Here is a 57,671-nt window from a genome sequence, read left to right on the forward strand (position 1 = left end):
CGGTTCAGCAGTGCTATCGCGTGTCGCCGGGGCCGGATTTCGTCCTGATCGTCGCGGCGCGCGACATGCCCGGCTACCTTGCGCTGGCGCAGCGTCTCTTTTCTGCCGACGCCAACGTGCGCAACGTGAAGGCGTTCTTCAGCCTGAAGCGCGCCAAGTTCGAGCCGAAGGTGCCGCTGTCCTGACTGCGCCGAGCCTCAGGCTTTCGGCGCTTTCTTGGGACGCGTCCAGTCACCGAAGCTCACCTGCCGTCCGCGCGACACGGTCAGCACATTCGGCTCCGTCGATTTCGTCACCGTCGAGCCGCCGCCCACCGTGCCGCCCGCAGCAATGGTGATGGGTGCGACCAGCACGCAGTTGCTACCGATGTGCACGTCGTCGCCGATGATGGTCCGGTGCTTGTTAGCGCCGTCGTAGTTGGCGGTGATGCTGCCCGCGCCGAAATTGACGCGCTCGCCGACGGTCGCATCGCCGAGGTAGGCCAGGTGATTCGCCTTGGCACCCGCCGCCAGCGTCGAGTTCTTGACCTCGACGAAATTGCCGATGTGCACGTCTGCCCCAAGCCGTGCGCCGGGGCGCAGGCGCGCGAAAGGTCCGACCAGCGCGCCGGCGCCCACCGTCACGCCCATCTTCTCGCCGTCGATGTGCGTGAAGGGATGAATCACCGCGCCCGTGTCGATGCGCGCATTGGCGATCACGCAATTGGCGCCGACGCGCACCCCCGCGCCCAGCGAGACCGCACCTTCGAACACGCAGTTGACGTCGATCTCCACATCGGCCTCGCAGAACAGCGTGCCGCGCAAATCGAAGCGCGCCGGGTCGGCCAGCCGCACGCCGGCTTCCATCAGGGTCGACGCCTGCCGCAATTGCCAGGCCCGCTCTAGCGCAGCCAACTGCGTCGGACTGTTGACGCCGGCCACCTGCAAGGCATCGGTCGTCAGTTTCGCCAGCACCGGCACACCGTCGATGGCTGCCAGCTTCACGATATCGGTCAAGTAGAACTCGCCCTGCGCGTTGCGGTTGTCCAGCCGTGCGAGCCAGTCTTTCAACAGGCGGGCCGGTACGGCCATGACGCCGCTGTAAACCTCCCGAATGGCGCGTTGCTCTTCGTCGGCGTCCTTGTGTTCGACGATCGCCTGCACCGACTCGCCATCGATATCGCGCACGATGCGGCCATAGCCGGTCGGGTCATCGAACTCGATCGTCAGCAAGGCGAGCCGACGGCCGGCGCTGGTTTCGAGCAATGCGCGCAGCGTATCGGCGCCGATCAGCGGCACGTCTCCGGAGAGCACCAGCACCGTGCCGTCGTCGGGCAACACGGGCATCGCCTGCTGCACGGCGTGTCCGGTACCGAGCTGCGGCACCTGCCGCACGAACTGGAGCGGCACCGCGGCGTTGCTGCTGCCGATGGCCTGCTCCACTTCGGCCGCGCCATGGCCTGTGACCACCACCACGTTGCGAGCGCCGATTTGCGCGGCCGTCTGGATGACATGCGAGAGCAGCGCGCGCCCACCCAGACGGTGCAACACTTTGGGCAAACTGCTCTTCATGCGTGTGCCGCGGCCGGCCGCCATTACGACGACGTCGACCGGCTCGTCGATCTCTTGTTGCGGAATCTGATTCATGCGTCTTTTTTACCGAATGCGTTGCACCCGGATGAGCGGAATTATCGCGGCGCTGGCGTTCGGCGCCGTGCTCACCGGCTGCAGCGCCATCAAGCTCGCCTACAACAACCTGCCCGAGGTCGCCTACTGGTGGCTCGATGGCTATGTCGACTTCAGCGGGGCCCAGACACCCAAGTCAAAGGACGACCTCACGGCGTTGCTCGCCTGGCATCGGGAAACCGAGTTGCCCAAGATCGTCGCCGTGCTGCAAAAAGCGGAGGCACTGGCGCCCAACGACATCACGTCGGCGCAGGCGTGCGAACTGGTGGCCGATGTCCGAACGCGTCTAGTAGCAGCAGCCGAACGGGCGGAAGCGCCGGGCGCGGCGCTCGCCGTCACGCTGAGCGAGGCTCAGTTGCAAACCCTGGCGCGCAAGTACGCGAAGAACGACGCCGAGTACGTGAAAGACTGGGTCGAGCGCACACCTGCGCAGCAGCAGGAAAAGCGCTACGACAAGTTTCTGGAACAGAACGAGGATTTCTACGGCCGCCTGGACAACGACCAACGCGACCTTTTGAACCGCCTCACCGCGCAGTCGATGTTCGATGCGAAGCGGGTCGATGCCGAGCGCCGCAAACGCCAGCAGGAAGCGCTCGTGTTGCTGCGCAGGTTCAACGCCGAGCGAACCTCGGCCGCAGACGCACAACCGGTGATCCAGGCCTACGTGCACCGCATCGCCGAGCCTCGGCCCGGTGCATGGCGCGACTATCAGCAAGGCATGCTGGAAGAAGGCTGCCGGTACGTCGCCACGCTACACAACGCCACGCGGCCAGAGCAGCGCCAAAAGGCCGTGCAACGGCTGCGGGCTTATCAAACCGATCTGCGCGACCTCGCCGCCAGGTAGGCAATCTCGAATGACTCGACCATCGCCGTGGACGGCATCGACGTTGGCTCAACCCGCCAGCGTCGTTGCAGCGTCCCACGTGTAAGTTGCGCCGAAGCCGTCCCATGGCTCCATCACTATGCGCTGACCCGCTTCGACCGTCATCGACTCGCCGGGTGCCAGCACGACGTCCTCGCTGCCCCACTTGTCGGTTGCGTCGCGTGTGACCCAGACCCGGCCTTGCCGCACGCGCAACACGCTGGTGCTCGCTGCCTTGAGACTGGCCGCCTGACCGACCGGGAGCTGCCAGGCGCCGCGGCGCACCGCCGGCGGAACCGTGGCGGCCCGAACCGGCAGCGACAGAGGCGAAAGCGAAGACGTGGTGTAAGCGGCTGCCATGGTGTTCTCCTGAACGGTGTTACCGAAGCGCCTTGACATCAATAGCGCGATTCGGGAATGAATGATCTCCTTTGCTCCGTTGGCGGTCCAATGAAAACGCGGTAGCCTATTGATTCCGTTTTCGCATCAATCGATATGCAGCATTCCCAGACTCATCTGCGCTCCCGGCCGATTTCGGCAGGTAATCTGCGCGCCTTCGAAGCCGTGGCGCGGCACCTCAACTTTCGTGCCGCCGCCGAAGAGATGGCGCTGACGCAATCCGCTGTGAGCCGGCAAATTCAGGCGCTCGAAGAAGAAGTGGGGGTGAGTCTTTTCCTGCGCCATACACGCGCCGTCGAGCTGACGAGTGCCGGCGCGCAGCTGCTGCTGTCGGTGCAGCAATCGTTGCCGCGCATCGACGGCGCGGTGCGGCAGATCCGGCAAAGCGCGGGACGCAAAAGCGTGTCGCTCACCACTTTCGCCTCGTTCGCCTCGATGTGGCTTATCCCCCGGCTCGAAGCTTTTCAGCGCGACCATCCTGATATCGACATCCGCATCGACGCCAGCGACACGGCCGTCGATCTCGAAGTGGCCGACGTCGACATGGCATTGCGCTATGGCACGGGCGCCCACATGCCCGCAGGATCGATACGGCTTTTCGGCGAAACGCTGACACCGGTCGCCAGCCCCTGGCTCATCAAGAGCGGAGCGCCCATCAAGACGCCGGCTGACATCGCGCGCTTTGCGCTGATCGAAGCTGGCGATGCGCACCGCACGCACCTGGAATGGCTGACCTGGCGCCGCTGGTTCGAAGTACACGGGCTCGGCCGCGCGCAACCCAAGCGCTGGCTCTACTTCAACTACGCCTACCAGATGGTGCAAGCCGCGCTGACCGGCCAGGGGCTGGTGCTGGCGCGCAGCTCGCTCATTTCCGAAAGTCTGGCCAACGGCGATCTCGTCGAGGTGCTGCCGCAACACCGCATGGATTCACCGATGGCCTACTGGCTGATCGTCGGGCCGCGCAATGCAATGCGTCCGGAGATCAAGGCGTTTTGCGAGTGGCTGGAGCTGCAGGCCTCCACGACGCGCGGTGTCATCGGTGAAGCGCCTGACCCGGATACCGTCGACTACATCGATTAGAGCGTCGACGGGGCTTTCGATTCGGCTTCAGCCGACTGGCCAGACCACGCCGTTATCGTTCAGGATGGCATCGAGCGGCATGTCATGGGCCTCGGGCTCCAGGTCGTCCAGGAAACCTTGCGTGAAGCCGAGTCCCACCGTGAACGGCCGCGGTTGCAGCGTCGCCAGCGTGCGGTCGTAGAAGCCACCACCGTAACCCAGCCGATAGCCGCCCGCGCTGTAGCCGAGGCAGGGCACGAAGAGCAGCGTCGGCACGATCATCTCCGTGTCTTTCGGCTTAGGGATGTCGTAAGCATCGTTTTCCATCGGGCAGCCCGGGTACCACGAGTGAAAAGTCAGCGTCTTGTGCACACGGTCGACCACCGGCAGGCCGATGCGGCGGCGATGCGGTTCATCGAGCAGTTCGCCGTCTTCTTTCCAGCGATGCAGTGCCGGCAACGGATCGAACTCACCCTTGATCGGCCAGTAGGCGCCGATGACGGTGTCGGGCCTTCCGACCAGCCAGATGCGCATCACGCGCTGCAAAAGATCGGCGCGCTGTAGCCTATTGGGCAAGGCCAGACGTTGTTCGATCAAGGCTGCGCGCAATTGCGCTTTGAGAAATGCAGCCGTTTCCGACCGGTTTTCTCCGGCGTTTCCATCGTGTGCTTTGTCCATAATCTCGCTATGCAGTTTCGAAGCATTTTGGCACCCCTACGCTTGCGCCCGCGTTCCTCTTCTTCCGTCGCGATTTCTGTCGCAGGTTCGGCCGTTGTGCTCGCACTCGCTGCCGTGTTGCAACCGGCTTGCGCCCAAACCGGCAACGACGACGTCATGCTGCAAATGAAGCAGGCGTTTCAACGTGGAGACAAGGGCCGCCTCACCGCCTTGCTGCCGCAAGCCCGCGGCAGCGCGCTCGAACCGTGGGCCGCTTATTGGGAACTCAAGGCGCGCCTCCAAGAGGCCAGCCCGCTCGAGGTGCAAGACTTTCTGACTCGCTACGCAGGCACTTATCAAGAAGACCGGTTGCGCAATGACTGGCTGCTGGTGCTCGGGCAACGTCGCGACTGGGACGGCGTCGCCGGCATGCATCCCTCCTACCGAATGGGCGACGACGCGCAAGTGCGCTGCTATGCCATCCTGTCGAGCCTGGCCCGGACCGGTGCGCCGACGCAAGAGCAAGCGGACCTGGTTCGCAGGAGCTGGCTGGCCCAGCGCGACGCCGACGATGGTTGCCTCACCGCTGCCGACCGCATGATCTCGGCGCGCTTGATGTCGCCGAACGACGCCTGGAAGAAAGCTCGGCTCTCGATCGAAGCCAATCGCCCGCAGGCCGCGCGCAACGCCGTCAATCTGGTGGCGCCCGACGCGGTGCCGCTGTTCGACGAGCTGAATGCCAGCGCGCCCAAGTTCCTCATCGGACGCGCCTTCGTCGCCGCCAAGTCGCGCAAGGAACTGGTGGTGTTGGCGCTCATCAAGACTGCCATCGCCGACCCGGAAATGGCCGCGGCGCAACTCGACAGCAAATGGGGGCCGATGTTGTCGCCCGAAGAGCGCAACTGGCTGTGGGGCGCTATCGGCCGGCAAGCTGCCAGCAAGCTTTCGCCGCTGGCGAACAGCTACTTTGCAAACGTGACGAAGAACAGCGACCTCTCCGACGACATGCTCGGATGGAAGGTGCGCGCAGCGCTTCGCAACGCGCAATGGAAAGACGTGCAGGTCGCGGTCAATGCGATGAGCGAAGAAGCGCAGCTTGATCCGACCTGGGTCTATTGGAAAGCCCGTGCGCTTACTGCCCTGGGGGGCGAGCAGAACAAGGCCCAGGCCAGCATGCTCTACAACACCATTGCAGGCACGCGTGGCTTTTACGAACTGCTGGCGCTCGAAGAGCTCGGCCAACGCGCTGCAGTGCCGACCCGTCCATCGCCGCTCACGCCCGAAGAAAAAGCCGCGGCCCGCGCCAACCCCGCGTTGAACCGCGCGCTCTATGCCATCGCAATGGGCCTTCGCCCCGAAGGCACCCGCGAGTGGAATTACGCGACCAACCTGCACGACAAAGGCGGCATGGACGACCGCGCGCTGCTCGCAGCCGCAGACCTGGCCTGCCAACGCGAGGTGTGGGACCGCTGCATCAACACCAGCGAGCGCACCAAGGGCGTGATCGATGTGGACCAACGTTTTCCGATGCCGTTTCATGACACCGTGATACGCAAGAGCCAGGAGATCGGCCTCGACCCGGCTTACGTTTACGGTCTGATCCGGCAAGAGAGCCGCTTCATCATGGACGCGCGATCGGGCGTCGGCGCCTCGGGCCTGATGCAGGTGATGCCGGCCACCGCCAAGTGGACGGCGAACAAGATCGGCATGGCCGGCTTCACGCCCGGCCAGCTCAACGACCGCGACACCAACATCACCATCGGCACCAACTACCTGAAGCTCGCGCTCGATGACTTCAGCGGCTCGATGGCACTGGCCGCGGCGGCCTACAACGCAGGCCCCGGCCGGCCGCGCAGCTGGCGCAACGGACCGACCATGGACGCCGCCATCTGGGCCGAGAACGTGCCCTTCACCGAGACGCGCGACTACGTGAAGAAGGTGCTGGCCAACACCACGAATTACGCCGCGTTGTTGACCGGTCAGCCGCAGTCTTTGAAAGCGCGGCTGGGCATCATCGGACCGCGCGACGAACGTGTGCCGGAGCCCGTCAAGGACCTGCCCTGAATCGATGACCACTGAAGGCTTTATGCGCAAACTCTACGTCGGCAACAAGAACTACTCGTCCTGGTCGATGCGGCCCTGGGTCCTGATGAAGCAGGCCGGCATTCCGTTCGACGAGGTCATGGTCCGCTTCGATTCATTCGACCGCGGATCGCATTTCAAGAACGCCATTGGCGCGCTCAATCCTGCAGCCCGCGTGCCGATGCTGGTCGACGGCGAACTGGTGGTGTGGGACACGCTGGCCATCGCCGAATACCTGGCCGAAACCTTCCCCGAAAAGGCGCTGTGGCCACGGCTCGCCAACGACCGCGCGCGGGCTCGCAGCATCTGCGCCGAAATGCACTCGGGCTTTGGCGGACTGCGCGGCCATTGCGTCATGAACATCGAGGCCTCGCTGCCCGAAGTCGGCGCAAGGCTCATCCGCGACGAGCCGACCGTCAAGGGCGACCTCGACCGCATCGTGCAGATGTGGACCGGCCTGCTCGAACGCCACGGCGGCCCCATGTTGTTCGGCCACTTCACTATCGCCGACGCGTACTTCGCGCCGATCGGCTCGCGCATCAAGACTTACGGCCTGCCGGTGCCCGAATCGGTCACCGACTACATCGAGCACGTGCAAGCGCTGCCAGGCGTCAAAGCATGGATCGACGACGCGCTCGTGGAAGAAGACTTCCTCGCTTTCGAAGAGCCCTACCGTACTGCGCGCTGAGGGAGTGCTGAGGGCGCGAGCGCCTGCCTAAACTCGCAGGATGCAAACTTATCTCGTCGGCGGTGCGATCCGCGATGCTCTGCTTGGCCGGCCCGGCGGCGACCGCGACTGGCTGGTCGTGGGCAGCACGCCCGAAGAGATGTCGGGGTTGCGCTACATCCCGGTTGGCCGTGACTTCCCGGTGTTTCTGCACCCCGAAACGCACGAGGAGTACGCATTGGCCCGCACCGAGCGCAAGAGCGCGCCGGGCTACCGCGGCTTCGTCATACACGCCTCGCCCGACGTCACGCTCGAACAGGATCTCGCGCGCCGCGATTTGACGATCAACGCGATCGCACTTGCCGCCGGGCAAGCCGACGCGGCACACCTTGCCGATCTCCGCATCGAGGCGCTCGTCGACCCCTTCAACGGCCAGCGCGACCTGCACGACAAGGTGCTGCGGCACGTGACCGACGCGTTCCGCGAAGACCCGGTGCGCATCCTCCGCGTGGCCCGTTTCGCTGCCCGCTTCTCAGACTTCACCATCGCGCCCGAGACGATGGCCTTGATGTGCGAGATGGTCTCCGCTGGCGAGGTCGACGCGCTGGTGCCCGAACGGGTCTGGCAAGAGCTGGCGCGCGGCCTGATGGCGCGCACGCCTTCGCGCATGTTCGAGGTGCTTCGCGAGTGCGGCGCGCTCGCCGTGCTGCTGCCTGAAGTCGATCGCCTGTGGGGCGTGCCGCAACCCGTCGCACACCATCCTGAAGTCGATACCGGCGTTCACTTGATGATGGTGCTCGACATGAGCGCGCGGCTCGAGGCACCGCTGGCCGTGCGCTTTGCCTGCCTCACGCACGACCTCGGCAAAGGCACGACAGCGGTCGACGTGCTGCCGCGCCACATCGGCCACGAACAGCGCAGCGCCAAATTGCTGCGGGCCGTGTGCGACCGCTGGCGCGTGCCGGTCGAACTGCGCGAGCTGGCCGATGTGGTGGCGCGTGAGCACGGCAACATTCACCGCAGCGGTGAACTGAACGCGGCAGCGGTCGTGCGGCTGCTGGAGCGCTGCGATGCCTTTCGCAAGCCGGGCCGCTTCGACCAGGTCCTGCTGGCGTGCGAGTGCGATGCACGCGGCCGGCTGGGACTCGAAGAGCGGCCCTATTCGCCGCGCGACCGGCTGAATCACGCCCTCGCCGTCGCGCTGGGCGTGGCAACAGACGTCGTCGCCCGAGAGGCGCAGGCGGCAGGTGCCACCGGCCCGAAGATTGGTGAGGCCATCGCCCGCGCACGAATCGTCGCCGTCGGCGAAGCGCTCGCATCGGTCGATTGAGCACGGTCACCGTCTGCCGTGGGAGCCTGCTCGGGATTTGCGGCATTGACCGACGCGCCCGCAGCCTTGCTGCTGCTAAGGTGACGGGCGATGCAGTTACCCCCTCGCCTTACCCCCGACGCCGCCCTCTTTCTCGATTTCGACGGCACGCTCGTGGCCATCGCCGACACGCCCGAAGCGGTCGAAGTGCCGCCTGCGCTGGTGCCGTTGCTGCACGACCTGCACGGCTTGCTCGGCGGCGCGCTGGCGGTGGTGTCGGGTCGACAGATCGATGTACTCGACCGCTTTCTTGCGCCACTGCGATTGCCAGCGGCTGGCGAGCATGGCGTGCAGCGCCGCAGCGCCGAAGGCCATATCGACGAGCAGCGCGCGCCCGATCTCACGTTGATTCTCGAATCCGCCAACGAACTGGCGCGGGTTCATGAACGCCTGCTGGTCGAACGCAAACATGCCGCGGTCGCTCTGCACTACCGCATGGCGCCGCAGCTCGAAGCGGTATGCCGCGATGCGATGGCGCGCGCTATCAATGGGCAGCCCCAATTCGAACTGCTGCACGGCAAATTCGTCTTCGAGGTGAAGCCAGCCGGCGTCAACAAGGGCACTGCCATCACCGCTTTCATGCGGGAGGCGCCGTTTGTGGGTCGCGTGCCCGTCTTCGCCGGCGACGATACGACGGACGAGACCGGCTTTGCCATCGTGCAGCCGCTCGGCGGTGTCGCCATCAAGGTGGGATCGGGCCCGAGCCAGGCGCTGCATCGACTCGATTCGCCACGCGCCGTGTACGAATGGCTGGTGCAGGCGCGCGACCTGCTGGCCGAGCCAAGAAAGAACGCCAGCTGATGGGTCGCCTCGTCGTCATTTCCAATCGCGTGGCCGACCCACGGAAACCGGCTGCCGGCGGCCTCGCGGTCGCACTCGGCGAATCGTTGCAACAGACCGGCGGACTCTGGTTCGGCTGGAGCGGCCACATCGTCGAAGGCGGCACGGCCGGCGAAGGCGAAGTGCACAAGCAGCAGGCCGGCCCGGTCACGCTCGCGATGATCGATCTCAGCCGCGAGGATCACGATAGCTACTACCTCGGCTACAGCAACGATGTGCTGTGGCCGGTGTTCCATTACCGGCTCGACCTGGCGCACTTCGACGCCGGCTTCATCGGAGGGTACCGGCGCGTCAACCAGCTGTTCGCACGCAAAGTCATGCCGATGTTGAAGCCGGACGACATCATCTGGATTCACGACTACCACCTGATTCCGCTCGCGGCTGAACTGCGCGCCATGGGATGCAAGCAGCGCATGGGCTTCTTCCTGCACATTCCGCTGCCTCCGCAAGAGATCATGGCGGCCATCCCGCAGCACGAGTGGCTCGTGCGGTCGCTCTTCGCTTTCGATCTGATCGGGTTGCAAACCCACCAGGACGTCCAGCACTTCGAGCGCTATGTCATCGGCGAAGCGCACGGCGAGGCGCTGGGCGACGACATGTACCGCGCTTTCGGGCAGACGGTGCGCTGCAGCGCCTTCCCCATCGGGATCGACGTGGACGAGTTCGCAGCGCTGACGCATGCGAAAGAAGGCCGCGAGATGTACGAGACGATGAAGCGCGAGTACTCGAGCCGTCGCCTCTTGCTCGGCATCGACCGGCTCGATTACTCCAAAGGCATTCCACAGCGGGTGAGGAGCTTTCGGGAGCTGCTCGCCAACTACCCGGAGAACCGCCGCAGCGCGACGCTGATCCAGATCGCCTCACCCACACGAGAGAGCGTCGACGCTTACGCGGACATCCGGCGCGAGCTCGAATCGCTGTGCGGCGCCATCAACGGCGACTACGGCGAGCTCGACTGGATGCCGGTGCGCTACATCCACCGAATGGTGGCACGCAAGCGCGTGCCGGGGCTGTGCCGCGCAGCGGCCGTCGGGCTGGTCACGCCGTTGCGCGACGGCATGAACCTGGTCGCCAAGGAATATGTGGCAGCGCAAGACCCCGCAGATCCCGGCGTGCTGGTGCTGTCACGTTTTGCCGGGGCGGCAGAACAGCTGAAGGAAGCGCTGCTGGTCAACCCGTACGACACGCACGGCACGGCAGAGACGGTGCAGCAGGCGCTGCACATGCCGCTGGAAGAGCGTCGGCAGCGGCACCAGAAGTTGCTGGCACGCATTCGCGAGCAGGACATCCATTGGTGGCGGCGTAGTTTTCTGGCGGCGTTGAACGAGGCGACTGGCAAGGGCTGAGCTTCGACCCAGATCACGCGCGCTTGGGCCCGATCACCTGCGCCAACCGACATGGCCCGCCGCGGCTATGAGAACGCAGATCCTTCCGTTACCGTGACTTGGCGCCCGCCGGCTCCGAACCCCGCGCTGACATTCCGTCGCACGGGCGTCGACACTTACAACGCCGAAAAGCTTGCCAAGGCCCGCAGTTGCGCCGCCATGCCGCTTGCGACGTTGGTGGAAAAGGGCCCTGGCTTTGAGCGCTATACGTTGGCCTGGAACAGCGGGCAGACCCTGGCGGTGCGCTGCGACTTCGGCAACTGCCGCGCATCCTGACGCGCAAACGCACCACCTGAGGCCTGCCTCCCCTCCTTGGTGGCTCCCGATTTTCTAGATAGATCAGTCCAGCAGCGCCAGCGCGCCGTAATCCCCGACCTTGTCGCCCAGCCCCGCCGGCACGAGTTCGACTCCGCGCGTCAGCGGCACCAGCTTGCCGGCGATCTCCGACTGCAGGCGTGGCAGCAGGAAGTCGCGGTGGTTCCAGAACACGCTGCCGCCCAGGCTGATGCGCTGCAGATCGAGCGTTGCAATCAAGTTGTAGAGCATGCGGCCCATCACGCGACACTGCGCATCGACGATGTGTAGCGCATGTGTCTCGCCAGCGGCCGCAGCGGCGAACAGGTCGGCCGGCGATTGTTGAAAGCGCCGCGCCATCGAGTTGCCGCCGATCAGCGCCTCGACATCGCCGACGTTGCCGCAGCCGCACAGCGCGCCGCTGGCGTCGTCGACCACGAAGCTGTGGCCGGCGTGGCCGGCGTTGCCGTTCTTGCCGCGCAGTACCCGCCCGCCAACGCACAAGCCGACGCCGATACCGGTGCTCCAGGTGACGTAGGCGCAGTCGTCGATGCCTTTGAGCGCGCCCCACTGGCGCTCGGCTTCGAGGGCGGACACGGCATCGTTCTCCACGCGCACATAGGCAAAGCGCTGGGCCAGCGGCGCTTCGAGCAACGCCGTCATCCATTGATTGGGCAAGCCGCCTGATGGGCCAGCGATGCCGCCGCAAATGTTGGGCGAGGCGACTTCCACCTTGCCGTCGCGCAGTTCGAAAGGGCCGGTCGTCGACACGCCGACACGGCTGACCGACGCCGGGTCGACGCCCTGCTCTGCACAGACCGCATCGATCAGCCGCATGACTTGCAGCGCGAGTGCGTCGTTGTTGCCGGTCCGGGCTGTGGGTTCGCTGCGACGGCCGAGCAACGGCACATCAGCGGAAGGAGAAAGACTGACGGCCACCTTGGTGCCGCCGATGTCGACGCAGGCTCTCATCGGGTCGTGATCCTTGGTTATCGCTTGGTTATGTTCAAAGGTCGGACTCAAATCCAGCGCGCGATGAGTGCCGCGATCATGCTGAGCAACACCGTGCTGGCGATCGGCAATTGCCACTCACGTCCAAGCGCACGGAATTCGAAATCGCCCGGCAAGCGGCCGAAGCCGAACTTGCGCAGCCACTGCGTGAGCCCGCTCATCAGCACCAGCGCCGGCACGACGACGATCAGCCAACGGATCATGCGGGGCTTCGAGCGTTCAGGATGCCGAGCGCGGCGCGGTGCAATTCAGGCGTGGCGGCGGCGATGACGCGACCGTCTGACGCGAGGCCGAGGGGCTGGCCGAGCCAGTCGGTGACGACGCCACCGGCGGCTTCTATCAGCCCGGTCGGCCCGAGATAGTCGTAGGGCTGCAAGCCGGTTTCCACCACCAGGTCGATGGTGCCGCCGGCCAACTGCGCATAGCCGTAGCAGTCGCCGCCGAAGCGACGCATGGCGCACTGCCGGCTCAATCGGTCGAACGCCTGCCAGTCGGCGGCGTTGAAGATGTCCGGCGACGTCGTCACGATGCGGGCCTTGTCGATCGCCCTGCAGCTGCTGACCTCGACCGTCTCGCCATTGCGCTGCGCACCCCTGCCGGCCTGGCCGATCCAGCGCTCCCCGAGCACCGGCATATCGACCATGCCGAAGACGACGCGGCCGCCTTGCAGCAAGCCGACGAGCGTGCCCCACAGCGGTGAGCCGGTAATGAAGCTGCGTGTGCCGTCGATCGGGTCGAGCACCCAGATGCGGTCGGCGTCGAGACGCTCGGGCCCGTGCTCCTCGCCGTAGATGCCATCGGCGGGACAGCGCTCGCCGAGGATTTCGCGCATGGCGGTTTCGGCAGCGCGATCGGCCAGCGTCACGGGGCTGTCGTCGACCTTGGTGATGATGTCGAGCGAGATCCGAAACCAGCGCATCGAGTGGGCAGCTGCAGCATCGGCCAGCGCGTGGGCGATGGCCAGCGGATCGCGTGGATCGTGGGGCTCGTTGGCGGGGAAGCTCAATTCGGGACGTCCGTCGGTGGTCTGAAAAATGCTTGATTGAAAGCAGTCGCCAGATTAAACCCGACCGGCCGTCGATTGACAGCGCCGACGAGCGACGCCTACCATTCCCAAACAAACGATGAGCCATTCCGGCTCACGAAAGAAATCGATGTTGCGCATCTTTGTTCGAAGCGTCTATTGCGTACTGGCCCTGTGGACAGGCCTCGCGGCCGTCGCCAGTGCCACGCCGTCGCCAAGCGAAGACAAAGTCATCCAGACCTTGATCCAGCGCGTCGAGAAGACCACCGACATGGTTTTCGTGCGCAACGGCAGTGAGTACAACGCGACCGATGCCGCCTCGCACATGCGCAGCAAGTACGACCACTTCAAGTCAGAAATCGTCACCGCCGAAGACTTCATCGAGCGCTGCGCCACCCGCTCCGAGATGACCAAGGTCGCCTACAAGGTGAAGCTGGCCGGCGGCGCGGCGATGCGCGAATCGGGCGACTTCTTACGAGACGAACTGCGCAAGCTGCGGCAGCACTGAACCGCGCTCACAGCGTATGCGTGCGGTCGCCCTCCGCGAAACCCATCGCATCCCACGGCGCGCCGACTGCAAAGCCGATGACCTTGAAGAGCTCACCCATTTCGTGCTCGTGCACCAGATGGGCCGCCATCGCGCGCTGCGCCGGCGTGCCCTGCTCCATGTGCGTCAGCAGCCCGCAATTCAAAAGAAACCTCGCTTGGCTGCAGTAGCCGAGCACTTCGAGCCCGGCGTTCTGGCCAGCCAGCGCGATGCCGGTGAAGTTGACGTGCGCAGTGATGTCCTTCAGCCCGACATCCGACAGCGGATCGCCGTCCGCCATGTGCGCGCGGTGGCACATCACTGTGCCCATGTGGCGTTGCGGGTGGTAGTACTCGGCCTCGGGAAAACCGTAGTCGATAAAGAACGCCGCGCCCTGCGTCAGCCGGTCGGCCAACGTGGCCATGAAAGCCTCGGCTTGGGGGTGGATCTCGGTGAGGTAGTCGTGGTCGCCAGTTACCTCGACGGGAGGCCGCAGCTCGGTCGGCCGGTCTTGCCACGACCATCCGTCGGCGTCCGGCGCCTTGACGACACCGCGCTCGAACCACGCGCCGCCCACGCGTGCCAGCAGTTGCACCGGCATCGCGTCGAGCACCTCGTTGCCGACGACCACGCCTTGCATCGTCTCCGGTAACTCAGCGAGCCATTCGACCCGGTCGCCATGCGCTGCCAGCGCCAGTTGCTGCCGCGCCCGCAAGGTGCCGGAGAGGTCGACGATGCGATAGCGCGCAACCTTGGTGCCAAGCGCCGCGAGCGCATCCAGCAACTGCCCCGCTAGCGCGCCGGAGCCAGCGCCGAACTCCCACACCGTGTCGGTACCGGTCTTGTCCAGGGCTTGGGCCACCTGTGCGGCCAAAGTGCGGCCGAACATCGGCGTCAGTTCTGGCGCGGTGACGAAATCGCTGCCCGACGACGGCATCTGTCCGAACTTGGTGGAGCTGTTCGCGTAGTAGCCCAACCCCGGTGCGTACAAGGCCATGGCCATGAAGCGGTCGAAGGGCAGCCAGCCACCGCCGCGCTCCAGCGCGGCATCGATAATCCGGGTCGACGGGTCGGCGCGCACGGCGCCGCGTTCCAAATTCATTCGAGAAATTTATCAGGATGGCCGACATGGTCGCTTCGACCCCTTCAGCAAGACCACGCGGCGTGCTCGTCACGGGCGGTGGGCGACGGCTCGGCGCGACCATCTGCGAAGCCTTCGCGCGGGCCGGATGGCAGGTGTGGTGCCACTACCGCGCCTCGCGCGACGCTGCCGAAACCCTGTGTGCGAGTCTGCGCGATGAAGGCTTTGCCGCCACCGCCATCGAAGCGGACATCAACGACGAAGACGCGCGCATGGCGCTGGTCGAACGCATTTCGGCTGACACGCCGCTAGCATGCATCGTCAACAACGCTTCTGCTTTCGAGCCTGACACCGCGCTGGATTTCAAGCCGGACGCCGCGCTCAGGCAACTCGGCGTGAACCTCATCGCGCCGATGTCTTTCGCGCGGCTGCTGGCGCGGCAGCCAGCCGATGGCACCGATCGGTCGGTGGTCCACATCCTCGACCAGAAGGTGTTCAACCTGAACCCCGACTACTTCTCCTACACCGTGTCGAAGCTGGCGCTCGAGCGCGCCGTGTCGCTGCAGGCGCAGGCGCTGGCGCCCGCCGTGCGCGTGTGCGGCGTGGCGCCGGGCATTCTGTTCACCAGCGGTCCGCAAGACGAAACCAACTTCGCGCGGGCTGCGCGCGCCAACCTCATGCGTCGGCCTATCGACCCCGCCGACGTGGCGCGCACCTGCGTTTTTCTGGCCGGCACGCCGAGCGTGACCGGCACCACCCTGTGCGTCGACAACGGCCAGCATCTGGTGCCGCTGGAACGCGACATCATGTTCGTCGTCGACGATTTGCTGAAAGCTTCCCCGCCATGACCACTGCCGCTCTCGATCCCCTGCTGCTCTCCTGCCGACGCGTCTTTTTGAAGAACTACGAGGTCTGGATCAACATTGGCGTGCACGAGTTCGAAAAGAAGGCCGAGCAGCGGGTGATCATCAACGTCGACCTGTATGTGCCATTGGAAATTTCGACGCCCAAAGCCGACGAGTTGGACGAAGTTGTCGACTACGACTTCATTCGCCGCACCGTGGCAGCGCGGCTGTCTCAGGGGCATATTCATTTGCAGGAGACGCTGTGCGACGACCTATTGGCGGCCATATTGGCGCATCCGAAGGTGCACGCGGCACGCGTGTCGAGCGCCAAACCCGATGTCTATCCCGACTGTGAAGCGGTGGGCGTCGAAGTCTTCAGGAGCAAATGAGCATGGCGGAAAACGCATGAGCGCCGTCTGGACGGACGAGGTCGCGCCATCGGCCAACCTCAAGATCGAGCGCGAGACGCACAAGCTTGAAAAGCGCCTGTGTCGCGAAGTCGGCCGCGCCATAGTCGACTACAACATGATCGAAGAAGGCGACAAGGTCATGGTGTGCGTGTCGGGTGGCAAGGACAGCTACGCGATGCTCGACATCCTGCTGAAGCTGAAAGCCCGCGCGCCGATCCATTTCGACTTGATCGCCGTCAACCTCGACCAGAAGCAACCGGGTTTTCCTGAAGAAGTGCTGCCCAAGTACCTGAGCGAACTCGGCGTGGCCTTTCATATCGAGAACCAAGACACGTACAGCATCGTCAAGCGTGTCATCCCCGAAGGCAAAACGACCTGCGGCCTGTGCAGCCGGCTGCGGCGCGGCATCCTGTATCGCGTGGCCGATGCACTGGGCGCCACCAAGGTCGCGTTGGGGCATCACCGCGACGACATGCTTCAGACCTTCTTCCTCAACATGTTCTTTGCCGGCAAGCTCAAGAGCATGCCGCCTAAGCTAGTGAGCGACGACGGCCGCCACATCGTCATTCGGCCGCTGGCCTACGTGGCTGAAAAAGATCTGGTGCGCTGGGCGCAGCACCGAGAACTTCCGATCATTCCGTGCACGCTGTGCGGCAGCCAGGAAAACCTGAAGCGCAAGCAAGTCGGCGAGATGCTGCGCGATTGGGACAAGAAGCATCCCGGCCGTGTCGAAAACATGTTCACCGCGCTGCAGAACGTGGTGCCGTCGCATTTGCTTGACGGCACGCGTCACGATTTCAAGGGATTGAAGGCGACGGGCGTCGCGGACGACGAAGGCGACAAGGCGTTCGACGCGCCGAACTTCTATGCGCTGGCGCCGAGCTTGCCGGCGTTGCCCATGCGGCCGGGGTCGTTGGCGCAATCGGCTTTGCGAATCGTGCAGGTTTGAGGCGTGGAAATTCAGACATGAGCCGGGTGAGACGACTCAGGCGCGCTCTGCTGGCCCCTGCAGCCCTTTTCATGCTGGTCGCGCTGTCTGGTTGTGCCACCAATTGGGTGGTCGACAGCGATGTCCGCAGTTTTTCGAGGCTGTCAGCTGCACCGGCAACGGCCGATGCCACCTACCGTTTCGAGCGGCTTCCGTCGCAGCAGTCGAACGAGGCGGCTCAGCAATCGCTCGAGTCAATGGCGAGCGCCGCGCTGGGCAATGTCGGTTTCCGGCGCGACGATGCGAAGCCGCGCTACAGCGCGCAGATCGACGCACGCGTGGACGCGTTGCTCTCGCCGTTTGCCGACCCGTTGCTCTACGGCGCCTATGGAGGACGAGGGTTCGGCGCAGGCCTCGACTACGGTTACCGGGGATTCTACGGTACGGCGTTCCCGGAGATGGCGAACTCCTGGTATGGCAGGGAAGTCAGCATCGTGCTGCGCGAACTTGCTTCGGGCCAGGTGGTCTACGAGACACACGCAAGCAACGACGGGCCTTACAACCGGAGCGCGGCCATACTTTCAGTCATGTTCGAAGCCGCTCTGCAGGGCTTTCCGAACCCGCCCGCTGGCGAGCGGCGCGTAGACATCGCCTTGCCCGGCGCCAACGCCCCGGCCCGGCCCTAGATCGTTCCGGATGAAAGAGGCCACGCGACTCATTGCCGTGCGCCATGGCGAAACCGCATGGAACGTCGGCACACGCATTCAGGGGCAACTCGACATCGGCCTCAACGCCACAGGCGAATGGCAGGCCCGTCGCGTCGGACAGGCGCTGGCCGACGAAGCCATCGACGTGATCTACGCCAGCGACTTGGCGCGCGCCTGGAACACGGCGCTCGAGATTGCGCGACCACTCGGGCTCCAGGTAAGGCCGGAGCCTCGGCTGCGAGAGCGCGCTTTCGGATGTTTCGAAGGTATGAGTTTTGCGGAGATCGAGCAAAACTTGCCCGATCAGGCGCGGCTGTGGCGAGAGCGGGACCCCGCCTTCACCCCCGAGGGTGGTGAAAGCCTGCTGGTGTTTCGTGATCGCATCACTGCAGTGGCGGCCGAGCTCGCCGCTCGCCATCCCGGCGAATTGGTCGTGCTGGTCGCGCACGGCGGCGTGATGGACGTTCTCTATCGTGCTGCGACCCGGCAGGGCTTGCAGGCACCCCGTACCTGGCTGCTGGGCAACGCCTCCATCAACCGGCTCCTTTGGACTCCCGAAGGCTTCATCCTCGTGGGCTGGAGCGACACAACGCATGTGAACGACGTCCCCAACGACGACGCAACGGTCTAGACGATCAAAAAGCGCTGTTGCGCCTGCCGCAGCAATAGACCCTTGCTATCGAAAATTCGTCAGAATTTGACGTTTCGATGTCAGTCGTTTGTATTCAAAAAGCAAAAACGCGCGCACAATGTCATCAAGCGAGATGCCTTGTCAACACGCCAATCGAAACGAAATGCGTCAAGTGTTGCCGCGTTCGTTCTCGCGAAATAGGCCGTTGAACATGTCGTTTGGCCTGTGGTAACCGACTTGGTCTCTCGGCAGGATGGTGCCAGCGGGCAAGAGTGAGTGCTTTGTAATTAAGTGAATATCGGTTCTGATCTTGTTTGTGCACTGATCAGGCCGGGGCCAAAGGATCTTCGATGACAGCTTTCATACCGGTACACCAGCGCATCGCGTTGCGTGCGGCGGCGAACCCGAAGAAGGTGGCTGTATCTTGTAACGGCGTATCGATCACTTACGAAGAGCTCAACAGCCGCTCGAACCAGTTGGCGCGACGTCTGCAGCGCGCCGGAGCAGGTCGCAACAAACTGATAGCCATCGGCATGGAGCGTTCCATCGACATGGTGGTTGGACTGCTCGCAATCTTGAAATCCGGTAGCGCCTACCTCCCGATCGATCTCGAATATCCGATGGAGCGACTCGATTTCACGATCGGTGACGCGCAACCGGTGGCGATGCTGACCACCGCAGCCAGTGCGGCCGCCATGCCGGCGTCGTCGGCACCGGTGTTCCTGGTGGACGACGGCAGTGCGGCAAACGAGGACAGCAGCAACGTCGGCACGGCCGACCCCGATGCGCTGGCCTATGTGATCTACACCTCAGGTTCTACTGGCCGGCCCAAGGGCTGCCTGGTCACGCACCTGAACGTCACCCGGCTTTTCGATGCGACCGATGCCTGGTACGACTTCGGGCCCGACGACGTGTGGCCGCTCTTTCACTCCCACGCCTTCGACGTGTCCGTTTGGGAAATCTGGGGATCGCTCAGCTACGGCGGTCGACTGGTCGTGGTGCCTTACCTCACAACGCGCTCGCCCGACGACTTTCTCGCATTGCTGGTGCGCGAACAGGTCACGGTCCTGAATCAGACGCCATCGGCTTTCAGGCCGTTGATCGAAGCCGATCGGCGCGCCGCGCTGGCACCGGACGCGCTCCATTTGCGCTACGTGATTTTCGCGGGTGAACCCCTCTCCTTCGAAATGCTGCGCCCGTGGTACGAGCGCCACGGCGACACAGCGCCCGTCATGGTCAACATGTACGGCATTACCGAAACCACCGTCCACGTCAGCTATCGTCCGGTGAGCTGGCAAGACCTCGAACTGCGCCGCGGCAGCATGATCGGCTGCCCGATTCCCGATCTGCGCATCGACCTGCTGAACGAACAGTTGCAACCCGTGGCCGATGGCGACATCGGTGAGATCGTCGTGAGCGGTCCCGGCGTGACCAACGGCTACCTCCGACGCCCCGACCTGACGGCGCAACGGTTCATCGACTGGACCGACCCGGCCACTGGCGCAACCTTGCGCGCCTACCGTTCCGGCGACCTCGGAAAACGCCATCCCGATGGGGATATCGAATGCCTGGGTCGCATGGACCATCAGGTCAAGATCCGGGGCTTTCGCATCGAGACCGGCGAGATTGAGAACCTGTTGCTCGGGCATCCGGGCGTCAGAGAGTGCGCTGTGCTGGCTCGCACCGACCATGCCGATGGCGAACCGCGGCTTGTGGCTTATGTCGTGATGGCTGCAGGGCATGTGCCGGCGTCCGAACTCCGCAGCCACCTCGCCAAGGATCTGCCGCAGTTCATGCTGCCGGCCGCCTTCGTCGAGCTGCCCGTGTTGCCCATCACCGAAAACGGCAAGCTCGATCGCCGCGCCCTGCCTGCGCCGCCGCGCGAACGCCCCGAGCTCGCGACGCCATATCAGGCGCCATCGACTGCGCTCGAAGATCAGGTGTGCCAGGTGTTCACCGAAGTGCTGGAGATCGACCAAACCGGCCTTGCGGACAACTTTTTCGAACTTGGCGGCACCTCGCTGCTGGTGACCCGTGCACTGGTCATGCTGCAGGACGCGGGTCAGCGCACGCTGGGCGTGACAGACTTTTTTGCCGACCCGACGCCGCGCGCGCTGGTTCGACTGTTGCTCGCACCGACGGCACCTGCGGCCTTGTCACCCGGTGTCGCCGGGGCCCGTGTCGAGCGCACTGGCAGCGGTCTGGAACCCGTCGCCATCATCGGCATGGCGGGACGCTTCCCCGGCGCGGCCGACATCGAACAGTTCTGGGACAACCTCTGCGCTGGCCGCGAGACCATCACCTTTTTCGACGACGCCACGCTGGACCCGAGCGTGAGCGCCGAACTGCGCGCCGACCCGGCCTATGTCAAGGCGCGTGGCGTGATCGCCGATACCGAGATGTTCGATGCCGCCTTTTTCGGCATCAACCCGAAAGAAGCTGCGCTGATGGACCCGCAGCAACGCATCTTTCTGGAGCTGTGCTGGGAGTGCGTCGAGCGGGCCGGCTATGCGCCCGACATTGCGCCAGGCACCGTGGGCGTGTTTGCCGGCATGTACGGCAGCACCTACCTGCACCGCCATGTGATGCCGCGCCCGGACCTGATCGAGCAGGTCGGCGACTTCCAGGTGATGCTGGGCAACGACAAGGACTACATCGCCACCCGCGTGGCGCACCGGCTCAACCTGACCGGCCCCGCCATCAGCGTTCATTCAGCCTGCTCGACCTCCCTGGTCGCGATTGCGCAGGCGTTTTCTGCGATCCGCAACGGCGACTGCGATATGGCCCTGGCAGGTGCCGCTTCCATCACTTCGCCGCCCCGCAGTGGCTATCTTCATGAAGACGGCGCGATGCTGTCGCCCGACGGCCACACGCGCAGCTTTTCTGCCGGGGCCCAAGGCACCGTGTTCAGCGACGGCGTGGCCGTTGTGCTGCTCAAGCGACTGTCGGCCGCACTCGCCGATGGCGATACCGTATACGCCGTGCTGCGCGGCACGGCCGTCAACAACGATGGCGGCGTCAAAGCGAGCTTCACGGCACCGAGCGTGGACGGTCAGGCCCGCGTGATCACCGCTGCGCTGGCCTCGGCGGGCGTCGACGCGCGCAGCATTTCGTATGTCGAGGCACACGGCACCGCGACGCCGATGGGCGACCCGATCGAGATCGCAGCGCTGACCAAAGCCTATGGCGCCCAGACCACGGACACCGGTTTCTGCGCCGTTGGGTCTCTCAAAAGCAATATCGGTCACATCGTCGCGGCTTCGGGGGCGGCCGGCCTGATCAAGACCGCGCTGGCGCTGCAAGGCGAATGCATTCCGCCTTCGATTCATTTCGATGCGCCGAATCCCGCGATCGACTTCGGCGCAACACCATTCCGCGTGACCGATCGCCTGCAGGCCTGGCCCCGCGGCGAGCAGCCGCGCCGGGCGGGCGTCAGCTCATTCGGCGTCGGTGGCACCAACGCCCATGTGATCGTGGAAGAAGCGCCGGTTCGGCTGCCATCGGACGCCACGGATGCGCCGCAGTTGCTAGTGCTCTCGGCCCGCTCGCCAGCAGCGCTTGCTGCCGCCAGTGCCCGATTGGCCGACCACCTCGAAGCCCATCCGGGCCTGTCGCTCGCCGACGTGGCGCACACCCTGCGTGTCGGTCGAAAGGCGTTTGCGCAGCGCGGCTGCGTCGTGGCATCGTCTACGACACAAGCGGTGACGGCTCTGCGCGCGGTCGAGGCGCCGATGCACGCCACCGGCGCGACAGGCGCCCGCGTGCCGCAACCGGTCTTCATGTTTCCAGGCCAAGGCGCGCAGTACGCCGGCATGGGCAGCGCCCTGTATGCGGCGGAGCCGGTTTTCCGCGCCGCGTTCGACGAATGCCTTGCCGCGTTCGGTGACGTGCTGCCCTTCGATCTGCGCGAACGCATGTTTTCGGTCGACATCGCGGCACTGGCGCCGACGTCGGTTACGCAGCCGGCCACCTTCGTTCTGGAATACGCGCTCGCCCGACAACTCATGGCGCTGCAGGTCACGCCGGTCGCATTGATGGGTCACAGCGTGGGCGAGTTCGTGGCCGCGGTGCTGGCCGGCGTCATGCGACTGCAAGACGCTGCCCGCCTCGTCGCGGAGCGCGGCGCTTTGATGCAAGCCTTGCCATCGGGGTCGATGCTTTCGGTTCGCCTGTCAGCCTTCCAAATGCAGGCGCGCTTGCCCGCCGGCCTCTCGTTGGCCGCCGACAACGGACCGACCGCCAGCGTGGTGGCCGGGCCCACCGACGAAATCGAACGCCTGCGCACACAACTCGAAGCAGATGGCGTCGCCGCCAAGCTGCTGCAGACCTCGCACGCGTTCCACTCGACCATGATGGATCGGGCTGTGGCGCCGTTCGAAGCCCTCGTGCACGGCATCGTGCTGTCGGCGCCCACGATACCGATCTACTCGACCTTGACGGGCGCCTTGTTGAAGCCCGAAGAAGCCATCGATCCGCACTACTGGGCACGTCATCTTCGCGAGACCGTGCGCTTTTCGCCGGCAGTGCAAGCGGTGCTGGCACAAATACCGGAAGCCGTGTTCGTCGAGATCGGTCCTCGCAACACGTTGGCGACGCTGGTACGCCAGCACGCGAACAAAGCACTGCCCGTCTCCGCGCTGTCCTTGCTCGCCGACCGCCCCGAAAACGAACGCGACGCGTGGCGGCTGGCCGTTGGCCGACTCTGGACGCTCGGTGCCGACATCGCGCTCGACCAGCTCGACACGCGCAATCGCAAGCACCGTCTGCTGTTGCCGACCTACCCCTTCGAGCGCAAGCGCTTCTGGGTCGACATCGAGCCCACTGCTTCCGCCATTCCTTCTATTCCTCCTTCTTCAATTGCCCTACCGGAGTCGTCCATGACCACCGCCGCTTCCACAGCCCTCTCGGCGCCCCCGCGACGCAGCAACCTGACCCTTGGTTTGCAAGCTCTGTTCGAGGACATCTCGGGTATCGACATGGCCGGCGCCGACGGCTCGACGCCTTTCGTCGAAATGGGTTTCGATTCGTTAACGCTCACGCAGGCCGCCCTCCAGGTCAAGAAGCAGTTCAAGACAAATCTAAGCTTCAGGCAGTTGATGGAGAGCTACCGGACATTCGATTCGTTGGCCGCGTACCTCGACGCCACGCTACCGCCCGATCCGATCGCGACACCGGTTGCGGTCCCTGCTCCCGTCGCGGCCGTTGCGGTGGTGGCGCAGCCCGCGTCAGTCGCGATGACGTATGCCGCACCTGTGGCTCCCATCGCCATGGACACAGCCAGCGGCACGCTCGTTCAGCAGGTCATCGCGCAACAGATGCAGCTGATGCAGCAACAGCTGGCCTTGTTGTCGGCAGCGCCTTCATTGCCCACGCCGGTCGCGATGTCAGCCATGTCGGCAGCACCCGCCGCAGTGGCGCAGGTTGCAGCGAACGCGCCCGTCGTTGCGATACCTGTCGCAACCATCGCTTCTGAAACGCCATCGGCCGAGACCGAAGGCACGATGAAGTACGACGTCAAGAAAGCGTTCGGCGCCATCGCCCGTATCCACACGCAGTACAAGGAGCCGACCGACCGGCAAAAGGCACGGCTGGCGTCGTTCATCCGCCGCTACACCGAGCGCACCGCCAAGAGCAAGGCTTTCACCGAAGCCAACCGGCCTGTGATGGCCGACCCGCGTGTGGTCAACGGCTTCCGCCCGGCGACCAAGGAAATGGTCTATCAGATCGTGGTCGAGCGTTCCAAGGGTTCGCAGTTCTGGGACATCGACGGCAACCAGTACGTCGACGTGCTGAGCGGCTTCGGCATGAATCTGTTCGGCTGGCAGCCCGACTTCGTGAACGACGCGGTGAGGAAGCAACTCGACCTCGGCTACGAAATCGGCCCGCAGCATCCATTGGCTGCCGACGTGTCGCGCACCATCTGCGAACTCACCGGCCACGACCGTGCAGCACTGTGCAACACCGGCTCCGAAGCCGTGATGGCCGCCATTCGCATCGCACGCACCGTGACGGGCCGCAACACCGTCGTAGTGTTCACCGGCTCCTACCACGGCACCTTCGACGAAGTGCTGGTGCGTGCCGGGCGCGAGGCCAAGGGCATGCCTGCCGCGCCGGGAATCATGCGCGGCATGTTCGGCGACGTGCGCGTGCTCGACTACGGCACGCCCGAAGCACTCGAATTCATTCGGAACAACGCCGACGACCTGGCCGCCGTGCTGGTGGAGCCGGTGCAGAGCCGTCGCCCCGACTTCCAGCCGCGCGACTTCCTGCGCGAGGTGCGCGCCATCACAGAGAAATCCAAGACCTGCCTGATCTTCGACGAGGTCATTACCGGCTTCCGTTCACACCTCGGCGGTTGCCAGGCCATCTTCGGCATTCGCGCCGACCTGGCTTCCTACGGCAAAGTCATCGGCGGCGGCTTCCCGGTTGGCGTGGTCGCCGGCAAGCGCGAGTACATGGACTCGCTCGACGGCGGCGCCTGGCAGTACGGCGACGACTCGATCCCGACCGTGGGCGTCACCTACTTCGCCGGCACCTTCGTGCGCCATCCGCTGGCACTGGCTGCTTGCAAGGCATCGCTCGATCATCTGAAGGAATCGGGCGAAGGCTTGCAGACGCAGCTCAATCTGCACACCGCCGCGATGGCCGACGAGCTCACCGCCTTCTGCCGCGAGGTCGGCGCGCCGCTCGAGATTCGTTACTTCACCTCGCTCTGGCGCATCAGCTGGCTCGAAGACCACCCGTTCCAGGATTTGATGTTCGCCATGATGCGCAGCCGCGGCGTTCACATCCTCGACAATTTCCCGTGCTTCATGACGACGGCGCATTCGCACGAAGACATCGCGCGCATCAAGTCGGCCTTCAAGGAATCGGTCGCGGAGATGCAGGAGGCGGAGTTCCTGCCGCGCCGCGTGACGGCCGAACCGAGCTTCGATGCCGCCCATCCGCCCGTGTCCAACGCACGCCTCGGCCGCGACAAGGACGGCCAGCCCGCTTGGTTCGTGCCGGACCCGGCCGCCCAGGGAAAATTCATGAAGATTCAGGCATGAGCAGCGCAGTGATGGAAGTCCCCGACATGGAAGTCCCACCAGCCGCATCCGCTGCAGCCGAATTCGATCCCTTTGCAGGCGGCGCGATCGCGCAGATCGTCTCGACCACCGAAGCGCAGCGCGAAGTGTGGCTCGGCGACAAGTTGAGCCAGCAAGCCTCGCTGGCGTACAACGAAGCAGTCAAGCTGCGCCTGCGCGGTGTGCTGGACACGCGCGCACTCGCTGCCACGCTCGACAGCCTGATCGCACGTCACGACTCACTGCGGACAACGTTCTCGCCGGACGGCACGCAAATGCTGATCGGCGAAGCATCTCCGCTCTCGATGAGCGAGCACGACCTGGCGCATCTGGATGCCAAGGCGCAGGCGAAGTCGCTCGACGAAGATTGCGTCACCGCAGTCACGGAGCCGTTCTCCCTTGAAGAGGGTCCACTTTTCCGCGCAGCGCTGTACCGGCTTTCGCCGATCGACAACGTGCTCTTGATGACCGCGCACCACGCGGTCTGCGACGGCTGGTCGTGGGGCGTGATTACCGAAGAACTCGGCCAGCTGTATGCCGAAAAAATCGGTGAAGGGCCGGCTCTGGAGGCCGCGGCGCAATACGCCGACTACACCGTATGGGAAGCGGCCGAAACGGCCAGCCCCGCGATGCAGGACCACGTCGACTACTGGCTCTCGTGCTTTGGCGGCAGCACGTTGCCCGTACTCGAATTGCCCGTCGACCATCCGCGCGCTGCGGTGCGCACCTTCACCTCACAGCGCATCGATCACCTGCTCGACCGCGAACTCGTCGACGGACTCCGCAAGGTCGGCGCAGCATCGGGCACCAGCCTGTTCGCGACGATGTTCGGCGCCTTCGCCACCCTGCTGCACCGCCTGACCGAACAAGATGATCTGGTCATCGGCATTGCCGCTGCCGGGCAGATGGCCGCCGATATGCCGACGCTGGTCGGGCACTGCGTCAACTTGCTGCCCATGCGCGTGGCAGTCGACGGACAGTTGCCGTTCCATGCACTGGTGCGCCAGTCCGGTACCGCGCTGCTCGACGCTTTCGAGCACCAGTCGCTGACCTATGGCACGTTGCTCAAGAAGCTTCCCGTGCCGCGCGACCCGAGCCGGCTGCCGCTGGTCAACGTGCTCTTCAACGTCGACCGCGATGCAGCACCGGGCAATGGCACCTTCCCGGGCCTCGAGGCGCAGGCGAGCAGCGTGGCGCGCCGCTTCGAAAACTTCGAGCTGTTCCTGAACGTGACGCCCGTCACCGGCGGCATGCAGGTAGAGACCCAATACAACGCCGACCTGTTCGACGAGCAGACCGTGCGCCGCTGGCTTGCGATGTACGAGTGCCTGATGCGCTCGGCGGTGCAAGACCCTTCGCAAGGCCTGGCCCGCATGAACATGCTGCCGGCGACCGAAGCGGCTGTGCTGCGCGCGCTGCAGCCCGCTGCAACGCCGGTGTCGGGTCCGGCGCTCATGCACGCAGGCTTCGTCGCGCAGGCGGCTCAGCAACCGACGCGCGCCGCGTTGCGCGCAGGCGTGACGGAGTGGACATACGCCGAACTCGACCAGCGCTCCAACCGTATGGCGCACGCGCTGCGCGCTCGTGGCGTGCAGCGCGGCCAGCATGTTGGCCTGTGCCTGAACCGAAGCGCCGACATGGTCGTCGCCGTACTGGCCATCCTGAAGTCGGGCGCCACCTATATCCCGCTCGATCCTGAATTTCCGAAGGCGCGGCTCGACTACTACGCCGAAGACGCGAAGCTCGCGCTGCTGGTGACCGACTCGCAAACCGAAGCCGCACCGCGCGCGTGGTGCGCCGATGCAGGCGATCGTCTGTTCGAGATCGACAGCGACACCTCGTGGCTCGATCTACCAGGCGAGGCACTGACGCCGAGCGCCAAAGACGCCTTACCTGAAGACCCGGCCTACGTGATCTACACGTCGGGCTCGACCGGCAAGCCGAAGGGCGTTTGCGTGCCGCACGGCGCGGTCGCCAACTTCTTGCAGAGCATGCATCGCGAGCCCTCGATCACGGCTGACGACAAGCTCGCCGCCGTAACCACGCTGTCGTTCGACATCGCCGTGCTCGAGCTGATGCTGCCGCTGATCGCCGGCGCCGAAGTCGTGATGGTGCCGCGCGAAACCGCCATGGACGGCAACGCGCTGGCCGCACTCCTCGACGCCACCGGTGCAACCATGATGCAAGCCACGCCAGGCATGTGGCGCTTGCTGGTCGATGCGCAATGGCAAGGCCCACGCGGCTTCCGCGCGCTGGTCGGTGGCGAGAGCCTGCCTGCCGACCTCGCGCAAGAAATGCTGCTGCGCTGCGGCGAAGTCTGGAACATGTATGGCCCGACCGAGACCACCGTGTGGTCGACGCTCTGGCGTGTAACTGCGGCAGGGCTGGCCGACCGCAGCGTGTCGATCGGCAAGCCGATCGCCAACACCACGGTGTGGATCGTCGATGCGCAAGGGCAGCCCTGCCCCGTCGGCATCCCCGGTGAAATCTGCATCGGCGGCAAGGGCGTGACGCTCGGCTACCTCGACCGGTCCGAACTGACGGCGGAAAAGTTCGTCTCGGATCTGCTCGGCGGCACCGAGGGCACCATGTACCGCACCGGCGACCGCGGTCGCTGGCGCAACGACGGCCTGCTCGAACACATGGGCCGCTTCGACTTTCAGGTAAAGGTCCGCGGCTACCGCATCGAACTCGGTGAGATCGAGGCGCGCTGCGATGAAACCGCCGGCGTCGCACGCAGCGTGGTCATCACGCGCGAAGACCAGCCGGGCGACGTGCGTCTGGTGGCCTACCTTGCGACGTCGCCGGGCGCTTCGATCGACCTGGTAGAACTGGACCGGCACCTGCGTGCCCGCCTGCCGCAATACATGGTGCCGCAGCACGTGGTGGTGCTCGACGCCCTGCCGCTGTTGCCCAACGGCAAGGTCGACCGCAAGGCGCTGCCCAAACCCGAAGCTCCGCAACACGACGCAGCAGAACGCGTGGCGCCGCGCAACGACGGTGAACGCCGCGTGCTCGAGGTGATGGAAAAGGTCTTGAACCTCCCAGGCCTCGGCATTCGCGACGACTTCTTCGCGCTGGGCGGGCATTCGTTGCTGGCCGCGCGGCTCGCAACTTTGCTCAGTCGCGAGTTCGACATCACGATTCCGCTGCGCACCCTGTTCGAAGCGCCGACGGCGGAACGACTGAACGAAGCGGTCGAAGCGATCGTCAGTTCGGGCGCGCCGCGCCGCGAGCCGATCGTTCATGTCGCAAATCGTCGCAGCGCGCCGCTGACACCGATGCAGGAGCGCATCCGCTTCATCGAGGAGATGCACCCGGGCCGTCCTGTCTACAACGCACCGTCGGCGCACCGCCTGGGTGGCGCGCTCGATGTGGGTCGCTTCAAGGCAGTGCTCGGCGAGATCATTCGTCGCCAGCCCGCAATGCGCACGCAGATGGGCGTCGACCCGGAAACGAACGCGCCGGTCGAAACCATCATCGACGACATCGGCTACGAGCTGCCGGTGATCGACCTGGGTGCCATCCCTGCTGAGCAGCGTGAGGCCGAGCTGGCCGCACGCATGCAGGAACTGGCCGACCGGCCGATGGACATCCATCGAGCGCCTCTCTTCAACGCAGCGTTGTACAAGCTGACGGATGACGACCATGTGTTCGTCTTCGTGCCGCACCACCTGATCTGGGACGGCTGGTCTTTCGACATCCTGCAGACCGAGCTGAACGCGATTTACGGCGCCATGACGAAGGGCATCCTGCACGGCCTGCCGCCGGTGCCCATCAACCACGGCGACTACGCCGACTGGTACGCGCACTGGCTGCAGCAGCCCGATTTCCATGCGCACCTGCGCTACTGGAAGCAGCGCTTTGCGAGCGCGCCGTTGCCCAAGGCACCGCGCACCGACATGCCGCGCAGGGCCGGCATGAGCGGCGAAGGTGGCACGCACTGGATAAAGATCGACAAGGCGCTGACATCGCGCCTGCGCGACATCGGTCGCAACCAGGACGTCACGTTGAGCATGCTCACGCTCGGCGTCTACGTGCTGATGATGAGCGACGTGATCGACACGCGTTCCATCGTCATCGCGACGCCGGTGCGAGGCCGAGAAGCGCCCGAGACCGAATCGGTGATGGGTTTTTTCAACAACACGCTGCCGCTGTCGTTCCAGATAGATCGATCGTTGCCTTTCGGCGATTTCATGCGCTACATCAAGCAGGAATTGCTGTCGGTCATGAATCATCAGGAGGTGCCATTCGAACGCCTCGTGACCGAACCGGAATTTGCCGAACGTGCGCAACGCGTCGGGTTGTACCAAGGTCTCTTCTCGTTCCAGGATGCACGTGAGCGGCCGCGCGAAATCGGTGGTCTGGCCTATCGCCAGATGCACTTGCTGCAGCGCGGCGCCACCGACGACCTCGGCATATGGCTGATGGACAAAGCCGATTGCCTCGAAGGCGCGATCGTCTACAACGCCGACGTGTACCGCCACGAGACCGGGGCCGCTTTCAACGAACGCTATGCCGAACTCCTGCGCCGCGTATCGGAACACCCGGACAGCACGCTGGAGTCACTGGCCTCGTCCGAAGGTTCGGCCAGCGCGACATACCTGCGCCGCCTGGCACCGAGCAGTGCGGCCGCGATGATCGCCGACGCCCAGCGCGCCGCCGAATCACGCGCACGGCCTGCTCCTGACCTGCTGCTGCCCGAGCAGGCGCATCTCGCACAGGTCTGGGCCAGCGCCCTCGGCATCGACGTCAACGACATCCGTGCCAGCGACACGTTCTTCGATCTAGGCGGCGATTCGCTGCTTGCCATGCGCGTCATCGCGCAGGCCGAAAAGGTCATGGGCTTCCGCATCGAGCCACGTCGTTATGTCTTTGAAAACCTCGGACAACTGGCTGTGACCGCATCGGGCACGGCGCTTGATTCAGTGGCCTCGACGTCGAACGACGACGAACCCAAACGTGGCCTGCTGGGTCGTGTTTTCAGCGGCTGGTCCCGCAAACGTTGAGGCACATGACCATCGCGCAGCTTCCATCGATTGCGGAATGCCGGCTGTGGCACGTCGACCTCGACGCTGCCGCCGCGCCGCAAGCGCGTGAGTGCTTGTCGGCCGATGAAAGCGCCCGCGCGGCGCGCTTCGTTTTCGAGCGCGACAGTCGCCGCTACGTGGCGGCGCACGTCGCGCTGCGCGAGGCGTTGTCGACGGTGACGGGCTCGACCGCTTGCGACCTGGCATTCGATGTCGGCGCATTCGGCAAGCCATCGCTCGCTGCGCCGTCGGCGCTCCGCTTCAATCTCAGTCACAGCGCGGCCGCCGGCCTCATCGCGATCGACGACAGCGACAGCGCTACGGAGATCGGTGTCGACGTCGAGGTGCTGCGGCCGTTGTCCTATTCCGCAGCGCTGGCGGCGGAATACTTCACTGCTGCCGAGCAACAAGGCCTGGCGGCTACGGCCCCCCCGGATCGCGACCTCGCGTTCCTCACCTGTTGGACGCGCAAGGAAGCCTGCGCAAAGGCGCTCGGACTTGGCCTGAGTATCGACACCCGTTCTTTCGAGGTAGGCGTGAATCTCGAGTCCCAAGACGTCGATATGGTCGTCGACGGCAGGACAGAGACATTGCGGGTGCACTCGTTCAGGCATGGTCCCGACCTCGTTTGCGCGTTCGCCAAAGTGGTCGTCGAAACGCCCTCCAAAATGATCCCCACCAATGCATTGATAGAAAGGGAATTCGCGTGATCCCATTGCTCTTCGGGCAACCGTCACGACAGCTATTCGGGCTGTATCACACTCCCGAAAAAAGCAGTGACTTAGCCGTGCTCATCTGCCCGCCTTTCGGGCAGGAGGCCATTCGCACCCATCGCTTCTTTCGTGTGCTGTCGGACCGACTGGCGCGCGGCGGCGCCGCGGTGTTGCGCTTCGACCTCTATGGCAGTGGCGACTCGGCTGGCATCGACCTCGATGGGGACATTGAAGGCTGGTGGCGCGACGTCTGTACGGCGCACGACGAACTTCGGCGGCATACAGCCGGCCGACGTGTAGTCTGGCTCGGCTCCCGGATGGGGGCGACGCTTGCGGCCATAGCCGACCGAAGTGGTCGTTGCGACCCCGACCGACTCGTCCTGTGGGACCCGATTTTCGACGGGCGCCGTTACATGGAAAGCCTGCGGGTGGCGCATGTCGAAGCGCTTGAGCGCTCGTACTTCATGCCCGACCGTGCATGGCGCCGTCGTCTCGAGAACGAAGCGGAGGCCTACACCGACGAAGTCCTCGGTGTCGCCATTTCCCCTGAGTTGCGCCAGCAGTTCCGTTCGCTCGTGCCGGAAGCCATCAAGGCGCCAACACACCGCACGGTGATGCTGGCCGATCCAGCCGACCACACGGCGAACAAGTGGGCGCAATCGGCCGTCGCCAACCATGCGCCCCTGCGCGTGGCCAGCTTTCGTCACTCCCTGGATTGGACGACAGATCCGAATGCTGAGAATCCAGTGGTTCCCGGTGAAGCTATCCAACGTTTACTGGCAGAAATAAATGAATGAGATCAAAGAATTTCCGGTTCTCTTCGGCAGCGACGGTTCGTTGCTTGGGATGGTTTCGGTGCCGGTGGATGGGCCCGTTCAACCGGTCGCCTGCATCTTCTACAACATGGGCGGCAACCACCGCGTGGGGCCTCGGCGGATCAATGTCAAGCTGGCGCGCCAACTGGCACGGGCTGGCGTCAGCAGCATTCGCTTCGACCTTGCCGGCTTGGGCGACAGCGGCCCGGTGACCGGCTCCCAAACCTTCATGGCGCGGGCGATTCTCGACGTCCAGGCGGCCATGGACCAAGTCCAGGAATCGCTCGGAATCCGGCGCTTTATTTTGATGGGCTTGTGCTCGGGAGCGCCGAGTTCGCTCGAAACCACCGTCGCCGATCCTCGCGTGGTGGGGCTGCTTCAGTTCGACGGCTACGCGTTTCCGGGGCGCCGTGCACGGTGGGAACGCGCACTGCGCCGAGCACTGGTGGTGCCAACCAATCCGATCATGATTCTGAAGACGGTGCGTTGGATCAAACGCAAGCTGGCCGGACCAGGCGCAATCGAAGGCGAAATCTTCACTACGGGCACGCTTGAAGATAAAGCAAAGGTCTTCGTCGACTGCATGAATATCGTGGCCGAGCGCAACATTCCGACGCTGCTGCTGTACACCGGCACCCTGAATTCGGTCGATCGGCATCTTGACCAGCTCGGCCCCTTTGCCAACGAGAAGTTCGCCAAGCACGTCGAATACGTTTTCATCGGCGAGATGGACCACAGCCTGACCACGCAGGCCACGCAGCGAATGTTTCTCAAAGTGGTGGGCGACTGGACAATGCGCGCCGTGCACGGCCTGACCTCGGCGGCGGTGAGGCCTGTAGCGAAGTCAGAGTCGAGCACCAGCAGTTTCGGCGCACTCACCGCGATACCGAACCCAAAGCGCACGGCGTCGCGTGCGATGGCGACAAGCCTCTAAAGCCCTTGGTCCCGCGTCAGACCACAACGCCAGGCGCTGGCTTGACAGCCGCCTCGCCGGGCAGCGTCTGCATCGGTCCGGTGCCGCTGTAGCGGTCGAGCGCCAAGTAGATCGCAGGCGTGATGTAGAGCGTGATCACCTGGGAGAACAGCAGCCCGCCGACCACTGCGACGCCCAGCGGTTGACGCAGCTCGGCACCGGCGCCGAGCCCGAGTGCCAACGGCAACGCGCCCATCAAGGCGGCAAGCGTCGTCATCAGAATCGGCCGAAAACGCAACCGACACGCTTCGCGAATCGCATCGACCGGCGCCATGCCTTCATTTCGCTGCGCGTCGAGTGCAAAGTCGATCATCATGATGGCGTTCTTCTTCACGATGCCGATCAACAGCAGGATGCCGATGGTCGCGATCAACGTCAGGTCGAAACCGAACAGCTTGAGCGACAACAAGGCGCCGACTGCCGCTGAAGGCAGCCCGGCCAGAATCGTCAGCGGATGGATGTAGCTCTCGTACAGCACTCCGAGCAGCACGTAAATGACGAGCACCGCCAGGATGAGCAGCACGGCCTGGCTCGACTGCGAACTCTGGAACACCGCCGCATCGCCACCGTAGCTGGTGATGATCGACGGCGGCATCTTGATCTCCGCCGTGAAGCGGTCGATCTTGTTGGTGGCATCGCCGAGCGGGACGTTGGGCGCCAGATTGAACGACACAGTGACCGCCTGCAGCTGACCCTGGTGGTTGACCGAGGTGGGCCCGACCGTGCGCTTGACGGTTGAAAACGCCGACAGCGGCACCAGCTGACCGGCGCGGTTGCGCACCGACAAACGCGACATGTCGTCCTCGAACTGACGGTCGTCGTCGGAGGCCGAAAGAATCACCTGGTAGGTATTGCTGGCGCTGTAGATGCTGCCGATCTGCCGGTCGCCATAGGCGTTGTAGAGGGCGGTGCGCAAGTCGCCGACCGACACACCGAGCACGCCCGCTTTGTCGCGATCGATGTCGAGCGTGGCCTGCAGACCGCGATTCTGCGAGTCACTGGTGACGTCGCGAAAAACCGCATCGCCGCGCATGCGTTCCATGAGCTTGTTGGCCCATTCGCTCATCTCGCCAGCGCTCACACTTTGCAGCGTGTACTGGAACCGCGCCTTGCTCTGGCGCCCGCCGAGTTGCAGGTTCTGCACCGGCCGCATGTAGACGGCGATGCCGGGGATTTCACGGAAGCGTTTGCGCAATGATTCGAGCACTTGCGCCATCGGCGGGCGCTCGCTGCGGGCCTTGAGCACGGCGAACAATCGACCGGAATTCTGCGTGGCCGTCGGGCCACCGACGCCGACGAACGAGTTGACGTAGTCGACGCTCGGATCTTTGCCCAGCGTTTCGGCCACGCGGTCTTGCAGCACCTTCATCGCGGTGAAGGAAATGTCTTCGGCCGCTTCGGTCGTGATCTGGATCTGGCCGATGTCTTCCTCGGGGAAGAAGCCTTTGGGAATCGTCACGAACATCCACGCGGTGAGCACGAAGGTCAATGCGGCGATCCCGAGCATCACCGGGCGGTGCAGCAAAGTCCAGTCGAGCGTGCGCATGTAGTTGCGATGCACCCATTGGTAGCCACGCTCGAAGCCGCGGCCGATGGCGGTGCCAGGCTCGGGATGCTGCTCTTCATGATCGAGCACGCCTTCCTTCACCGCCACCTGCTTCAGCAAGCGGCTGGCCAGCATAGGCACCAGTGTCAGCGACACGATGGCCGACACCAGCACGGCGAGCGCCACGACCACAGCGAACTCGTGAAAGAGCAAGCCGATGACGCCCGGCATAAAGAACACCGGGATGAACACCGCCACCAGCGAGATCGAGATCGAGACGATGGTGAAGCCGACTTCGCGTGCGCCGCGCAGCGCTGCTGCGTAGGGCTCCATACCCTTCTCGACGTATCGCATGATGTTTTCGAGCACCACGATCGCGTCGTCGACCACCAGCCCGACCGCCAGCGTGATGCCGAGCAGCGAGACGTTGTCCAGGCTGTAGCCGAAGGCATAGAGCAAGGCGACCGCGCCGACCAGCGAGATCGGAATCGTCGCCGCCGGAATCAGCGTCGCGACGATGCGATGCAAAAACAAAAAGATGACCAGCACGACCAGCAGGATGGTGCCGATGAGCGTGAGTTGCACGTCGTGCACCGCCTCGCGGATCGACAGCGAGCGGTCGTTGACGAGATTGATTTCAACCGACTGCGGCAGCTCGGCACGGAAGCGCGGCATGAGCGCGCGCACGGCGTCGACCACCTGCACGGTGTTGGCGTTCGGCTGGCGTTGCACCGCGAGCGAGATCGAGCTTTGACCGTTGAAGCTGCTGGCCGTCTTGACCGATTCGAAGCTGTCTTGGATGGTCGCTACTTCGTCGAGCCGCACCGGTGCGCCGTCGCGTTGACCGACGATGAGCTTGGCGAAGTCGGCCGCCTTCATGAGCTGCTGGTTGGCCTGAATAGTCAGCGTTTGGCGCGGGCCGTCGAGCACGCCGACCGGCGTGTTGGCGTTGGCCGAGTTCACCGCCTTCGCCAGCTCGTCGAGCGTGATGTTGCGCGCGTTGAGCAGGTTCGCGTCGGCCTTGATTCGCACCGCGAACGCCTTGCGGCCGTACACGCCGACCTGCGCCACGCCGTCGATGGTCGAGAGGGTGGGCGAGATCAGGTTTTCGGCGTAGTCGTTGAGTTCCGCCGGGTTCATCGACGGCGACACCAGCGCGATGAAGAGCACCGGTGCGTCGGCCGGGTTCACCTTGCGGTACGACGGCATCTGCGTGAGCTCGATCGGCAACTGCCGCTGTGCGCGCAACAGCGCAGCCTGCACGTCCACCGCAGCGGCATCGATGTCGCGGGAGCTGACGAACTCGAGGGTGAGTGAGGTCACGCCCTGCGTGTTGACCGAGCTGATGGTCTGCAGGCCGGGAATGGTCGAAAACTGCTTTTCCAGCGGCAGCGCGACCGAAGACGCCATCGTGTCGGGGCTCGCCCCCGGCAACTGCGCCGACACGTTGATGACCGGCGTGTTGTAGCTGGGCAGCGCGGCGACTGGAATGTTGAGGTACGCAAAGATGCCGATGACCACCACCGCGGCCGACAGCAGCACCGTCATCGCCGGCCGGCGGATGCACAGCTCGGAAATGTTCATGCGCGCTCCCGGGCCTTGGGGTCGACTTGTGCGGGCGACAGCGCAGCCGGCGATGCCGAGCCGGAGGACGCGGGCGATGACGTATCGGGCGACTTGCCAGGCGACCGGCCCGGCGCAGCGGCGGGTGCAGCCGCCGCTTCGATGCGCACCTTGCCGCCGGGACGCACATTCTGCTTGCCTTCGATGACGACCATCTCTCCCGGCTCGACGCCACGCACCACGACCTGCGTGCCGAAGGTGTAGACGGTCTGCACCTTGCGTCGCGTGGCTGTCTGATCGGCATTGACGACATACAGCGCATTGCCTTCGGCCAGCATCATGACGGCCGCGGCAGGGACCACTGTCGCATCGCGCAGGGTGCGCACGATCACCCGCGTTTCGACGAACTGCCCGGGCCACAGGCCCTGGTCGGCGTTGTCGAAAACGGCTTTGGCGCGCACCGTGCCGATCAGCGGATCGACCGTGTTGTCGACAAAGCTGAGCGCGCCGGCCAGCGGCTCCTTGCGGCCCTTGACCACGGCCTCGACCCGCGTCTTCGCGCGGGCGGCGGCCAGCAAATCCTGAAGCTGCCCTTCAGGCACCGGAAAGCTCACAGCGATCGGGTCGAGCTGCGTGATCGTCACCAGCGTGCCGGCCGGCTGCACCAGCGTGCCCGGGTAGATGTTGACGGCACCGATGCGCCCGGCGATGGGCGCTCGCAGCGTGGAATAGCCGAGCGCGACTTGCGCCGACTGCACTGCGGCGCGATCGGCCGCGACCGCCGCGCGCTGGGCTTCTAGCTGCGACAGCGTCGAATCGGCCGCACTCTTGGCAATGAAGTTCTGCGCCACCAGATCCTGGCTGCGCTTGTACTGGCGCTCCAGGTCAGCCATCGTCGCCTCGTCTTTTTGCTGCTGGGCACGGGCCTTGGCCAGATTGGCCTGATCCGGCCGCTGGTCGAGCGTGAAGAGCAACTGGCCGGCTTTGACGAACTGGCCTTCCTTGACGTGCACCTCGCTCACCGTATTGGTGACTTGGGGCCGCAGATCGACGCTGTTGAGCGAGACCACGCTGCCGTTGACCTGCACCGTGACCGGCACCGTTTGCTTCAGCGCGGCAGCGACTGTGACCAAGGCCGGCGCGCCTGCGCCGGGTACGCTGGCGGCCGCGGCCTTCGCGGCGGTGTCGCGCGAATGCGATCCCGACCACCACCAGGCTGCCCCTGCGACGGCGACGACGAGCACACCGGTCAGGGCGCGGGAGGCATTCTTCTTCATGGGGACGTTTTCATAGAGTCGAAAGGAGGCGTCTGCGGGCATGGGCAGGGGCGCCTGCTATTGGAGCAGTGGCCCGGCAGCCCGTCCACAAAAGGTTTCTTTATAAGTCTGGCGAAATATGAACCAGCACACGGACATGACCATCGCACCAGGGAACATGCAAGATCGGCGCCGCTAGAATCTCCGCTTCCCACAGCCTCTGGATGTACCCCATGAAACGCTGCAAAAATTCCCCGAATGCTCACATTTTAATAGCGCTCTGCGCTGTGCTGGCGCCTGCTGCGGCGCTCTTTACTGTCGATGCGCATGCTCAGGCAGTGCCGGTGCCACAGACCCAGTTCGAAGCAGAAGCCGGCGGCCGCAACTTTCCGATCGGCACGCTGCGCGGCAAGTTCATGGTGCTCAATCCGCCTGAAATCAAGCTCGACGGTGACCTGGAGCGCATGTCGCCGGGTGCACGCGTTCGCAGTGCGCAAAACATGCTTGTGATGCCCGGCGCGATCGTCGGCCAGAACTTGCTGGTCAATTACACGCGCGACGCATCCAACCTCGTGTCGCAGGTGTGGATCCTGACACCCGACGAAGCGCGCGCCGACCGCGAATCGGCTGAAAAGCCCTTTCTGAATTTTTGGCCTTTCGTGGCCAACAGCGGCCCGCGGGACGACGGTAAGACACCGTTCGACCAGTTGCCCAAGTACGGCGAATAACGCCGGCGAACCAGGCCGCGCTTCCCGCGCCGCTCTACCCGCCCTACTGTTCTTGCTGCTGAACGCGATCGCCCGCCGTGAGGCGCTCTCAGCCCTCATCCGTCTTCAGCTTCCCTCCATCAAAGCGGTCGCATCGCGCATTCCATGTCCAAAAAAGTCTTTATCAAAACCTTCGGTTGCCAGATGAACGAGTACGACTCGGACAAGATGGCCGATGTGCTGCACGCCGCCGAGGGTTACGAGCAAACCCAGGATGTCGATGAAGCCGACCTCATCCTCTTCAACACCTGCTCGGTGCGCGAGAAGGCGCAAGAGAAGGTCTTCAGCGATCTCGGCCGCGTGAAGCACCTGAAGGCCAAGGGCGTGAAGATCGGCGTGGGCGGTTGCGTGGCGAGCCAGGAAGGCGAAGCCATCATCGCGCGCGCGCCTTATGTCGACATCGTGTTCGGCCCGCAAACCTTGCACCGCCTGCCCGAACTGTTGAACCAGCGCGCGGTGCAGGGCCGGCCGCAGGTCGACATCAGTTTTCCAGAGATCGAAAAGTTCGACCATCTGCCGCCGGCACGCGTCGACGGCGTCACCGCCTTCGTATCGATCATGGAAGGCTGCTCTAAATACTGCAGCTACTGCGTGGTGCCTTACACCCGTGGCGAGGAGGTGAACAGGCCGCTCGACGACGTGCTTGTGGAAGTCGCCGGTCTGGCCGACCAGGGCGTGCGCGAAGTCACGCTGCTGGGCCAGAACGTCAACGCCTACCGCGGCAGGATGGGTGACACCAGCGAGATTGCCGATTTCGCACTGCTGATTGAATACATCGCCGAGATCCCAGGCATCGAGCGCATCCGATACACGACCAGTCATCCGAACGAGTTCACGCCGCGGCTGATCGAGGCCTACGCGAAGGTGCCGAAGCTCGTCTCGCATCTGCATCTGCCTGTGCAGCACGGCAGCGACCGCATCCTGATGGCGATGAAGCGCGGCTACACGGCGATGGAGTACAAAAGCACGGTGCGCAAGCTGCGCGCCATCCGTCCCGAGCTTGCGTTGAGCAGCGACTTCATCGTCGGCTTCCCTGGCGAAACCGATGACGACTTCGCCAAGACCATGAAGCTGATCGACGACTGCCGGTTCGACGCGAGCTTCAGCTTTATCTTCAGCCCGCGTCCCGGCACGCCGGCAGCGCAATTGCACGACGACACGCCGCACGCAGTCAAGCTGGCGCGCCTGCAAACGCTTCAGGCCGTCATCGACGGCAATGTGCGGCGCTTCGGCGAAGCGATGGTGGGCAGCACGCAGCGGGTGTTGGTCGAAGGCAGGTCGCGCAAGGATGCGAACGAACTCATGGGACGCACCGAGTGCAATCGGGTCGTCAATTTTGAAGCGCCACCACGAAGCCTGCAGATGCCCGAGTTGCTGGTCGGCCAGATGCTCGACCTGACCATCACGCGGTCGCTGGCCTACACGCTGCGTGGCGAGGTGGCAACGCGTGAATCGGGGGCCGCGATGCTGACCCCTGAAGCTCACGCAGTGCTCGCCGCCTGATGGCGAAATTGCCTTCGGCACGCGGCTCGTTCCAGCAGCTGCTGCTCTTTGCGTTTTTGCTGATCACCGCTCTGCTGGTGGGTGTGGCGGTGCGCTCGGTATTCCAGTACGACCTGTTGATGACGCAGAGCCGCGACGCGGCGGCGCGCGCCGTCACGCTGTCGGGCGCCGCCCAGTCGCTGGCCGAGCGCAGCGCCGCGATGGAGCGTGCCGGCCGCCAGTCGCTGGTGCTCAACGACGCGGTGCTGCGGCGCCGCTTTACCGATGCCGAGCACGACGCGAATAACGCGCTCGACAAGCTGGTGCAAAACGACCTTGGCGTGCCCGCCGCCGACGCCTGGCGTCAGCAGCTCAATGTCATCAACGACCTCATGAACGGCAGCCCCGACAGCGCCCTCACGCGCGAAAGCTCGATGGCGGTGCAGTTTCGCGATCTCGATGCGCTCAACACCAACATCGCGCAGCAGGCGCAATTGCTGATCGAAACGCAAAACAGCGCGCTGGCGACGCGCATCGAGAACGCCCGCAAGCGGCTGATGCGCCAGGTCATCGCCGCGAGCGTGCTGGCGGTGACGCTGGCGCTGGCGTTCGGCGTGTGGCTGGCGCGACCGTTCAAGCGGCTCGAACGCGCCATCGTCGGGCTCGGCGAAAACCGGCTCGACGTGCCGATCGACATTCGCGGGCCGGCCGACGTGCGCCGCGTATCGCAGCAACTCGAATGGTTGCGCTTGCGGCTGACCGAACTCGACGCCGACAAGGCACGCTTCCTGCGGCACGTCTCGCATGAACTCAAGACACCACTCGCCGCGCTGCGCGAAGGCGTGTCTTTACTGGAAGACGGCGTGACCGGCGCGCTCAATCCGGCGCAGCGTGAAGTCGCGCAAATCCTGCAACAAAACACAGTGGCGTTGCAGGGGCAGATCGAAGCCCTGCTCCGCTTCAACGCAGCGGCCTTCGAGGCACGCGAACTGCGGCGCGAGCGGACCGCGCTGTTGCCGCTTATCGAAGAGCAGATCGATTCGCAGCGCCTGCAGTGGCAAGGCCAGGGCCTCACTGTGCGGGCGAGCGGCGAGCCGCTCATGATCACGGTCGACCCGGTCAAACTGGGCACCGCCATCGCCAACCTGCTGTCGAACGCTATTCGGTTTTCGAGCCGCGGCGGCACCATCGCCATCGAGGTGTCGAGCACGCCGGAATTCGCGCGCATCGACATCGGCGACGCCGGCCCCGGCATCGCGCCGGGTGATCGCGACCGCGTGTTCGAGCCGTTCTTCCGGGGCGAGCGTCAACCTGAGCACGCGGTGAAGGGAACGGGCATCGGACTTTCGATCGTGCAGGAGTACATTGCAGCTCACGGTGGTCGCATCTCGCTGCTGCCCGATGGCCCCGGCGCCCGCTTTCGCATCGAGCTGCCGCTGACCGTCTGACGCCACGCCGGTATTCACCCGTACCTTCACGCCCGAACTTCACACCTTGCATTCCGTTTTGCACGTTCTCACGCGCCGTCTCAAGACCATGTCTTTTTCGATCGTCCGCTGGTCATCCACCGCTTTGATGGTGTCCGTGACGCTGGTCACGCCGCTGTGGCTGGCAGGTTGCACCGTCGCGCCGAGGCAGCCTGCTGCCGAAGCCAGCGTCAGCCCTCCGGCGCATGCCGCGGTGCCGCCGTCACCGCCGGCGGTGCAGCCGGTCGAGGTGGAACCCACGCCGCCCGCCACGCAGCCGGCGTCGATCTTCACGCTCATGACTCAAGGACCGGTCGCGGCGATGCTGCAGTACAGCGAGAAAGTGCGGGGCATGAGCGGCGGCGAGCTATCAACCGAACTGCAACGCATCGGCGACCCGGGCGATTCGCCCACGACGCAGATGCAGGTTGCATTGGTGCTTGCGCAGACGCGCGTGCCGGCCGATCTCGCCCGCGCCATGGGTTTGCTGCAACGGGTTTCGACCAGCAACGCATCGGACGCAAAGCCGCTTCAACCGCTGGCCCGCGCTCTGGCATCGCGCTACAACGAACAGCGCCGTGTCGAAGACGACCGCGATCGCCAGGTTGCACAGTTGCGCGACGCTCAGCGCCGCATCGACCAGCTCAACGATCGCATCGAGGCGCTGCGCGCCATCGAACGCAGCTTTGCGCGCCCTGCCGCCAATGCGCCGACCGGCTCGGGCACGCCGGCCGGCGGTGCCGCACCCGCCGCCAACTCCGGCAACGGCGCGAAGCCTGCGCCTTGACTGACTGACACCATGACCGAAGCGCCCCCCGCCAAGCCGACCGGCGCCAAGCTGCTGGTGGTCGACGACGACCCGGACATGCTGCGCCTCCTGTCGATGCGGCTGGCCTCGTCCAACTACCAGGTGACGGCGGTGACGTCGGCCGAATCGGCACTGACGCAGCTCGAGATCGAACATCCGCAACTGGTGCTGAGCGACGTGCGCTTGCCGGGGCGCGACGGCCTGGCGCTGTTCGACGAGATTCGCAAGCGCCATCCGACGCTGCCGGTGATCTTGCTGACCGCACACGGGACCATTCCCGATGCTGTCGAGGCCACGGCACGCGGCGTGTTCACTTACCTGACCAAGCCCTACGACAGTCGCGAACTGCTCGAGAAAATTTCGCAGGCGCTGGCGCTCGGCTCTCCAGTCACGCCGACCAGCAAGGGTGGTGGCGATGAAAGCTGGCGCGCTGAAATCGTCAGCCGCAGCAACCGAATGTCCGAAGTGCTGGCCGAGGCGCGGATGATCGCCCAGTCGGACGCCAGCGTGCTGCTGCGCGGCGACAGCGGCGCCGGGAAGGAACTGCTGGCCCGGGCCATCCACCGGGCCAGTGCGCGCGCTTCCAAGCCTTTCGTCGCGGTCAATTGCGGTGCCATTCCCGAGGCGCTGCTCGAGAGCGAGTTGTTCGGCCACATGAAGGGCGCCTTCACCGACGCGGTGGCCAACCACAAGGGCCTGTTTCAACAAGCCGACGGCGGCACGCTACTGCTCGATGAAATCGGCGACATGCCGCCTGCCTTGCAGGTCAAGCTGCTCCGTGTGCTGCAGGAGCGCGCGGTGCGTCCGCTCGGTGCCAGCCAGTCGATCGACGTCGACGTGCGCATCATCTCGGCGACGCACCGCGACCTCGATGCAGCGATGGCCGCGCATCAGTTCCGGGAAGACCTTTATTACCGTCTGAACGTGGTGACGTTGACGTTGCCGCCGTTGAGCGCACGCCGCGAAGACATTCCGCTCCTGGCGAATCACTTCTTGCAGCGCCTGTCGGTCAAATACGGCAAACGGCTCTCCGGTTTCGCGCCGGAAGCGCTGAAGGCGCTGACGACGGCTTCGTGGCCCGGCAATGTGCGTCAGTTGTTCAACGTGGTCGAACAGGTCTGCGCGCTGTCGAGTTCGCCGCTGATTCCACTGTCGCTGGTCCAGCGGGCGCTCCGCGTCCCAAGCGTCGAGGTTCAGACCTATGCCGAAGCCAAGCAGCGCTTCGAGCGTGATTACCTGGTTGGCTTGCTGAAACTGACCGACGGCAACGTGGCCGACGCAGCCCGTTTGGCCGATCGGAATCGGACCGAGTTCTATCGATTGCTGCAGAAGCACGAACTGACGCCGGGACACTTCAAGGCAGATGTGTCGCAAACGCCCGGCGATCCTGTCGCAAACTAGCGACGTGGCTTAAGCGTTGATTTTGTTGGGAATTTTTTAGCAGGTCTGCCGGCCTGTCGGGATTCGGCGACAAAAACGAGGGTTTTCGAGCATCCGGCAGGCTTGAACAACCAAAAAAGAGCTTTCATCTGCCGCAAGTCGTTGGTGTACAACGAATTTTCCATGCTGGCACAGGGTTTGCCCCTGTAGATGCATGACAGCACAAAACAGCCCCTCTTTCGCACTGCGCCAGCAGCGCGACGGCGTCCGTCAAACACAGTTTTCCCTCTCACGGCCCCGTGCTGCGAGCCAACGACTCGGCGCTTTCAGTGCCGCCCACGGTGTCGCTCCAGATTGCGTGTTCAAGCGCTTTCCGGCAATTGGCGACATCGCTTCCCTCGACAAGCAACGCTCTTGAGGTATCCATGAAGCCGAACGATTTCTCCCAATCGCGCATGCTGGCCGACAGCAACGTTCTGCATGCTGCTGATGGTGCCCAAGTGGTGGCGACGCAACGCAGCGACCTGCGCGAAGAGCGCCATCCCAACGCAGTGACTGCACCGCCGGTTAACCGAGGCTCCATGACGCCTCGCCCTTGGCGAGGTTTCTGGAACAGCCTCGGCACCGCTGCGCTGGTCAAGCTCGGCGCTGGTGGCGTCGGCAAAGCTGCGCAAGAACATAAGCAAGTCGAACTGACGCAACCCTGGCAGCGTGCGGCCAAGCAACGGCGCCTGGCGTTCATGCTGCTGACGCTGATCAGCACGGTGATCGCTTCGACGCTGTTCGCCCGGATCCAGCCCGACTACGACAACGTCTGGCTCGAGTACGGCCAGATCGGCCTGTATGGCTTGCTGTCCGGCTGGGTCGTGACCGGTTTCGTGACCGCGCTCATGGGCTTCTATGTTTCCGTCAAGGGCGACAAGCATTCCTTGTCGGTCAAGCAAGTGGCGGGTCATTCGATGAACCCCGAAGCCCGCACGGCAATCATCATGCCGATCTGCAACGAAGACGTGTCGACGGTGTTCGCCGGCCTGCGCGCCACTTGCGAATCGGTTGCGGCCACCGGCCATGCGAAGCAGTTCGACGTGTTCGTGCTGTCGGACAGCTACTCGCCTGAAACCGCCGCCGCCGAGCGCGCCGCCTGGGAAGACCTCCGCGCCGCACTCGCCACCAGCCCGAATCAGCCGCAGGTCGAGGTTTACTACCGCCTGCGCACCCGCCGCACGCATCGCAAGGCCGGCAACGTCGCCGACTTCTGCCGTCGCTGGGGCAAGGACTATCGCTACATGGTGGTGCTCGACGCCGACTCCGTCATGAGCGGCGACTGCCTGACCTCCATGGTCAAGCTGATGGAAGCCAACCCGACCGCCGGCATCATCCAGACCGCGACGCAGGCCATCGGCCACGTCACGCTGCACGCCCGCGCTCAACAATTCGCTTCCCGCGTGACGGGTCGCATGTTCACGCTGGGCATGCAGTTCTGGCAACTGGGCGAATCGCACTACTGGGGCCACAACGCCATCATCCGCGTCGAGCCTTTTATGAAGCATTGCGCGCTGGCCCCGATCAAGGGTACCGGCGGGATGTCCGGCGGCATCATGTCGCACGACTTCGTCGAAGCTGCGCTGATGCGCCGTGCCGGCTACAACGTGTGGCTCGTCGCCGACCTGGTCGGTAGCTATGAACAACAACCGCCAGATCTGCTGGCAGAACTGCAGCGCGATCGCCGCTGGTGCCAGGGCAATCTGCAAAACGCCCGTCTGATGGCCGAGCCCGGCATTCACTCGGTGCACCGCGCGATGTTCGTGACCGGCACGATGGCATATGCGTCGGCGCCCCTGTGGCTGGCTTTCCTGACGTTTGGTACGGCTCTTTGGCTGTCGGGCTCCAGCCTGGTCGCAACCTGGAACGTGCTGCCTTCCGAACTCGTTGGCTTGTGGGTGTGGACGCTGTGTCTCTTGTTCCTGCCCCGCATCCTGGGCATCGCCGCTGTGCTGATGCGCGGTGAGCAACGTCAGTACGGTGGCGTTCGGGGCCTGCTGAAGAGCACTGTGCTCGAGAGTGCCCTCGCGATCGTTCAAGCTCCGGTGCGCATGCTGGCCCATTCGCTCTTCGTCGTTGTGGCCCTCACCGGCATCAAGCTCGACTGGAAGTCACCCCCGCGTGAAGCCAATGCCGTGCCGTGGAAGACCGCTGCTTCGCAACTCGCGCCAATGACGCTGGTGATCGCTGCCCTGGCAGTCGGCATCGCGATGATCGACCCGAGCGCATTGATCTGGTTGATGCCGGTCGGCCTGCCGCTGCTGCTCGCGATCCCGCTCACCGTGTTGACCAGCCAGATCGCACTCGGTACCTCGCTCCGCGAACGCGGCTGGCTGCTGATCCCGGAAGAGTCACGTTCGCCGGCCGTTCTGCGCCGTGCCTGGATGCACGCGGTGCGCTTGGCCCGCCCGGCGCTGGCTGCGGTCTAAGACCCTTGCCTGGCGCGTTCGTCGCGTACCCACAAAAAAGCCCGCTCGATGCGGGCTTTTTTGTTGCCTGTCTTATGGCACTGCGGCGATTTTTCGACCGTGTTCAGAAGCGCGGCATGCCGCCGCCACCGCCGGGTCCGCCCATCCCTGGCATGCCTTTCATGCCGCCCATCTTCTTCATCATCTTCATGAGGCCGCCGCCCTTCATCTTCTTCATCATGGTCTGCATCTGCTCGAACTCGTTGAGCAGGCGGTTCACTTCCTGCACCTGAACCCCGGCGCCAGCCGCGATGCGGCGCTTGCGCGTGGCTTTCAACACTTCCGGCTTGCGGCGTTCCAGCGGCGTCATGCTCTGGATGATGCCTTCCTTGCGGCGGATGTCGCGCTCGGCACGCGTCATGTCGGCTTCGGTCGCCTTGGCGGCCATCTGCTGCGGCAGCTTGTCCATGATGCTAGACAGGCCTCCCATCTGCTTCATCTGCTGCAGTTGGCTCAAAAAGTCGTCGAGGTCGAAACCGGCGCCGCTCTTGACCTTGGCCGCCAGCTTTTGCGCCGCCGCGACGTCGACACCGGCAGTCACCTGCTCGACCAGCGCCACGATGTCGCCCATGCCGAGAATGCGGCCGGCGTAACGCTCGGCGTCGAACACCTCGAGCCCGTCGATCTTCTCGCTGGTGCCGGCGAACTTGATAGGCACGCCGGTCACTTGCCGCACAGACAGCGCCGCGCCACCGCGCGAATCGCCGTCAGTCTTGGTCAGGATGATGCCGGTCAGCGGCAACGCGTCCTTGAAGGCCTTGGCCGTGTTGATCGCGTCCTGCCCCTGCATAGCGTCGACGACGAACAACGTTTCGATCGGATTCAACGCCGCGTGCAGTTCCTTGATCTCGGCCATCAGGGCTTCGTCGATGGCCAGGCGACCCGCCGTGTCGACCAGCAGCACATCGAAGAAATGACGCTTGGCGTGGTCGAGCGCGGCACGCGCGATGTCGAGCGGCTTCTGGTCGGGCGTGCTTGGGAACCATTCGGCGCCGGCCTGGACGGTGACCATCTTGAGCTGCTCGATGGCGGCCGGCCGGTACACGTCGCCCGACACGGTCAGCACTTTCTTCTTGCGCTTTTCGATCAGGTGCTTGGCCAGCTTGGCGACGGTGGTGGTCTTGCCCGCGCCCTGCAGGCCGGCCATCAGGATCACGGCCGGCGGTTGCGCCACCAGGTTGATGTCCGACACGCCCTGGCCGATGGTCGCGGTGAGCTCGCGGTTGACGATGCCGACCAGCGCCTGCCCCGGCTTGAGCGAGCCCAGTACTTCCTGGCCGAGCGCTTTCTCTTTGACGCGGGCGACGAAGTCACGCACCACCGGCAACGCGACGTCGGCTTCGAGCAACGCCATCCGCACTTCGCGCAGCATGTCCTGCACGTTGGCTTCGGTGATGCGGGCCTGCCCGCTCATCTGCTTGACGAGGCGGGAGAATTTTTCTGTGAGGGCGGTGGCCATGAGGGGATGCCTTGGAGATGCCGTGAAGCGCGAGCCGCTGCAGGGGCGCAGCTAAACTCAGCCCATGATTTTAGCGAGCCCCTCCCCGCTCGGCGTGGCACTGGGCATCGCCGCTGCCGCAGCCTATGCCGTGACCGCCGCCGGCGCATCGCGGCTCGGGCGACAGGGCACGCGCTGGTTGCTCGGCCTGGCCTGGCTGCTGCACGGGCTCACATTGGCCTGGAGTCTGGTCGGCGGCATCCCGCTCTTCGGGTTCGCGCCCGCCATTTCCGTCACCGCCTGGCTCGTGTTGACGGTCTACGCCATCGAGAGCCGCATGTATCCGCAGCTCACTGTGCGCCGGGTGCTGGCGGTGCTCGGTGCCGGCGCTGTCTTGCTGGCTGTGCTGTTCCCCGGCGTGCCGCTTCATGTTTCCGCTTCGCCGTGGCTGCCGCTGCACCTGGCGCTCGGCATCGCGTCGTATGGACTGTTCGGCGCCGCGGTCGTGCACGCATGGCTCATCAGCCGCGCAGAAAAACAGATTCGGCTTGCCGCCGATGCACAAGCCGGCGTGCCTTTACTCACGCTGGAACGACTGACCTTCCGCTTCGTTACCGCGGGCTTCGTGCTGCTCTCGGCGACGCTGCTGGCCGGCTTGCTCTTCAGCGAAACCTTGTACGGCCGTGCCTGGAAGTGGGACCACAAAACTGTGTTCTCCATCTTGGCGTGGTTCTGTTTCGCCGTCCTGCTGACAGGCCGCGCGCGCTTCGGCTGGCGCGGGCGCAAGGCACGTCGGGTGCTCTATGCGGGCGCGGCATTGCTGGTGCTGGCCTATGTAGGCTCGCGATTCGTGCTCGAAGTGGTTTTGGGACGCGCGCCATGAAGTACCTGCTGGTTTTTATCGTTCTGTTCATCGCAATCTGGCTCTTTCGCAAGGGCCAGCGCGAAGAAGAACGCGAGGCCGCGCGCAAGGCCCGGCCTGTCCCACCGAAAGCGCCGCCGGCCGTCGGCGCGCCGCAGGCCATGCTCCGCTGCGCGCAGTGCGGGCTGCACCTGCCTGCCACGGACGCTATCGCCGGTGCCGACGGCGTCTATTGCAGCGTCGCGCACCGACGGGCCGCCGAAAGCGCGCGTTGAGCGACATGGCGCCCCTCCTCTGGTCCCGTGGCGAACCGGGAACAGACTGGGGCGGCCTCGAAATTGCCACGCGAGAAAGCTCTGCGTTGCTGCGCTTGTGGCGTGGCTTCATGACCGCACGCTACTTCGTCGCGGCCGTGCTGCTGGTGCTGCAGGTCATCACGCTGACGATCGGCCAGCCGGTGCATCGCGCCGCCATCGCGGTATCGATCGCGTACCTCGTCGCAACGCTGCTCGGCTCACGCTACGCCCGATTCCAGCCGCCGATTCGCGGCATGGGCCCGACCTGGTTCGCGACCGTCGGCATCGATCTCGCGACCTTCACGCTGCTGCAGTTGCTGCAGATTAGCAGCATCAACTACACACCGCTGTTCGCGCTGCCCGTGTTGATGGGTGCGGTGCTGGGCACGGTATCGGTCGGCCTCGGGACCACCGCCGCAGTGACCTTGCTCCTGCTGGCAGACGCAACCTGGAACTGGTTGCAGCAACCATCCGATTCGTCGACCCGCTTCGTGCAGGCGGCGCTCACCGGCACCGGCCTGTTCGTGGTGGCGCTGCTGGCGCACGAACTCTCGCGCCGGCTGGCGCGCGAAGAGGCGCTGGCGGTGCGCAATCGCAGTTCGGCGCAAATGCACGCGCAGGTCAATGACCTGGTCATCGAAACGCTGACCGAAGGCGTGTTGGTGATCGACAGCTTCGGCCGGGTGCATGCAGCCAATCCGGCGGCCGACGAGATCCTTGGGCAAGGGCTGGCCGGCATGGCGCTGCCCTTTCCGCTCGACACCCATCCGGCGTGGCAACCGCTGGCGGCACTGGCAGCTCAGACATTTTTGCGGCGCGCTCCGCAGTCGCATGAAGTGCCGGTTGCGCAGGCACAAGGCGCGCCGCGCGAGGTGCGCGTGCGCACACGCCTGACGCCGCCCAGCGAGCGCGGCTTCGACAGCCTGTGCGTGATGTTCCTGCAAGACCTGCGCGAACTCGAAGCCCGCATCCGCACCGAAAAGCTGGCCGCGATGGGCCGCATGTCGGCTGCCGTCGCACACGAAATTCGCAATCCGCTGGCGGCGATCACGCAGGCCAGCGGACTGCTGGCGGAAGACCTGGTCGACCCCGCGCACCGCAAGCTGACGAGCATGGTGCAGCACAACGCGCAGCGCCTCGCACGCATCGTCGACGACGTGCTCGATGTCGCGCGCGCGCGCCAGCAACGCATCGAACCGCTCGGCGACATGGTCGAACTCGACAGCACGGTGCGCATGCTGACTGAAGAATGGGTGCGCCAGTCGAAGCGCAACGGCGTGCTGGTGATGCTGGGAACCGCCGGCCGCGACGTGCGCTTCGACGCCGAACACCTGCGGCGCATTCTGGTGAACCTGCTCGATAACGCCGCGCGTTACGCCGGCGAGCGCGATGGCTCGATCCAAGTCAGCACGCTGGCCGATGACCTCAACCGGGCACATCTCCAGGTGTGGAGCGACGGCGCACCGTTGGAGACGGCAGTGCAGCGACATCTGTTCGAACCCTTCTTTTCATCGGAGAGTCGGTCCAGCGGTCTCGGGCTCTTTATTTGCCGCGAGTTGTGCGAGCGGCACGGCGCGACCATCGGCTACGAGCGTCGCGCGCTTGCCGCGAACGGGCCAGAAGGCAACGATTTCTTCGTTTCGTTTGCACCGGCCGAGACGCGGCTGACACAATAGGCGGGTGAGCAATCCCACCCGATCGTCGACGGCGTCCGCGTTGCATGCGCAAAGCGCGCAACCCGCGCACATCCTCGTGGTCGACGACGAACCCGACCTGCGCACGCTCTACGAACTGACGCTGCTGCGCGAGGGTTACAAGGTCGACGCGGCCGGCAGCGTAGCCGAGGCAATGCAGCATCTGGCGGCCGTGCGCTTCGATGCGGTGATCACCGACATGCGGCTGCCCGATGGGCTCGGCATGGAAATCCTGCAGCGCATCCAGAACGACCAGCGCAGCGAGCGATGCGTCGTCATGACGGCCTACGGCTCCGCCGAAAACGCCGTCGAGGCCTTGAAAGCCGGCGCCTTCGACTACCTCACCAAGCCGGTCGATCTGAAGCAATTTCGAGCCGTCGTGGCCTCTGCCGTCCAGCAACATGCGTCGCTGGTGAAGGTGGTGCGAACGGCAGCCAGCATCGATACGGGTGCAAGCAAATCAGCGGTCGTGGCTGCGAGCGGGTTGGCCGCGCTGGCCCGGCTGGTCGGGGATTCGGAACCGATGCGGATCGTCAAGTCGCGCATAGCCAAGGTCGCGCGCGGCATGGCGCCGGTGCTGGTGCGCGGCGAGTCGGGCACCGGCAAGGAACTGGTCGCGCGCGCCGTGCATGCGTGCAGCCAGCGCAGCGACGGCCCGTTCGTCGCAGTCAATTGCGGCGCCATTCCGGAGAACCTGCTGGAGGCGGAGTTCTTCGGCGCGCGCAAGGGCTCGTACACCGGCTCCTCGCAAGACCGCGACGGCTACTTTCAGGCGGCGCGTGGCGGCACCTTGTTTCTGGACGAGATCGGCGACTTGCCGATCGCCATGCAGTCGAAGTTGCTGCGTGCCATTCAGGAGCGCAACGTGCGGCCGATCGGCTCGACGCAGGAAGACGCGGTCGATGTGCGCATCGTCAGCGCGACGCACAAGGATCTGCACGCCGAGGTGCTGGCGAGCCGATTTAGGCAAGACCTTTTCTATCGGCTCAACGTGATCGAGATCGCGGTGCCTGCGCTGCGCGAGCGGCGCGAAGATCTGCCGGCGCTGTGCACCGCGCTGCTCGAACGCATCGCGCACGAAGCTGGCATGCCGGTGCCGACGCTGTCTGCCGACGTGCTACGCCGGCTCGCGCTGCATCCACTGAACGGCAACGTGCGCGAGCTTGAAAACCTGTTGCACCGCGCCGTCGCGTTGAACGATGGCGATGAGCTGCATCTGGATCTGATGGGGTCTGATTCCGGACTGGCGAGCCTGGCTTCGATGACGAGTTCTGCGGCTTCGGGCATGGTCGATGTGGCGAACGATGCAGCAGGTGGTGCGCGCGTGGCGAGCACCGCTGATCTGCACGACGCCCCCATCGGCTCGAACAGCGCGACATCGATGCCGCAGGAAGCGAAGGCGCCGCCGCCTGCAGTGCCGTCCGACCTGCAGACCTATCTCGATCAGCAGGAGCGCGAGATCCTCGTGCGCGCGCTGCATGAAAGCGGATTCAATCGCACCGCAGCGGCGGCGCGACTCGGCTTGAGCTTGCGGCAGATCCGCTATCGCATTGCACGCCTCGGCATTGCGACACCGAACGGCGACGATGGACATGGCGTCGCCATCGATGAATGAGGGGGTTCGCGTGGATGGTGCGGGGGATGGAATCGCGAACGGCGCAGCGATGTGGAACACAGGCTGGTACCGCTTTGCCAGGCAACTGCATTCGCCGAACTTCGGCCCACGCCCTGCCGGCGCGCAGATCGATCTGATCGTGCTGCATTCGATCAGCCTGCCACCTGCGCAATACGGCGGCGACGAGGTGCAGCAGCTATTCACCAATCGCCTCGACTGGGACGCACACCCGTACTTCAAGAGCATCCGCGGCGTCGAGGTGTCGTCGCATTTTTATGTGCGGCGCGACGGCGAACTCTGGCAGTTCGTCAGTTGCGACGATCGTGCCTGGCACGCAGGTCCATCGGCATGGCGCGGCCGCACCAACTGCAACGACGATTCGATCGGCATCGAGCTCGAAGGGCTCGAAGGTGCGCTCTTCGAAGACGCGCAATACGAGACGCTTGCCGGCCTCTGCCCCGCCATCGCACAGCACTATCCGATCGCCTTCGTCGCCGGCCATGAGCACATTGCACCCGGACGCAAGCAAGACCCGGGGCCAGGCTTCGCATGGCGGCGTCTGCGCGACGCAACGGGTTGGAAAAAAGATATGTTTCCCGAGGTCGCCATCGGACCTTGATATCGCTCTGCGAACATGGCGCGCGGCGCTCTTTCGCATCGCAGCAACCATGCGGTTCGCAGGTGCAAAAGCGGTCGAAAACCGCATGGTTGCTGGGTTGGAATAACGTAGGTCAGCAACCACGCCGCATGCCCGGCATCTACGACGCCACGCACACCGCAAAGCGACAAGATGTGCAGTTTTTCACAAACATTGAAGTTCGTCGAAAACACTACATCTAGTGGTTGTAGGCCCCTCAGACCCTAGATATAGTGTGCCGTCTGGAACAAATGCCTGAATGGCTCCGGAATCGAACGCCGACCACCGATGCCCGCGTCTCCAACAAGAATTGCCAACCGAGGACCGAATGCAAACAGCCCAGAACACACCGTCCGCATCGCGCAACGCGCTATCCACCAACGGCAGCCCCAACGCCACCAGCAGCGTTCGCGACACCGCCGGATCGCCCGCCGGCAATGCGCTCGCGCACTACCAGATCATTCGCCGTAACGGCGCGGTGGTCCCGTTCGAACCGAACAAGATCGCCATCGCGATGATGAAGGCCTTTCTCGCCGTGCACGGCACGCAAGGCGCGGCGTCTGCCAGCGTGCGCGAAACCGTCGACGGCCTCACGCAAGCGGTCGTGCGCGCCATGGTGCGCTCGCGTCCAGGCGGCGGCACCTTCCACATCGAAGACGTGCAGGATTCGGTCGAACTCGGCCTGATGCGCGGCGGTCACCATGAAATCGCGCGTGCCTATGTGCTGTACCGCGAACGCCGCACGCAAGAGCGCGCCAAGCAAGGTGCGCAAGACGCGCCTGTCGCCCCGATCATCCATGTGCTCGACCGCGGCGAGCGTGTCGCGCTCGACCTGAATGAACTCAAGGGCCTGATCGAGTCCGCCTGCGAAGGTCTGGGCGACAGCATCACTGCGGCACCGATCCAGGCCGAGACGATGCGGAACCTCTACGACGGCGTGCCGCTCGACGAGGTCTACAAAGCATCGATCCTGGCAGCCCGCACGCTGATCGAAAAAGATCCGGACTACACGTTCGCCACTGCGCGCCTGCTGCTGCACACGATCTTCAAGGAAATTCTCGGCCGCGAAGTGATGCCAGTCGAGCGCTCGCAAGCCTACGTCGACTACTTTCCGCAGTTCATCAAGAAGGGCGTCGACAACGAACTGCTCGACGAGAAGCTGCTGCAGTACGACTTGCCCCGCCTGGGCGCCGCGCTCAAGGCTGAGCGCGACCTGCAGTTCGACTACCTCGGCCTGCAAACGCTGTACGACCGCTACTTCCTGCACATTCGCAAAGACCGCATCGAACTGCCCCAGGCGTTCTTCATGCGCGTTGCGATGGGTCTGTCGCTCGGCGAAATCGACCGCGAAGCGCGCGCCATCGAGTTCTACGAAGTGCTGTCGTCTTTCGACTTCATGTCGAGCACGCCGACGCTGTTCAACGCCGGCACGCTGCGCTCGCAACTGTCGAGCTGCTATCTGACGACAGTGCCCGACGACCTCGACGGCATCTACGAATCCATCAAGGAAAACGCGCTGCTGTCGAAGTTCGCCGGCGGCCTGGGCAACGACTGGACCCGCGTTCGCGCACTCGGCAGCCACATCAAGGGCACCAATGGCGAATCGCAAGGCGTCGTGCCTTTCCTGAAGGTGGTCAACGACACCGCGGTCGCGGTGAACCAGGGCGGCAAGCGCAAGGGCGCGGTCTGCACTTACCTCGAAACCTGGCACCTCGACATCGAGGAGTTCCTGGAACTGCGCAAGAACACTGGCGACGATCGCCGCCGCACGCACGACATGAACACGGCCAACTGGATCCCCGACCTGTTCATGCGCCGCGTGATGGAGAAGGGCACCTGGACGCTGTTCTCCCCCAACAACGTGCCCGACCTGCACGACCTCTTCGGTGCCGACTTCGAGCGCGCCTACGTCGCTTACGAAGAACGGGCGGCACGCGGCGACATCAAGCCGAGCCGCACGCTGCCGGCCGCCGACCTGTGGCGAAAGATGCTCACGATGCTGTTCGAAACCGGACACCCGTGGATCACTTTCAAGGACGCGTGCAACGTGCGCTCGCCACAGCAGCACGCGGGCGTCGTGCACTCGTCGAACCTCTGCACGGAGATCACGCTCAACACCAGCGACACCGAAACCGCTGTGTGCAATCTGGGTTCGGTGAACCTGCTGCAGCATCTGAAAGACGGCAAGGTCGACCATGAGAAGCTGAAGCGCACGATCTCGACCGCGATGCGCATGCTCGACAACGTGATCGACATCAATTACTACGCCGTCAAGAAGGCGCGTGACTCCAATTTGCGCCATCGTCCGGTCGGCCTGGGCGTGATGGGCTTCCAGGATGCGCTGTATGAGCTGCGGATTCCGTACGCTTCGCAAGAAGCCGTCGAATTTGCAGACGTGTCGATGGAAGCCATCTGCTACCACGCGTACTGGGCATCGACCGATCTCGCCAAGGAGCGCGGCAAGTACTCGAGCTACAAGGGCTCGCTGTGGGACAAGGGCGTGCTGCCGATCGACACGCTCGACCTGCTCGAAAAAGCACGTGGAGGCTACGTCGAAGTCGACCGCTCGACCACGCTCGACTGGGACGCGTTGCGTCAGAAGATCAAGACCGACGGCATGCGCAATTCGAACTGCACGGCCATCGCTCCGACCGCGACCATCTCGAACATCATCGGCGTCGACGCATCGATCGAGCCTTGCTTCGGCAACCTGTCGGTCAAGTCGAACCTGTCGGGCGAGTTCACCGTCATCAATCACTATCTGGTGCGCGACCTGAAGCGTCTCGGTTTGTGGGACGACGTGATGGTCATGGACCTGAAGCACTTCGATGGCTCGCTGCGTCCGATCGATCGCGTGCCGCAAGACATCAAGGCGCTCTACGCCACCGCCTTCGAAGTCGAAACGACGTGGCTGGTCGAAGCCGCCTCGCGGCGCCAGAAGTGGATCGACCAGGCGCAGTCGCTCAACATCTACATGGCCGGTGCATCGGGCAAGAAGCTCGACGACACGTACAAGCTCGCATGGTTGCGTGGCCTGAAGACGACCTACTACCTCCGCACGCAGAGCGCGACGCACGCTGAAAAATCGACGGTGCAATCCGGTCGTCTCAATGCTGTGTCGTCGGGCAGCACGAGCAGCGATGCAGCGTCGAACATGTCATCGAGCGTGTCGGGCGCATCAGGCTTGAGCGCACTCGATGCTGCTGCACTCGCTGCGCAATTGCAGTTGAGTTCGATGCCGCAAACCGACATCGCGTTTTGCGGTGTCGACGATCCGACGTGCGAAGCATGTCAATGAAGCGCGTTTGATGTTCGCGGCATCGCCTGACATCACAACGCGATGCATGTGAGCAACATAACGACGAGATAAATGGAGCGCGATGTGAACGAGCACTTTCCAACTTACATCGTTGCTCTGATAATTTGAGCATTGGATTTTTCTATGTTGACCTGGGACGAAGAAGTCAAGCCCTCCTTGCCAAAGGACATGCAACAAGGATTGCAGCACTCACCGAAAAGCGGCGCATTGAATGCACGCTCGATGGAGGCCCCGACGCCGAAAATTGCACCAGCCGTCTCTGCTGCAACATCGTCGGTCGCTGCGTCATTTGTCGCGTCAGCCGCCGCTCCGGTCGCACGCCGCGTGCGCGCCGACGACAAACGAATCATCAACGGCCAAACCGACGTCAACCAGCTCGTGCCCTTCAAGTACAAATGGGCGTGGGAAAAGTACCTGGCCTCTTGCGCCAATCACTGGATGCCGCAGGAAGTGAACATGACGCGAGACATCGCGTTGTGGAAAGACCCAAACGGTCTGACCGAAGACGAACGCCGCATCGTGAAGCGCAACCTCGGCTTCTTCGTGACCGCCGACTCGCTCGCCGCCAACAACATCGTGCTGGGCACGTATCGACATATCACCGCGCCGGAGTGCCGCCAGTTCTTGCTGCGCCAAGCCTTCGAAGAAGCGATTCACACGCACGCGTACCAGTACATCGTCGAGTCGCTCGGTCTGGACGAGAGCGAGATCTTCAACGCCTACAACGAAGTGCCTTCGATCCGCGAGAAGGACCAGTTCCTGATCCCGTTCATCGAAGCCATCAGCGATCCGCTCTTCAAGACCGGCACGCACGAGACCGACCAGACCCTGCTCAAGTCGCTCATCGTGTTCGCATGCCTGATGGAAGGCTTGTTCTTCTACGTCGGCTTCACGCAGATTCTGGCGCTGGGTCGCCAGAACAAGATGACCGGCGCCGCCGAGCAGTACCAGTACATCCTGCGCGACGAGTCGATGCACTGCAACTTCGGCATCGACCTGATCAACCAGCTCAAGCTCGAGAACCCCGGCCTCTGGAACAGCGAGTTCAAGGCCGAGATCAAGGCCCTCTTCATGAAGGCCGTCGAGCTCGAATACAAGTACGCTGAAGACACCATGCCGCGTGGTGTGCTCGGCATGAACGCCTCTATGTTCAAGGGCTACCTGCGCTACATCGCCAACCGGCGTGCACAGCAGATCGGCCTCGAAACGCTCTTCCCGAACGAAGAAAATCCGTTCCCCTGGATGAGCGAAATGATTGACCTGAAGAAAGAGCGAAATTTCTTCGAGACCCGCGTCATCGAATACCAGTCGGGTGGTGCGCTGTCGTGGGATTGAATTTTTTCGATAAGAATAAATGAGTTCAAGAATTGCTTTCGCCGCCGATCACGCCATAGAGCGCGGCACGGACGAAAGCGCAGGTGTTCATGGTGCTGGGCTTGATCCAACACCATGAATCGCTTCACGTTCACAAGCGGACGCGAAGTGCTTCAAGAGGTTGATTTTTCAACTTGATCAAGGAGAAATAGAAATGGCAACTGCAAAGAAAGCGCCGGCTAAGAAAGCCGCTGCAAAGAAGGCTCCGGCAAAGAAGGTCGTGGCTGCTAAGAAGGCTCCCGCCAAGAAGGTAGCCGCGAAGAAGGTAGCAGCCAAGAAGGCTCCGGCCAAAAAGGTCGCTGCCAAGAAGGCTCCAGCAAAGAAGGCCCCGGCTAAAAAAGTAGCAGCCAAGAAGGCTCCGGCCAAAAAGGCAGCTGCGAAGAAGGCCCCGGCTAAGAAGGCTGCCGCCAAGAAGGCTCCTGCGAAAAAGGCTGCTGCGAAGAAGGCCCCTGCCAAGAAGGCTCCTGCGAAAAAGGCCGCGGCTAAAAAGACCGCTGCCAAGAAAGCAGCGAAAAAGCCCGCTGCCAAGCCTGCCCCTGCTGCGAAACCTGCGCCCGCCAAGAAGGCAGTCGCCAAGGCCCCTGCAAAGGCAGCCGTAGCGCCCGCTCCTGCGCCCGCC

Annotated in this window: 44 protein-coding genes (1 of these 44 running past the window's edge); 34 read left to right on the forward strand and 10 right to left on the reverse strand. The window is 64.3% G+C overall.

Features of this window, described 5'->3' with window-relative positions; genetic code table 11:
- On the forward strand, positions 1-185 hold a 185-nt coding region (locus tag QN397_RS02665; protein WP_323499994.1), incomplete at its 5' end, for an Lrp/AsnC ligand binding domain-containing protein.
- Positions 186-197: 12 nt separating this feature from the next.
- Here QN397_RS02665 and glmU read toward each other — a convergent pair.
- The gene (gene glmU / locus QN397_RS02670) at positions 198-1,625 is read right to left on the reverse strand and encodes a bifunctional UDP-N-acetylglucosamine diphosphorylase/glucosamine-1-phosphate N-acetyltransferase GlmU (RefSeq protein ID WP_323499995.1); all 1,428 of its coding nucleotides are present in this window, start codon (positions 1,623-1,625) and stop codon (positions 198-200) included.
- 31 nt (positions 1,626-1,656) lie between these two features.
- Here glmU and QN397_RS02675 point away from each other — a divergent pair, with 31 nt between their 5' ends.
- The gene (locus QN397_RS02675; protein ID WP_323499996.1) at positions 1,657-2,508 is read left to right on the forward strand and encodes a DUF6279 family lipoprotein; all 852 of its coding nucleotides are present in this window, start codon (positions 1,657-1,659) and stop codon (positions 2,506-2,508) included.
- Positions 2,509-2,556: 48 nt separating this feature from the next.
- Here QN397_RS02675 and QN397_RS02680 read toward each other — a convergent pair whose 3' ends face one another.
- The gene (locus tag QN397_RS02680; RefSeq protein WP_323499997.1) at positions 2,557-2,886 is read right to left on the reverse strand and encodes a DUF2917 domain-containing protein; all 330 of its coding nucleotides are present in this window, start codon (positions 2,884-2,886) and stop codon (positions 2,557-2,559) included.
- Positions 2,887-3,021: 135 nt separating this feature from the next.
- Between QN397_RS02680 and QN397_RS02685 the strand changes: the two genes are divergently transcribed.
- Positions 3,022-4,005 carry a LysR substrate-binding domain-containing protein gene (locus QN397_RS02685; protein WP_323499998.1) on the forward strand — a complete coding sequence of 328 codons (984 nt, stop codon included), beginning with the start codon at positions 3,022-3,024 and terminating at the stop codon, positions 4,003-4,005.
- 27 nt (positions 4,006-4,032) lie between these two features.
- Here QN397_RS02685 and QN397_RS02690 read toward each other — a convergent pair whose 3' ends face one another.
- On the reverse strand, positions 4,033-4,662 hold the full coding sequence (locus QN397_RS02690) for a 5-formyltetrahydrofolate cyclo-ligase (RefSeq protein WP_323499999.1): 630 nt from the start codon (positions 4,660-4,662) through the stop codon (positions 4,033-4,035).
- Positions 4,663-4,671: 9 nt separating this feature from the next.
- On the opposite strand from QN397_RS02690, the gene QN397_RS02695 reads away from it, so the two are divergent.
- The 6 genes from QN397_RS02695 to QN397_RS02720 all read left to right on the forward strand — a co-directional run bounded on the left by QN397_RS02695 (position 4,672) and on the right by QN397_RS02720 (position 11,260).
- Positions 4,672-6,705 carry a lytic transglycosylase domain-containing protein gene (locus tag QN397_RS02695; protein WP_323500000.1) on the forward strand — a complete coding sequence of 678 codons (2,034 nt, stop codon included), beginning with the start codon at positions 4,672-4,674 and terminating at the stop codon, positions 6,703-6,705.
- Positions 6,706-6,727: 22 nt separating this feature from the next.
- Positions 6,728-7,411 (forward strand): glutathione S-transferase family protein, encoded by a 684-nt coding sequence (locus tag QN397_RS02700; RefSeq protein ID WP_323500001.1) that lies wholly within the window; start codon positions 6,728-6,730, stop codon positions 7,409-7,411.
- Between the two features lie 40 nt (positions 7,412-7,451).
- Positions 7,452-8,720, forward strand: coding sequence for a multifunctional CCA addition/repair protein (locus QN397_RS02705; RefSeq protein WP_323500002.1), 1,269 nt, complete (start codon positions 7,452-7,454; stop codon positions 8,718-8,720).
- A gap of 90 nt (positions 8,721-8,810) precedes the next feature.
- Positions 8,811-9,560, forward strand: coding sequence for a trehalose-phosphatase (gene otsB, locus QN397_RS02710; protein ID WP_323500003.1), 750 nt, complete (start codon positions 8,811-8,813; stop codon positions 9,558-9,560).
- Complete coding sequence (gene otsA, locus QN397_RS02715; protein WP_187054411.1) at positions 9,560-10,945, forward strand: alpha,alpha-trehalose-phosphate synthase (UDP-forming); 1,386 nt, start codon at positions 9,560-9,562, stop codon at positions 10,943-10,945. Before otsB ends, otsA begins: the two co-directional genes overlap by 1 nt.
- 51 nt (positions 10,946-10,996) lie before the next feature.
- The gene (locus tag QN397_RS02720) at positions 10,997-11,260 is read left to right on the forward strand and encodes a hypothetical protein (RefSeq protein ID WP_323500004.1); all 264 of its coding nucleotides are present in this window, start codon (positions 10,997-10,999) and stop codon (positions 11,258-11,260) included.
- 63 nt (positions 11,261-11,323) lie between these two features.
- On the opposite strand, the gene QN397_RS02725 is transcribed toward QN397_RS02720, so the two are convergent.
- From QN397_RS02725 to hisN, 3 genes are read right to left on the reverse strand one after another with little or no spacing between them, the layout of a single operon-like run.
- Positions 11,324-12,250 carry an ROK family protein gene (locus QN397_RS02725; RefSeq protein WP_187054409.1) on the reverse strand — a complete coding sequence of 309 codons (927 nt, stop codon included), beginning with the start codon at positions 12,248-12,250 and terminating at the stop codon, positions 11,324-11,326.
- A 47-nt stretch (positions 12,251-12,297) separates the two neighbouring features.
- Positions 12,298-12,492 carry a DUF2905 domain-containing protein gene (locus QN397_RS02730; protein ID WP_323500005.1) on the reverse strand — a complete coding sequence of 65 codons (195 nt, stop codon included), beginning with the start codon at positions 12,490-12,492 and terminating at the stop codon, positions 12,298-12,300.
- A complete protein-coding gene (gene hisN, locus QN397_RS02735; RefSeq protein ID WP_323500006.1) occupies positions 12,489-13,295 on the reverse strand; it encodes a histidinol-phosphatase in 807 nt (268 codons plus the stop codon). Before hisN ends, QN397_RS02730 begins: the two co-directional genes overlap by 4 nt.
- Positions 13,296-13,443: 148 nt before the next feature.
- Here hisN and QN397_RS02740 point away from each other — a divergent pair, with 148 nt between their 5' ends.
- On the forward strand, positions 13,444-13,821 hold the full coding sequence (locus QN397_RS02740; RefSeq protein ID WP_323500007.1) for a DUF5329 family protein: 378 nt from the start codon (positions 13,444-13,446) through the stop codon (positions 13,819-13,821).
- A gap of 7 nt (positions 13,822-13,828) precedes the next feature.
- Here QN397_RS02740 and QN397_RS02745 read toward each other — a convergent pair whose 3' ends face one another.
- A complete protein-coding gene (locus QN397_RS02745; RefSeq protein WP_323500151.1) occupies positions 13,829-14,842 on the reverse strand; it encodes a class I SAM-dependent methyltransferase in 1,014 nt (337 codons plus the stop codon).
- A gap of 125 nt (positions 14,843-14,967) precedes the next feature.
- Between QN397_RS02745 and QN397_RS02750 the strand changes: the two genes are divergently transcribed.
- From QN397_RS02750 to QN397_RS02795, 10 genes are all read left to right on the forward strand, one after another.
- Positions 14,968-15,768, forward strand: a complete 801-nt coding sequence (locus QN397_RS02750) for an SDR family oxidoreductase (protein ID WP_323500008.1) — start codon at positions 14,968-14,970, stop codon at positions 15,766-15,768.
- Positions 15,765-16,154, forward strand: coding sequence for a dihydroneopterin aldolase (locus tag QN397_RS02755; RefSeq protein WP_323494818.1), 390 nt, complete (start codon positions 15,765-15,767; stop codon positions 16,152-16,154). The genes QN397_RS02750 and QN397_RS02755 overlap by 4 nt, the downstream gene beginning before the upstream one ends.
- A 16-nt stretch (positions 16,155-16,170) precedes the next feature.
- Positions 16,171-17,124: a tRNA 2-thiocytidine(32) synthetase TtcA gene (gene ttcA / locus QN397_RS02760; protein ID WP_323500009.1), complete on the forward strand. Its 954-nt coding sequence runs from the start codon at positions 16,171-16,173 to the stop codon at positions 17,122-17,124.
- A gap of 71 nt (positions 17,125-17,195) precedes the next feature.
- Positions 17,196-17,789, forward strand: a complete 594-nt coding sequence (locus tag QN397_RS02765; protein WP_323500010.1) for a DUF4136 domain-containing protein — start codon at positions 17,196-17,198, stop codon at positions 17,787-17,789.
- Between the two features lie 10 nt (positions 17,790-17,799).
- Positions 17,800-18,441 carry a histidine phosphatase family protein gene (locus QN397_RS02770; protein WP_323500011.1) on the forward strand — a complete coding sequence of 214 codons (642 nt, stop codon included), beginning with the start codon at positions 17,800-17,802 and terminating at the stop codon, positions 18,439-18,441.
- 350 nt (positions 18,442-18,791) lie between these two features.
- Entirely contained in the window at positions 18,792-25,490 is a 6,699-nt protein-coding gene (locus QN397_RS02775; protein ID WP_323500012.1) for a polyketide synthase, read from the forward strand.
- Positions 25,487-30,517 carry a non-ribosomal peptide synthetase gene (locus QN397_RS02780; RefSeq protein ID WP_323500013.1) on the forward strand — a complete coding sequence of 1,677 codons (5,031 nt, stop codon included), beginning with the start codon at positions 25,487-25,489 and terminating at the stop codon, positions 30,515-30,517. The genes QN397_RS02775 and QN397_RS02780 overlap by 4 nt, the downstream gene beginning before the upstream one ends.
- A 5-nt stretch (positions 30,518-30,522) precedes the next feature.
- Positions 30,523-31,248: a 4'-phosphopantetheinyl transferase family protein gene (locus QN397_RS02785; protein ID WP_323500014.1), complete on the forward strand. Its 726-nt coding sequence runs from the start codon at positions 30,523-30,525 to the stop codon at positions 31,246-31,248.
- Positions 31,245-32,048: an alpha/beta hydrolase family protein gene (locus tag QN397_RS02790; RefSeq protein ID WP_323500015.1), complete on the forward strand. Its 804-nt coding sequence runs from the start codon at positions 31,245-31,247 to the stop codon at positions 32,046-32,048. The genes QN397_RS02785 and QN397_RS02790 overlap by 4 nt, the downstream gene beginning before the upstream one ends.
- Positions 32,041-33,000, forward strand: a complete 960-nt coding sequence (locus tag QN397_RS02795) for an alpha/beta fold hydrolase (RefSeq protein WP_323500016.1) — start codon at positions 32,041-32,043, stop codon at positions 32,998-33,000. Before QN397_RS02790 ends, QN397_RS02795 begins: the two co-directional genes overlap by 8 nt.
- Positions 33,001-33,016: 16 nt before the next feature.
- Here the strand turns inward: QN397_RS02795 and QN397_RS02800 are convergent, their stop codons facing one another.
- Both QN397_RS02800 and QN397_RS02805 read right to left on the reverse strand, forming a co-directional pair.
- Positions 33,017-36,169: an efflux RND transporter permease subunit gene (locus QN397_RS02800; protein WP_323500017.1), complete on the reverse strand. Its 3,153-nt coding sequence runs from the start codon at positions 36,167-36,169 to the stop codon at positions 33,017-33,019.
- Positions 36,166-37,425: an efflux RND transporter periplasmic adaptor subunit gene (locus QN397_RS02805; protein ID WP_323500018.1), complete on the reverse strand. Its 1,260-nt coding sequence runs from the start codon at positions 37,423-37,425 to the stop codon at positions 36,166-36,168. Before QN397_RS02805 ends, QN397_RS02800 begins: the two co-directional genes overlap by 4 nt.
- 212 nt (positions 37,426-37,637) lie before the next feature.
- Between QN397_RS02805 and QN397_RS02810 the strand changes: the two genes are divergently transcribed.
- The 6 genes from QN397_RS02810 to mdoH all read left to right on the forward strand — a co-directional run bounded on the left by QN397_RS02810 (position 37,638) and on the right by mdoH (position 45,778).
- Positions 37,638-38,132, forward strand: coding sequence for a hypothetical protein (locus QN397_RS02810; protein ID WP_323500019.1), 495 nt, complete (start codon positions 37,638-37,640; stop codon positions 38,130-38,132).
- Between the two features lie 144 nt (positions 38,133-38,276).
- A complete protein-coding gene (gene miaB, locus QN397_RS02815; protein WP_323500020.1) occupies positions 38,277-39,674 on the forward strand; it encodes a tRNA (N6-isopentenyl adenosine(37)-C2)-methylthiotransferase MiaB in 1,398 nt (465 codons plus the stop codon).
- Positions 39,674-41,101, forward strand: coding sequence for a sensor histidine kinase (locus tag QN397_RS02820; RefSeq protein ID WP_323500021.1), 1,428 nt, complete (start codon positions 39,674-39,676; stop codon positions 41,099-41,101). The genes miaB and QN397_RS02820 overlap by 1 nt, the downstream gene beginning before the upstream one ends.
- A gap of 88 nt (positions 41,102-41,189) precedes the next feature.
- On the forward strand, positions 41,190-41,906 hold the full coding sequence (locus tag QN397_RS02825) for a hypothetical protein (protein ID WP_323500022.1): 717 nt from the start codon (positions 41,190-41,192) through the stop codon (positions 41,904-41,906).
- Between the two features lie 12 nt (positions 41,907-41,918).
- Positions 41,919-43,328 carry a sigma 54-interacting transcriptional regulator gene (locus QN397_RS02830; protein WP_323500023.1) on the forward strand — a complete coding sequence of 470 codons (1,410 nt, stop codon included), beginning with the start codon at positions 41,919-41,921 and terminating at the stop codon, positions 43,326-43,328.
- A 404-nt stretch (positions 43,329-43,732) separates the two neighbouring features.
- Positions 43,733-45,778 carry a glucans biosynthesis glucosyltransferase MdoH gene (gene mdoH / locus QN397_RS02835; RefSeq protein WP_323500024.1) on the forward strand — a complete coding sequence of 682 codons (2,046 nt, stop codon included), beginning with the start codon at positions 43,733-43,735 and terminating at the stop codon, positions 45,776-45,778.
- 103 nt (positions 45,779-45,881) lie between these two features.
- Here mdoH and ffh read toward each other — a convergent pair whose 3' ends face one another.
- Positions 45,882-47,276: a signal recognition particle protein gene (gene ffh, locus QN397_RS02840; protein WP_323500025.1), complete on the reverse strand. Its 1,395-nt coding sequence runs from the start codon at positions 47,274-47,276 to the stop codon at positions 45,882-45,884.
- 64 nt (positions 47,277-47,340) lie between these two features.
- On the opposite strand from ffh, the gene QN397_RS02845 reads away from it, so the two are divergent.
- From QN397_RS02845 to QN397_RS02880, 8 genes are all read left to right on the forward strand, one after another.
- Complete coding sequence (locus QN397_RS02845; RefSeq protein ID WP_187054388.1) at positions 47,341-48,138, forward strand: cytochrome C assembly family protein; 798 nt, start codon at positions 47,341-47,343, stop codon at positions 48,136-48,138.
- The gene (locus QN397_RS02850) at positions 48,135-48,392 is read left to right on the forward strand and encodes a PP0621 family protein (protein ID WP_323500026.1); all 258 of its coding nucleotides are present in this window, start codon (positions 48,135-48,137) and stop codon (positions 48,390-48,392) included. Before QN397_RS02845 ends, QN397_RS02850 begins: the two co-directional genes overlap by 4 nt.
- 5 nt (positions 48,393-48,397) lie before the next feature.
- Positions 48,398-50,089: a sensor histidine kinase gene (locus tag QN397_RS02855; RefSeq protein WP_323500027.1), complete on the forward strand. Its 1,692-nt coding sequence runs from the start codon at positions 48,398-48,400 to the stop codon at positions 50,087-50,089.
- Positions 50,090-50,093: 4 nt separating this feature from the next.
- Positions 50,094-51,722: a sigma-54 dependent transcriptional regulator gene (locus tag QN397_RS02860; RefSeq protein ID WP_323500028.1), complete on the forward strand. Its 1,629-nt coding sequence runs from the start codon at positions 50,094-50,096 to the stop codon at positions 51,720-51,722.
- Positions 51,715-52,341 (forward strand): 1,6-anhydro-N-acetylmuramyl-L-alanine amidase AmpD, encoded by a 627-nt coding sequence (gene ampD, locus QN397_RS02865; protein ID WP_323500029.1) that lies wholly within the window; start codon positions 51,715-51,717, stop codon positions 52,339-52,341. Before QN397_RS02860 ends, ampD begins: the two co-directional genes overlap by 8 nt.
- Positions 52,342-52,687: 346 nt before the next feature.
- On the forward strand, positions 52,688-55,657 hold the full coding sequence (locus QN397_RS02870; protein ID WP_323500030.1) for a ribonucleoside-diphosphate reductase subunit alpha: 2,970 nt from the start codon (positions 52,688-52,690) through the stop codon (positions 55,655-55,657).
- Positions 55,658-55,801: 144 nt separating this feature from the next.
- The gene (locus QN397_RS02875; protein WP_323500031.1) at positions 55,802-57,013 is read left to right on the forward strand and encodes a ribonucleotide-diphosphate reductase subunit beta; all 1,212 of its coding nucleotides are present in this window, start codon (positions 55,802-55,804) and stop codon (positions 57,011-57,013) included.
- Between the two features lie 193 nt (positions 57,014-57,206).
- On the forward strand, positions 57,207-57,671 hold the 5' portion of the coding sequence (locus QN397_RS02880) for a histone H1-like DNA-binding protein (protein WP_323500152.1). Its footprint extends 60 nt past the window's final position; 465 of the gene's 525 nt are visible here — the first part of the coding sequence; it begins with the start codon at positions 57,207-57,209; its stop codon lies beyond the right edge, outside the window.

Source organism: Variovorax sp. RTB1, from assembly GCF_035018765.1.
GTDB lineage: Bacteria > Pseudomonadota > Gammaproteobacteria > Burkholderiales > Burkholderiaceae_C > Variovorax.

Coding starts and splice junctions, on each gene's coding strand:
- glmU (WP_323499995.1), bottom strand. CDS start 1,625: ATGAATCAGATTCCGCAACAAGAGATCGACGAGCCGGTCGACGTCGTC.
- QN397_RS02675 (WP_323499996.1), top strand. CDS start 1,657: ATGAGCGGAATTATCGCGGCGCTGGCGTTCGGCGCCGTGCTCACCGGC.
- QN397_RS02680 (WP_323499997.1), bottom strand. CDS start 2,886: ATGGCAGCCGCTTACACCACGTCTTCGCTTTCGCCTCTGTCGCTGCCG.
- QN397_RS02685 (WP_323499998.1), top strand. CDS start 3,022: ATGCAGCATTCCCAGACTCATCTGCGCTCCCGGCCGATTTCGGCAGGT.
- QN397_RS02690 (WP_323499999.1), bottom strand. CDS start 4,662: ATGGACAAAGCACACGATGGAAACGCCGGAGAAAACCGGTCGGAAACG.
- QN397_RS02695 (WP_323500000.1), top strand. CDS start 4,672: ATGCAGTTTCGAAGCATTTTGGCACCCCTACGCTTGCGCCCGCGTTCC.
- QN397_RS02700 (WP_323500001.1), top strand. CDS start 6,728: ATGCGCAAACTCTACGTCGGCAACAAGAACTACTCGTCCTGGTCGATG.
- QN397_RS02705 (WP_323500002.1), top strand. CDS start 7,452: ATGCAAACTTATCTCGTCGGCGGTGCGATCCGCGATGCTCTGCTTGGC.
- otsB (WP_323500003.1), top strand. CDS start 8,811: ATGCAGTTACCCCCTCGCCTTACCCCCGACGCCGCCCTCTTTCTCGAT.
- otsA (WP_187054411.1), top strand. CDS start 9,560: ATGGGTCGCCTCGTCGTCATTTCCAATCGCGTGGCCGACCCACGGAAA.
- QN397_RS02720 (WP_323500004.1), top strand. CDS start 10,997: ATGGCCCGCCGCGGCTATGAGAACGCAGATCCTTCCGTTACCGTGACT.
- QN397_RS02725 (WP_187054409.1), bottom strand. CDS start 12,250: ATGAGAGCCTGCGTCGACATCGGCGGCACCAAGGTGGCCGTCAGTCTT.
- QN397_RS02730 (WP_323500005.1), bottom strand. CDS start 12,492: ATGATCCGTTGGCTGATCGTCGTCGTGCCGGCGCTGGTGCTGATGAGC.
- QN397_RS02740 (WP_323500007.1), top strand. CDS start 13,444: ATGTTGCGCATCTTTGTTCGAAGCGTCTATTGCGTACTGGCCCTGTGG.
- QN397_RS02745 (WP_323500151.1), bottom strand. CDS start 14,842: ATGGCCATGGCCTTGTACGCACCGGGGTTGGGCTACTACGCGAACAGC.
- QN397_RS02750 (WP_323500008.1), top strand. CDS start 14,968: ATGGTCGCTTCGACCCCTTCAGCAAGACCACGCGGCGTGCTCGTCACG.
- QN397_RS02755 (WP_323494818.1), top strand. CDS start 15,765: ATGACCACTGCCGCTCTCGATCCCCTGCTGCTCTCCTGCCGACGCGTC.
- ttcA (WP_323500009.1), top strand. CDS start 16,171: ATGAGCGCCGTCTGGACGGACGAGGTCGCGCCATCGGCCAACCTCAAG.
- QN397_RS02765 (WP_323500010.1), top strand. CDS start 17,196: ATGCTGGTCGCGCTGTCTGGTTGTGCCACCAATTGGGTGGTCGACAGC.
- QN397_RS02770 (WP_323500011.1), top strand. CDS start 17,800: ATGAAAGAGGCCACGCGACTCATTGCCGTGCGCCATGGCGAAACCGCA.
- QN397_RS02775 (WP_323500012.1), top strand. CDS start 18,792: ATGACAGCTTTCATACCGGTACACCAGCGCATCGCGTTGCGTGCGGCG.
- QN397_RS02780 (WP_323500013.1), top strand. CDS start 25,487: ATGAGCAGCGCAGTGATGGAAGTCCCCGACATGGAAGTCCCACCAGCC.
- QN397_RS02785 (WP_323500014.1), top strand. CDS start 30,523: ATGACCATCGCGCAGCTTCCATCGATTGCGGAATGCCGGCTGTGGCAC.
- QN397_RS02795 (WP_323500016.1), top strand. CDS start 32,041: ATGAATGAGATCAAAGAATTTCCGGTTCTCTTCGGCAGCGACGGTTCG.
- QN397_RS02800 (WP_323500017.1), bottom strand. CDS start 36,169: ATGAACATTTCCGAGCTGTGCATCCGCCGGCCGGCGATGACGGTGCTG.
- QN397_RS02805 (WP_323500018.1), bottom strand. CDS start 37,425: ATGAAGAAGAATGCCTCCCGCGCCCTGACCGGTGTGCTCGTCGTCGCC.
- QN397_RS02810 (WP_323500019.1), top strand. CDS start 37,638: ATGAAACGCTGCAAAAATTCCCCGAATGCTCACATTTTAATAGCGCTC.
- miaB (WP_323500020.1), top strand. CDS start 38,277: ATGTCCAAAAAAGTCTTTATCAAAACCTTCGGTTGCCAGATGAACGAG.
- QN397_RS02820 (WP_323500021.1), top strand. CDS start 39,674: ATGGCGAAATTGCCTTCGGCACGCGGCTCGTTCCAGCAGCTGCTGCTC.
- QN397_RS02825 (WP_323500022.1), top strand. CDS start 41,190: ATGTCTTTTTCGATCGTCCGCTGGTCATCCACCGCTTTGATGGTGTCC.
- QN397_RS02830 (WP_323500023.1), top strand. CDS start 41,919: ATGACCGAAGCGCCCCCCGCCAAGCCGACCGGCGCCAAGCTGCTGGTG.
- mdoH (WP_323500024.1), top strand. CDS start 43,733: ATGAAGCCGAACGATTTCTCCCAATCGCGCATGCTGGCCGACAGCAAC.
- ffh (WP_323500025.1), bottom strand. CDS start 47,276: ATGGCCACCGCCCTCACAGAAAAATTCTCCCGCCTCGTCAAGCAGATG.
- QN397_RS02845 (WP_187054388.1), top strand. CDS start 47,341: ATGATTTTAGCGAGCCCCTCCCCGCTCGGCGTGGCACTGGGCATCGCC.
- QN397_RS02850 (WP_323500026.1), top strand. CDS start 48,135: ATGAAGTACCTGCTGGTTTTTATCGTTCTGTTCATCGCAATCTGGCTC.
- QN397_RS02855 (WP_323500027.1), top strand. CDS start 48,398: ATGGCGCCCCTCCTCTGGTCCCGTGGCGAACCGGGAACAGACTGGGGC.
- ampD (WP_323500029.1), top strand. CDS start 51,715: ATGAATGAGGGGGTTCGCGTGGATGGTGCGGGGGATGGAATCGCGAAC.
- QN397_RS02870 (WP_323500030.1), top strand. CDS start 52,688: ATGCAAACAGCCCAGAACACACCGTCCGCATCGCGCAACGCGCTATCC.
- QN397_RS02875 (WP_323500031.1), top strand. CDS start 55,802: ATGTTGACCTGGGACGAAGAAGTCAAGCCCTCCTTGCCAAAGGACATG.